Source organism: Phyllobacterium sp. LjRoot231 (assembly GCF_964253365.1).
Taxonomy (GTDB): domain Bacteria; phylum Pseudomonadota; class Alphaproteobacteria; order Rhizobiales; family Rhizobiaceae; genus Phyllobacterium.
This window is the reverse complement of the sequence record NZ_CAXUQT020000001.1, coordinates 3623483-3679376: the sequence shown is the minus strand read 5'-3', so window position 1 is coordinate 3679376 and position 55894 is coordinate 3623483. Positions and strand designations below refer to the sequence as shown.

At 56.0% G+C, this 55894-nt stretch carries 58 protein-coding genes (1 of these 58 only partly in view); 33 read left to right on the top strand and 25 right to left on the bottom strand.

Annotated features, from left to right (window positions below; all coding sequences use genetic code 11):
• Window positions 1-68: 68 nt before the first annotated feature.
• Window positions 69-968: a LysR family transcriptional regulator gene (locus ACSQ3H_RS18320; RefSeq protein WP_436118350.1), complete on the bottom strand. Its 900-nt coding sequence runs from the start codon at window positions 966-968 to the stop codon at window positions 69-71.
• Window positions 969-1118: 150 nt separating this feature from the next.
• On the opposite strand from ACSQ3H_RS18320, the gene ACSQ3H_RS18315 reads away from it, so the two are divergent.
• Entirely contained in the window at window positions 1119-2105 is a 987-nt protein-coding gene (locus ACSQ3H_RS18315; RefSeq protein WP_436118349.1) for an MlaD family protein, read from the top strand.
• Window positions 2106-3232: 1127 nt separating this feature from the next.
• On the opposite strand, the gene ACSQ3H_RS18310 is transcribed toward ACSQ3H_RS18315, so the two are convergent.
• The 3 genes from ACSQ3H_RS18310 to ACSQ3H_RS18300 form a co-directional block, all read right to left on the bottom strand.
• Window positions 3233-3706, bottom strand: coding sequence for a hypothetical protein (locus ACSQ3H_RS18310; RefSeq protein WP_436118348.1), 474 nt, complete (start codon window positions 3704-3706; stop codon window positions 3233-3235).
• A gap of 168 nt (window positions 3707-3874) precedes the next feature.
• The gene (locus ACSQ3H_RS18305; protein WP_436118347.1) at window positions 3875-4201 is read right to left on the bottom strand and encodes a hypothetical protein; all 327 of its coding nucleotides are present in this window, start codon (window positions 4199-4201) and stop codon (window positions 3875-3877) included.
• A gap of 104 nt (window positions 4202-4305) precedes the next feature.
• Entirely contained in the window at window positions 4306-5145 is an 840-nt protein-coding gene (locus ACSQ3H_RS18300; protein ID WP_436118346.1) for an FkbM family methyltransferase, read from the bottom strand.
• 336 nt (window positions 5146-5481) lie between these two features.
• Here ACSQ3H_RS18300 and ACSQ3H_RS18295 point away from each other — a divergent pair, with 336 nt between their 5' ends.
• Window positions 5482-5820: a hypothetical protein gene (locus ACSQ3H_RS18295; protein WP_436118345.1), complete on the top strand. Its 339-nt coding sequence runs from the start codon at window positions 5482-5484 to the stop codon at window positions 5818-5820.
• A gap of 67 nt (window positions 5821-5887) precedes the next feature.
• Here ACSQ3H_RS18295 and copM read toward each other — a convergent pair whose 3' ends face one another.
• From copM to ACSQ3H_RS18280, 3 genes are all read right to left on the bottom strand, one after another.
• Window positions 5888-6274, bottom strand: coding sequence for a CopM family metallochaperone (gene copM / locus ACSQ3H_RS18290; RefSeq protein WP_436118344.1), 387 nt, complete (start codon window positions 6272-6274; stop codon window positions 5888-5890).
• An 82-nt stretch (window positions 6275-6356) separates the two neighbouring features.
• Window positions 6357-6725 (bottom strand): hypothetical protein, encoded by a 369-nt coding sequence (locus ACSQ3H_RS18285; RefSeq protein ID WP_436118343.1) that lies wholly within the window; start codon window positions 6723-6725, stop codon window positions 6357-6359.
• A gap of 55 nt (window positions 6726-6780) precedes the next feature.
• The gene (locus ACSQ3H_RS18280; RefSeq protein WP_436118342.1) at window positions 6781-7956 is read right to left on the bottom strand and encodes a cystathionine beta-lyase; all 1176 of its coding nucleotides are present in this window, start codon (window positions 7954-7956) and stop codon (window positions 6781-6783) included.
• 98 nt (window positions 7957-8054) lie between these two features.
• Here ACSQ3H_RS18280 and ACSQ3H_RS18275 point away from each other — a divergent pair, with 98 nt between their 5' ends.
• From ACSQ3H_RS18275 to ACSQ3H_RS18240, 8 genes are all read left to right on the top strand, one after another.
• Entirely contained in the window at window positions 8055-8876 is an 822-nt protein-coding gene (locus tag ACSQ3H_RS18275; protein ID WP_436118341.1) for a phosphatase PAP2 family protein, read from the top strand.
• 616 nt (window positions 8877-9492) lie between these two features.
• Window positions 9493-10521 carry an amino acid ABC transporter substrate-binding protein gene (locus ACSQ3H_RS18270; RefSeq protein WP_436118340.1) on the top strand — a complete coding sequence of 343 codons (1029 nt, stop codon included), beginning with the start codon at window positions 9493-9495 and terminating at the stop codon, window positions 10519-10521.
• Window positions 10522-10733: 212 nt separating this feature from the next.
• Window positions 10734-11762 carry an amino acid ABC transporter substrate-binding protein gene (locus tag ACSQ3H_RS18265; RefSeq protein WP_436118339.1) on the top strand — a complete coding sequence of 343 codons (1029 nt, stop codon included), beginning with the start codon at window positions 10734-10736 and terminating at the stop codon, window positions 11760-11762.
• A 111-nt stretch (window positions 11763-11873) separates the two neighbouring features.
• Window positions 11874-13070: an amino acid ABC transporter permease gene (locus tag ACSQ3H_RS18260; protein WP_436118338.1), complete on the top strand. Its 1197-nt coding sequence runs from the start codon at window positions 11874-11876 to the stop codon at window positions 13068-13070.
• Between the two features lie 2 nt (window positions 13071-13072).
• Entirely contained in the window at window positions 13073-14230 is a 1158-nt protein-coding gene (locus tag ACSQ3H_RS18255) for an amino acid ABC transporter permease (protein ID WP_436118337.1), read from the top strand.
• 13 nt (window positions 14231-14243) lie between these two features.
• Window positions 14244-15047 carry an amino acid ABC transporter ATP-binding protein gene (locus tag ACSQ3H_RS18250; RefSeq protein WP_436118336.1) on the top strand — a complete coding sequence of 268 codons (804 nt, stop codon included), beginning with the start codon at window positions 14244-14246 and terminating at the stop codon, window positions 15045-15047.
• A 39-nt stretch (window positions 15048-15086) separates the two neighbouring features.
• On the top strand, window positions 15087-15455 hold the full coding sequence (locus ACSQ3H_RS18245) for a hypothetical protein (RefSeq protein ID WP_436118335.1): 369 nt from the start codon (window positions 15087-15089) through the stop codon (window positions 15453-15455).
• The gene (locus ACSQ3H_RS18240; RefSeq protein ID WP_436118334.1) at window positions 15456-15614 is read left to right on the top strand and encodes a hypothetical protein; all 159 of its coding nucleotides are present in this window, start codon (window positions 15456-15458) and stop codon (window positions 15612-15614) included.
• 3 nt (window positions 15615-15617) lie between these two features.
• On the opposite strand, the gene ACSQ3H_RS18235 is transcribed toward ACSQ3H_RS18240, so the two are convergent.
• Window positions 15618-16895, bottom strand: coding sequence for an FAD-dependent monooxygenase (locus tag ACSQ3H_RS18235; RefSeq protein ID WP_436118333.1), 1278 nt, complete (start codon window positions 16893-16895; stop codon window positions 15618-15620).
• Window positions 16892-17137 carry a zinc-finger domain-containing protein gene (locus tag ACSQ3H_RS18230; RefSeq protein WP_436118332.1) on the bottom strand — a complete coding sequence of 82 codons (246 nt, stop codon included), beginning with the start codon at window positions 17135-17137 and terminating at the stop codon, window positions 16892-16894. Before ACSQ3H_RS18230 ends, ACSQ3H_RS18235 begins: the two co-directional genes overlap by 4 nt.
• Window positions 17138-17460: 323 nt before the next feature.
• Here ACSQ3H_RS18230 and ACSQ3H_RS18225 point away from each other — a divergent pair, with 323 nt between their 5' ends.
• Window positions 17461-19656: an RNA degradosome polyphosphate kinase gene (locus tag ACSQ3H_RS18225; RefSeq protein WP_436118331.1), complete on the top strand. Its 2196-nt coding sequence runs from the start codon at window positions 17461-17463 to the stop codon at window positions 19654-19656.
• The gene (gene ppx, locus ACSQ3H_RS18220) at window positions 19653-21161 is read left to right on the top strand and encodes an exopolyphosphatase (RefSeq protein ID WP_436118330.1); all 1509 of its coding nucleotides are present in this window, start codon (window positions 19653-19655) and stop codon (window positions 21159-21161) included. The genes ACSQ3H_RS18225 and ppx overlap by 4 nt, the downstream gene beginning before the upstream one ends.
• 65 nt (window positions 21162-21226) lie before the next feature.
• Here ppx and purQ read toward each other — a convergent pair whose 3' ends face one another.
• Genes purQ through purC form a run of 5 tightly spaced genes read right to left on the bottom strand, consistent with a single transcriptional unit; the run spans window position 21227 to window position 23389 of the window.
• A complete protein-coding gene (purQ, locus tag ACSQ3H_RS18215) occupies window positions 21227-21895 on the bottom strand; it encodes a phosphoribosylformylglycinamidine synthase subunit PurQ (protein ID WP_436118329.1) in 669 nt (222 codons plus the stop codon).
• A complete protein-coding gene (locus tag ACSQ3H_RS18210; RefSeq protein ID WP_436118328.1) occupies window positions 21892-22149 on the bottom strand; it encodes a hypothetical protein in 258 nt (85 codons plus the stop codon). The genes purQ and ACSQ3H_RS18210 overlap by 4 nt, the downstream gene beginning before the upstream one ends.
• Complete coding sequence (locus tag ACSQ3H_RS18205) at window positions 22142-22348, bottom strand: hypothetical protein (protein ID WP_436118327.1); 207 nt, start codon at window positions 22346-22348, stop codon at window positions 22142-22144. Before ACSQ3H_RS18205 ends, ACSQ3H_RS18210 begins: the two co-directional genes overlap by 8 nt.
• A gap of 17 nt (window positions 22349-22365) precedes the next feature.
• On the bottom strand, window positions 22366-22605 hold the full coding sequence (purS, locus tag ACSQ3H_RS18200) for a phosphoribosylformylglycinamidine synthase subunit PurS (RefSeq protein WP_106716990.1): 240 nt from the start codon (window positions 22603-22605) through the stop codon (window positions 22366-22368).
• Window positions 22606-22624: 19 nt separating this feature from the next.
• Window positions 22625-23389, bottom strand: a complete 765-nt coding sequence (gene purC / locus ACSQ3H_RS18195; RefSeq protein WP_106716989.1) for a phosphoribosylaminoimidazolesuccinocarboxamide synthase — start codon at window positions 23387-23389, stop codon at window positions 22625-22627.
• A gap of 302 nt (window positions 23390-23691) precedes the next feature.
• Here purC and ACSQ3H_RS18190 point away from each other — a divergent pair, with 302 nt between their 5' ends.
• On the top strand, window positions 23692-24009 hold the full coding sequence (locus ACSQ3H_RS18190) for a DUF1476 domain-containing protein (protein WP_436118326.1): 318 nt from the start codon (window positions 23692-23694) through the stop codon (window positions 24007-24009).
• A 103-nt stretch (window positions 24010-24112) separates the two neighbouring features.
• Here ACSQ3H_RS18190 and ACSQ3H_RS18185 read toward each other — a convergent pair whose 3' ends face one another.
• On the bottom strand, window positions 24113-25036 hold the full coding sequence (locus ACSQ3H_RS18185) for a GGDEF domain-containing protein (protein ID WP_436118325.1): 924 nt from the start codon (window positions 25034-25036) through the stop codon (window positions 24113-24115).
• 392 nt (window positions 25037-25428) lie between these two features.
• On the opposite strand from ACSQ3H_RS18185, the gene ACSQ3H_RS18180 reads away from it, so the two are divergent.
• The 3 genes from ACSQ3H_RS18180 to ACSQ3H_RS18170 all read left to right on the top strand — a co-directional run bounded on the left by ACSQ3H_RS18180 (window position 25429) and on the right by ACSQ3H_RS18170 (window position 26756).
• A complete protein-coding gene (locus ACSQ3H_RS18180) occupies window positions 25429-26193 on the top strand; it encodes an HpcH/HpaI aldolase family protein (protein WP_436118324.1) in 765 nt (254 codons plus the stop codon).
• A gap of 82 nt (window positions 26194-26275) precedes the next feature.
• Window positions 26276-26530, top strand: a complete 255-nt coding sequence (locus ACSQ3H_RS18175) for a type II toxin-antitoxin system Phd/YefM family antitoxin (RefSeq protein ID WP_436118323.1) — start codon at window positions 26276-26278, stop codon at window positions 26528-26530.
• Window positions 26523-26756 (top strand): hypothetical protein, encoded by a 234-nt coding sequence (locus ACSQ3H_RS18170; RefSeq protein ID WP_436118322.1) that lies wholly within the window; start codon window positions 26523-26525, stop codon window positions 26754-26756. The genes ACSQ3H_RS18175 and ACSQ3H_RS18170 overlap by 8 nt, the downstream gene beginning before the upstream one ends.
• A gap of 208 nt (window positions 26757-26964) precedes the next feature.
• On the opposite strand, the gene ACSQ3H_RS18165 is transcribed toward ACSQ3H_RS18170, so the two are convergent.
• Window positions 26965-27885 (bottom strand): DMT family transporter, encoded by a 921-nt coding sequence (locus tag ACSQ3H_RS18165; protein WP_436118321.1) that lies wholly within the window; start codon window positions 27883-27885, stop codon window positions 26965-26967.
• 317 nt (window positions 27886-28202) lie between these two features.
• Entirely contained in the window at window positions 28203-29402 is a 1200-nt protein-coding gene (gene rnd, locus ACSQ3H_RS18160) for a ribonuclease D (protein ID WP_436118320.1), read from the bottom strand.
• A gap of 148 nt (window positions 29403-29550) precedes the next feature.
• On the opposite strand from rnd, the gene aspS reads away from it, so the two are divergent.
• Complete coding sequence (aspS, locus tag ACSQ3H_RS18155; RefSeq protein ID WP_436118319.1) at window positions 29551-31341, top strand: aspartate--tRNA ligase; 1791 nt, start codon at window positions 29551-29553, stop codon at window positions 31339-31341.
• Window positions 31342-31416: 75 nt separating this feature from the next.
• On the opposite strand, the gene ACSQ3H_RS18150 is transcribed toward aspS, so the two are convergent.
• Window positions 31417-32616: a hypothetical protein gene (locus tag ACSQ3H_RS18150; protein ID WP_436118318.1), complete on the bottom strand. Its 1200-nt coding sequence runs from the start codon at window positions 32614-32616 to the stop codon at window positions 31417-31419.
• A 214-nt stretch (window positions 32617-32830) separates the two neighbouring features.
• On the opposite strand from ACSQ3H_RS18150, the gene parC reads away from it, so the two are divergent.
• The 6 genes from parC (at window position 32831) to ACSQ3H_RS18120 (ending at window position 40965) form a co-directional block, all read left to right on the top strand.
• Window positions 32831-35110 (top strand): DNA topoisomerase IV subunit A, encoded by a 2280-nt coding sequence (gene parC / locus ACSQ3H_RS18145; protein ID WP_436118317.1) that lies wholly within the window; start codon window positions 32831-32833, stop codon window positions 35108-35110.
• A 76-nt stretch (window positions 35111-35186) separates the two neighbouring features.
• Window positions 35187-35465: a type II toxin-antitoxin system RelE/ParE family toxin gene (locus ACSQ3H_RS18140; RefSeq protein WP_436118316.1), complete on the top strand. Its 279-nt coding sequence runs from the start codon at window positions 35187-35189 to the stop codon at window positions 35463-35465.
• 12 nt (window positions 35466-35477) lie between these two features.
• On the top strand, window positions 35478-35771 hold the full coding sequence (locus ACSQ3H_RS18135; RefSeq protein ID WP_436118315.1) for a HigA family addiction module antitoxin: 294 nt from the start codon (window positions 35478-35480) through the stop codon (window positions 35769-35771).
• A gap of 102 nt (window positions 35772-35873) precedes the next feature.
• The gene (locus ACSQ3H_RS18130; protein ID WP_436118314.1) at window positions 35874-36584 is read left to right on the top strand and encodes a TetR/AcrR family transcriptional regulator; all 711 of its coding nucleotides are present in this window, start codon (window positions 35874-35876) and stop codon (window positions 36582-36584) included.
• Window positions 36585-36610: 26 nt separating this feature from the next.
• The gene (locus ACSQ3H_RS18125; protein WP_436118313.1) at window positions 36611-37819 is read left to right on the top strand and encodes an efflux RND transporter periplasmic adaptor subunit; all 1209 of its coding nucleotides are present in this window, start codon (window positions 36611-36613) and stop codon (window positions 37817-37819) included.
• Entirely contained in the window at window positions 37816-40965 is a 3150-nt protein-coding gene (locus tag ACSQ3H_RS18120) for an efflux RND transporter permease subunit (protein ID WP_436118312.1), read from the top strand. The genes ACSQ3H_RS18125 and ACSQ3H_RS18120 overlap by 4 nt, the downstream gene beginning before the upstream one ends.
• Window positions 40966-40967: 2 nt before the next feature.
• Here ACSQ3H_RS18120 and ACSQ3H_RS18115 read toward each other — a convergent pair whose 3' ends face one another.
• The 6 genes from ACSQ3H_RS18115 to hemB form a co-directional block, all read right to left on the bottom strand.
• Window positions 40968-41870 (bottom strand): DMT family transporter, encoded by a 903-nt coding sequence (locus tag ACSQ3H_RS18115; RefSeq protein WP_436118311.1) that lies wholly within the window; start codon window positions 41868-41870, stop codon window positions 40968-40970.
• A gap of 91 nt (window positions 41871-41961) precedes the next feature.
• Window positions 41962-42393 (bottom strand): hypothetical protein, encoded by a 432-nt coding sequence (locus ACSQ3H_RS18110; RefSeq protein WP_436118310.1) that lies wholly within the window; start codon window positions 42391-42393, stop codon window positions 41962-41964.
• Window positions 42394-42402: 9 nt separating this feature from the next.
• Complete coding sequence (locus ACSQ3H_RS18105) at window positions 42403-43149, bottom strand: arginyltransferase (RefSeq protein WP_436118309.1); 747 nt, start codon at window positions 43147-43149, stop codon at window positions 42403-42405.
• 368 nt (window positions 43150-43517) lie between these two features.
• Window positions 43518-43940, bottom strand: coding sequence for a hypothetical protein (locus tag ACSQ3H_RS18100; RefSeq protein WP_436118308.1), 423 nt, complete (start codon window positions 43938-43940; stop codon window positions 43518-43520).
• Window positions 43941-43988: 48 nt separating this feature from the next.
• The gene (locus tag ACSQ3H_RS18095; protein WP_436119490.1) at window positions 43989-44402 is read right to left on the bottom strand and encodes an RDD family protein; all 414 of its coding nucleotides are present in this window, start codon (window positions 44400-44402) and stop codon (window positions 43989-43991) included.
• 137 nt (window positions 44403-44539) lie between these two features.
• Window positions 44540-45577: a porphobilinogen synthase gene (gene hemB / locus ACSQ3H_RS18090; protein WP_436118307.1), complete on the bottom strand. Its 1038-nt coding sequence runs from the start codon at window positions 45575-45577 to the stop codon at window positions 44540-44542.
• Between the two features lie 152 nt (window positions 45578-45729).
• On the opposite strand from hemB, the gene ACSQ3H_RS18085 reads away from it, so the two are divergent.
• The 3 genes from ACSQ3H_RS18085 to ldtR all read left to right on the top strand — a co-directional run bounded on the left by ACSQ3H_RS18085 (window position 45730) and on the right by ldtR (window position 48058).
• Complete coding sequence (locus tag ACSQ3H_RS18085; RefSeq protein WP_436118306.1) at window positions 45730-46785, top strand: enoyl-CoA hydratase/isomerase family protein; 1056 nt, start codon at window positions 45730-45732, stop codon at window positions 46783-46785.
• Window positions 46786-46789: 4 nt separating this feature from the next.
• A complete protein-coding gene (locus ACSQ3H_RS18080; protein ID WP_436119489.1) occupies window positions 46790-47224 on the top strand; it encodes a DUF6163 family protein in 435 nt (144 codons plus the stop codon).
• Window positions 47225-47542: 318 nt separating this feature from the next.
• Window positions 47543-48058, top strand: coding sequence for a transcriptional regulator LdtR (gene ldtR / locus ACSQ3H_RS18075; RefSeq protein ID WP_112530830.1), 516 nt, complete (start codon window positions 47543-47545; stop codon window positions 48056-48058).
• A gap of 199 nt (window positions 48059-48257) precedes the next feature.
• Here the strand turns inward: ldtR and ACSQ3H_RS18070 are convergent, their stop codons facing one another.
• The gene (locus tag ACSQ3H_RS18070) at window positions 48258-48506 is read right to left on the bottom strand and encodes a hypothetical protein (RefSeq protein ID WP_436118305.1); all 249 of its coding nucleotides are present in this window, start codon (window positions 48504-48506) and stop codon (window positions 48258-48260) included.
• A gap of 1357 nt (window positions 48507-49863) precedes the next feature.
• On the opposite strand from ACSQ3H_RS18070, the gene ACSQ3H_RS18065 reads away from it, so the two are divergent.
• The 7 genes from ACSQ3H_RS18065 to nusB all read left to right on the top strand — a co-directional run.
• Window positions 49864-51144: a L,D-transpeptidase family protein gene (locus ACSQ3H_RS18065; RefSeq protein ID WP_436118304.1), complete on the top strand. Its 1281-nt coding sequence runs from the start codon at window positions 49864-49866 to the stop codon at window positions 51142-51144.
• A 314-nt stretch (window positions 51145-51458) separates the two neighbouring features.
• On the top strand, window positions 51459-52766 hold the full coding sequence (gene glyA / locus ACSQ3H_RS18060) for a serine hydroxymethyltransferase (protein WP_436118303.1): 1308 nt from the start codon (window positions 51459-51461) through the stop codon (window positions 52764-52766).
• Window positions 52767-52973: 207 nt separating this feature from the next.
• Window positions 52974-53456, top strand: coding sequence for a transcriptional regulator NrdR (gene nrdR, locus ACSQ3H_RS18055; protein ID WP_436118302.1), 483 nt, complete (start codon window positions 52974-52976; stop codon window positions 53454-53456).
• The gene (ribD, locus tag ACSQ3H_RS18050) at window positions 53453-54559 is read left to right on the top strand and encodes a bifunctional diaminohydroxyphosphoribosylaminopyrimidine deaminase/5-amino-6-(5-phosphoribosylamino)uracil reductase RibD (RefSeq protein ID WP_436118301.1); all 1107 of its coding nucleotides are present in this window, start codon (window positions 53453-53455) and stop codon (window positions 54557-54559) included. The genes nrdR and ribD overlap by 4 nt, the downstream gene beginning before the upstream one ends.
• A 10-nt stretch (window positions 54560-54569) precedes the next feature.
• Window positions 54570-55184, top strand: coding sequence for a riboflavin synthase (locus tag ACSQ3H_RS18045; RefSeq protein ID WP_436118300.1), 615 nt, complete (start codon window positions 54570-54572; stop codon window positions 55182-55184).
• A 51-nt stretch (window positions 55185-55235) separates the two neighbouring features.
• Window positions 55236-55697 (top strand): 6,7-dimethyl-8-ribityllumazine synthase, encoded by a 462-nt coding sequence (gene ribH / locus ACSQ3H_RS18040; protein ID WP_436118299.1) that lies wholly within the window; start codon window positions 55236-55238, stop codon window positions 55695-55697.
• A 5-nt stretch (window positions 55698-55702) separates the two neighbouring features.
• Window positions 55703-55894: the start of a transcription antitermination factor NusB gene (nusB, locus tag ACSQ3H_RS18035; RefSeq protein WP_436118298.1), read on the top strand. It continues 315 nt past the right edge of the window; 192 of the gene's 507 nt are visible here — the first part of the coding sequence; the start codon lies at window positions 55703-55705; its stop codon lies beyond the right edge, outside the window.

The window sequence follows — 55894 nt, the reverse complement described above, 5'->3', positions numbered from 1 at the left end:
GCCTGTTGACCCGCACCAAACACCATTCTCTTTTCTCAGTTGTCAAGTCAAAGTGCTGATGGTCGCGCTCAGCGTTCCCAGTAAGGCGGGTAACCGAAGGCTGTGCGCAAATGGTCCGCAAGTGCTCTGAGCTTGGCGGATGGCATGCGGCCTTCCGGATGCGCAATGAAGATGTGTTCGCCCTCGGCTTGCACGCCCACGTCAATAGCCAACAATTCCCGGGATTTGAGCGCAGCACCGGCGACAAAGGTCGGCAGCAGGGCGATGCCGAGCCCCGCTATGGCCGCATCCCGCATCATGTCGCCATTGTTGACGCGCAATCCCACGCAGCCGCGCACGGTCGCTGTGCCTTTTGCCGTGGGAAAGCTCCAATCCGCGATGCCGCGATTGGCGTAGAAAATGCCTCTGTGTTGACCCAGCTCTTCGATCGAGCCAGGGGTTCCATGCGCCTCCAGATAGGCCGGAGAAGCCACCAGAACGCGTTGGCTCGTCGCCAGACGCCATGTCATCAGCCGTGAATCGATGATCGACCCATGCCTGACCACGGCGTCATAGCCGCCAGCAGCCACATCGATACGTCGGTCATCGAGATCGAGAGACAGCTCAATGCCGGGATTGTTCGCGAGAAAGGGATAAAGGGCAGGGCCGAGATGCATGCGACCGAACGTGACCGGCGCCGAAATGCGCAATGGCCCGATCAGTTGGCCGCGGCGCTCCGCCATATCGGCTGCGGCTTCCTCGACATCGCGCGCAATACGCGATGCACGTTCGAGAAAGGCCGTGCCATCCTCTGTAAGGGTAAGCTTGCGTGTCGTCCGGTGCAGGAGCACCGCGCCAATCTGCCGTTCGAGTTCGGCCAGCCGCTCGCTCACGACGGATTTCGAAAGACGCAAGCGGCGGGCCGCTTCGCTGATCGATCCCGCGTGCGCTACCGTCACAAAAGTGGAAATGCCCTCAAGCTTCATCATTGTTCGGTGTTTCCGAAGTGGAGTTGCTCTACTCTCGGATTAATCCGGACAACCAGCAAGAACGATATTTGTTCGCCATTGATTTGCCGTCACCTAAGGCGGTAATGAAAGGATCAATGATCCCAACCGTGGAGTCGCCTCAAAGAATCGATGGAAACCAAAGCCAATTATCTTCTCGTTGCGGTTTTCAGCCTGGTTGTGTGTGCCCTGGCGTTCGGTTTCTTTTACTGGGTTGGACGCTACGGCGACACGCGGGAAACCTCGACGTTGGAGATCCGGGTTCCTGGTTCCGTCACGGGTTTGGCCGCGAAGAGCCCGGTGTTCTTCAATGGCCTGAAGGTCGGTGATGTGAAGCGTCTCTTTATCGATTCGTCCAATCCGGACGCCGTCATCGTCCAGGCCGAGATCGACTCCACCACACCGATCACGCGCTCGACCGTGGCGACACTGGCCTTCGAAATACTGGCAGGACAAGCGCGCATCGAGTTGACGGGCGGCAAGGCCTATGAGCCCAAGCTTCTGGAAGAGGCGGACAAGGAAGATACCATTGCGCGCGTGGATGTTGATCCATCATCGCTGAAGACACTGGTGCAGACCGCGCAGGACTGGATCGACCGCGTCGACAAGGCAACGACCGCCACCGAACAATACGTGGCGGAAACGCGCGGACCTCTGCTGGCGAGTATTAGAGAGGCCAAGGATTTTACCGATGGTCTTGCACGCAGTACCGACTTGATAAACGAATATGGCCAGAAGGCGCGAAGTGTCGGGGAAGTCATGAACGACGCCCGCGATGTCATCTCGCGGGTGAACAAAGCTTCTGTTCGCGTCGACGAGACGCTGGCGAATGTCGACAGGCAGCTCTCCGACGACAAGGACAGTGTGGCAAGCGAAATCCGCGCCAAACTGCAATCCTATCAGCAACAGGCCAAGGACTTGAATACGAGGCTGGTCGCCATCGTCAACAATCTGAGTAATTTGACAGGCGATAAACTGCGCAATGCGCAGCGGTTTGTGTCGGAGAGCCGCCGTACCGTTCAAGGCATCGACCGCAGCGTTTCCGAAATCGCGGACGATCCCCACAAATATATCTTCGGGCCGACCAATACTGTCCCCGAATACGAAGCGCCGCGATAGCAGATGGCCTCAGGTGGACTATTCTAGGAAAAATACCTTCCTACAGCATAGCTCCCAACGGCCAGGAGGACCATGATCATCGCCGGCGGCCAGTACAGATAGAATTTCATTTCATTGTCGGCTGCATACCCGCTTTCATCATTTGACGGGGCATATGCCATTGCTGCGGGGGTCTTCGCCCTCTTGATCAAGCTAGTAAACGACACAAGAATTCACCTTCCGAACTGACGGCCTAGATACAAGACAACCGGTATGATGATCAAAAAGATTATGAGGTAACCCCAAATGGACGTCATGTAGGGCGCATAATCCTCCTTGTCTTTTTTTTCATCCTCTTCCATTGGTGCCTCCCACATCTGCCAATGAAAACAGTGATTAAGAGGACTTAAAGCCGAGAATAAATTACGGCTCAGGTCGCATCAGGCCATAGCGCCAATTCGAAAACAACTTAGTAATTCTATCTATAGAGCTAGCTCGAAATCACCCCACAGGATCAATCTCTATCGATTTCCGTCATGACGAAACGTTTTCAGCCGCAAGCGGTTCCGCTAGCGGACAAATCAAAGCTTGGTCGATGATGCGATGAGTCTGCCCCGCAGGCAAGCCAGGTGATCTAATGTGTCCTTCGGCGGACAGAAGTACAAGGCAAATACAGAAAGATCGCCACAGCCTGCGGCGCAGCGATCTTCATGTTAACGTGCCGTGACTTTCGTCGCTGGCTATTTCGTATGCTGTTTGAATCGGCGATGCGCAAATCCGCCTTTAGCGCGTCGCAGGATATCCGAAAGCCTGTTGGGGCTGGCTGGCTTGTTTGGCATTTCTTCCCGGACTTTTTGCAGTATCTGCGGTGTTGCGCAGCAGGCATTGTGGGGGGTATGAAGCGTCACTTCTCCCATTTGTCACTCCCTTAGAAGAACAATTGACCTAGCGGGCTTATCCGAAAGGCTGAAAGCTATTTATTCGCTTAAGCTAATAGGTGTACGCCTAGTTTTGCGGTTATTCAACTGGATTTGCAGGCAGGGTGATCGCGCCAGGATTTGAGACCATCAACAGGCCGTGAAAAAAGCGGCGCTCCTTGAAAAGAACGCCGCTTGCACCGGTTTTCGAAGCTCGGAAGGCTTGGGTTTTCAGGCGTAAATCGGGCGAAACCGTCGCAAGGAGAGAAAGCCCGCGATAACAAACAATACCAGAACTATGCCCTGCACGATCGCGAACGGCGGTTCCGAGCCTGTCGGCGCGAGCGCATTGAGTGCCGGTACCTTCTGGAATGATTGCGCGACAAGAACAAAGACGTTCAGATAGAGCGACACGATCGCGCTGACCACATAGATCCAGCGCCAGGCACCGGCAAGGCGGTAGACATAGAGCGCAGCGATTGCCGCTATAAGGAAGATCATCGATATGATGCCTACGCCGATGGCCGGCGTGAAGCCATTATATGGAAACAGGAAGCCCGTTACGGTCGTGGCCACTGTTGTTATCAGGAAGATCAGCGTCCAGCCTTCCTTCCTGTCGGACCCAATGAGACCAGCCAGAACAATCAACCCTGAAACAATGCCGATCAGGCTTAGAATCACATGGAACAAAGTAAATGGTGTCATACCGAAGATCATGATGGTGCCCCCGATTGCGATCCGTACAATATTATTGAGTCCGGATGTGATCACACGAAACAACGTTTGCGGGCAATTGTAAATCCGTCTGCGTTAGAAGAAATTATGATAAAACAACTCAATAATTCTTCAAGCAAATCGACTGGCTGAGGGCCGTTAGCCAGTACACTTCCTGCGATCGATGGACCGCGTCATTGAATCGGCCTGTCCCTGCAAGGCGCCTGCCTGCTTCTGGTTGGCCGTACGATAATCGGGCAGGAAGGGGCCGAAGCCGGTGACCACGTTCGGGTCCTGATAGCCTTTGCCATTGGTGAGCCGGCTGATTTCCGCCACGGCCTGATTGCGCTGCGCCACCAGTGCCGGGCAAGCGACATTGTCATAATGCACGGATGAGATTTTTTCATTATCGAGCTGGCTTTGAATGCCTCCGCAACCTCCGAGCATTACGGAAAGAATGATCACCTGAAGGTGCCTTGTCGTCATTGCCAGATTCCCCGATCGCGTAACAGCGCGACATGAATGCGGCAATGGCGCCAGTTTGGCAAGATGGATGCGAAAAATGCCGCATCCAAATACGGATTTGACGGTCAGTCGATCAACAGGACGCGCACGCTTCCCTGATCGAGGGGTATGTCCGATATGTTGACTATTCGCGGCTCGGAGTCAGTCAACAAGACGCAGCGGCGATAATATGTGGCGAGATAGCGGATGAGGCTCGATCCATGATCACGGTGATAGAGTTCCGGTGAAAGCACAGCATAGATCGGAACGTTGCGCTCCATCAGCCTGGTCATGGACAGACAGGCGATGGCCTCGTAGCCTTCGATGTCGATCCATACGAGACCGATCTGTTCCGCCGGAACACGCGCATCCTGCAGGATGGTTTCGATTGTGCTGATCGGCGTTCTTGTCCTGGTGTCGTTCGGCTTCTGCTGTTTCATGCCGCTTCGCTGCTTGTCATCGCGGCTCACGTAAATTTTGGTCATTCCATCGATGACGCCGACCGCGCATGGAAAGCAGCAAACCATGTCCTGCAGGCTGTTATCGTCCACGTTTCGCTGCAAGGCGGTGAAATTGCCGGCTTCCGGTTCGACGGCAAGCACGTGGGCGAATGCACCGCATGTGGCCATCTCGATGGTCTGCACGCCGGATGCGGCGCCCAGTTCCAGCAATGTCGCATTTTCACGAAATGATCCGGTTGCGCGCAGGATATGGCACACCTTGGCGACATCGCTTTCCGGCAATGCGTCAAAGACGATGTGACTATCGGCGGAGCCGCTCAGTTCACCCCGGGCGGCTTCTTTCAACGAACGAAAGTGCCCGGCAAGCGGCTGGATGCGGGCGGTCAAAAAACCACCGAGACGTTGTATGAAATTGCCTGAGAAATCTGGTCGCGGCTCAAATGCCACGCGCTGAAAATAGGTCATTGAAAAGGTCCAGTTCAAAAAACAAAGATCGATAAAAGCAAAACGTGTCTCTTATTAACTTGCCAGTCCGATGCAGTCAAACCAGCGCAGCTCAACAATTAGATTTATAGGGAAAACTTCCCAAAAAATACAGTATATTCAATACGCTGTCCGATTGCGTGCAGTTATTGGTTGAATGACGGAGCTTAAAACCGTAGCGAAAACTCGATTTAATCAAAAATCTCTAGTAAAATAGTATGGTATAGCAGTTTAGGCTTGCGATAAGTGCCTTCTCGCCCTTATGATTCCACTTCCGGGAGCCCCCGGCAATTGCAACACAAGAGTGAGGAGACAGGAATGCCTGGTTTGCTGCACCCACTTCATGAGGGCCATGCGCCCATCATATTGCATAATGCCTTTCAGGATGCGATTGACGCCTTGGAGGATTGGGAACTCGGCAGTGACGAGCCCCAGATAGACGTCAATGAGAAGCGGGTTCCGATCAGCGCTGTGTTCCGGCGTCTATGGACTTGCACGGATATTCTTCCCGCACGCACGTTAGCCGTCGTGGAAGATTTGTTGCCATTGCGTTCCGCCGAATTCAAGATCGGGGCATCGACCTATGCCGATGCCGCCTACAGTCTTTGGCAGTTAAGCATGCAGAAACGCGCTGCGAGCAACGAGCTACGCCAGTAGGGCAAAACGAGTTTGTATGTATGGATAACCCGCCGGCGCAAACCGGCGGGTGATCCTTTTTTGAGCCTTAGCCGCCGTTCTTGGCGAGCCAGGACTTCATCTGTTTGATCTCGTTTTCCTGTGCAGCGATGATCGCTTCGGCAAGTTTGCGTATCTCCGGATCCTTGCCGTATTCGAGCTCGATCTTTGCCATGTCGATCGCTCCCTGATGGTGCGCGATCATGCCCGACACGAAATCCTTGTCGGTATTGCCGGTGAAGGCAATTGCCATGTCCTTGTGCATTTTCGCATTGGCTTCAGTGAATGCCTTGGAGGATGCGCTTTGATCGCCTTTGGGCATCGCCATCATGTCGTGCTGCTTGGTTTTGTGCGTTGTGTGGTCCTGTGCCAGCACCGGTGACGCAAAGGCGAGGGCGCAGACCAGCGCCGCTTTGTGAATATATGTGATTTTCATCGTTGATCTTTCCATAGGCCAGTCAAACCGGCGCAGGCAGCGGCCCGCTCACCTGCGCGTGAAAACGAAGGGAAATGATCGATTATATCCTGGGAGGGCGCGGCAGCGGCGCGTTGTCTAGGGCGACAAGCGGTAATTCACTGGCCCGCGGAATGATGATTTTGGGTTGTCCGGCAACCGGCGTCACGAACATGATTGCCGGAACCCCGACACAGGCTGCGCACACCGCTGGATGCTGTTGTTTGGCATCTCCAGGGCAATGATGCTGTTTGCCGGCGCAGCCATTGGGAGTATGCACAGGCGCCTGCAAAGCCCCGGCCGCAACGGCCCCAGCCGCAACAACATCGTGCGAACCCAGTTCCGCAGCCAGACGGCCGGGCGCCGCAGACACCGGAACCCAGCCAATGCTGAGCGCAGTCAGAAGCACGAGGATTGCAGTGAGCCTCTTCATCTGCCCCTTATGCGGCCATGTCACCGGGATTGAAATCACCTTGTATTTATCCGTGTCAAACTGCTTTCGCCGCGGCCAGGCCGTTCTCAATGTCGGCAATAAGATCGGCCTTGTCTTCAAGACCGATCTGCAGCCGGATGACAGGTCCTGCGTAATTCTTACCCGTAATCTCCCGGCCACCGAGGTGGACATGCAGTGCCAGGCTTTCGTACCCGCCCCAGGAATAGCCGAGGCCGAAAATCCTCAATGCGTTGAGGAAGGCGTGTGCCTGTGCTGTTCCGCCTTCGATGACGATGGAAAACACTCCGCCCGCACCGCAGAAATCGCGTTTGAACAAGGCATTTCCCGCATGGCTCTCAAGACCGGGATGCAGTACCTCGACAACGCCCGCTTGGCTCTCCAGCCACCTCGCGATTTCCAGCGCGCTCTCCGCATGCCGTTCCATGCGCACGCCCATGGTGCGCAGTCCGCGCAAAACCTGATATGCATCGTCGCCGCTCACGCAAAGCCCGAGCGCCGAATGGGTCGCATCAAGTGTCTTGAAGCATTTCTCGTTGGCCGAAATGGTTCCCATCAAGATATCGGAATGACCAGCCGGATATTTCGTCGCCGCATGGATTGAGATATCGACGCCATAATCCAGCGCCTTGAAATAGATCGGCGTCGCCCACGTGTTGTCCATCATGACGATGGCATCTGCCGCATGGGCCTTTTCGACAATGGCGGGGATGTCCTGGATTTCGAACGTGTTGGAACCCGGCGATTCGGTGAAGACGACGCGGGTGTTCGGCTTGATCAGCTCTTCGATGCCGGCGCCAACCAGCGGGTCATAATATTCAACTTCGATACCCAGCCGTTTCAACATCGTGTTGCAGAAATGGCGGGTATTGCCGTAGCAGCTGTCGACCATCAAAAGGTGATCGCCAGGGATGAGGAAAGCAAGGAGGGGAACCGTCACCGCCGCAAGACCGGACGGAACGAGAACCGTTCCGGCGGAGCCCTCCAGCTCGTCGATGGCCCGGCAAAGCGCGTCGGTGGTCGGTGTTCCGTGCGTGGCATAGGTGTATTTCTGCTTGTGACCTGCCATTGTTTGTGCGTCGGGAAACAGCACAGTCGATGCATGCACGACCGGAGGATTGACGAACCCGTGGTAATCGCGCGGGTCATATCCGCCATGGGCAAGCCTCGTATTGATTCCGAGTTTCGCTTCCTTGCCCGGTTGCTTATCCATGAGATCGTCTCCACATCTTGTATGCTCTATGAGAAGTCGATAATGCCACCACGTGCAGGTTGCAACAGGAGAGCAGGCTGATTGACTGGAAAGACAAGATGACGGAGCCAAGCAATCAGGGACATACGCAATCTGCTCTACGGCGGGTCGGTCAGTCCATCGTCCGCTTTCTGCGCCGCATCAATGCTCCCGCTTATCCCGGTTCTCCATCCGCGTGGACGAACGGCATGTCCATGGCTATTGTCCTCATCTTCTTCCTCATCCTGCTGCTCCATCCCTATGACGAGTTTCTGTCGCGGACCCTGTCTTCCTATGAACCCTTGAATGGTGTGCGGCATCTGACGGATATCGGCCTGTCGCAATGGTATCTTATTCCGGCCTTTGTCATCGGCGTGTGCTTGATCGGCATCGATTGGGGAAATATTGCCAGAAACCGGCGCGTCCGCTTTGGCCTTGTCTATGCGCAGGCGACCTTCGCCTTCTGGGCAATCGCATTATCGGGGATACTGACCAATATTGCGAAGTTCCTTATCGGCCGGGCGCGCCCAAAATTCATCGATACGCTGGGTGCCAACAGTTTCTCGCCCTTTCAGGCCGGATATGATTTTGCCAGTTTTCCATCCGGTCATTCAACGACAATGGGTGCGGTGGGCGCGATCCTGGCATTGTGGTTCCCGCACTGGCGTATGCCGATCATCCTGGCGACAATGTTCATCGCTTTCACCCGCGTCTTTGCCCGTGCTCACTATCCGACCGATGTCGTGGCCGGTTACACCGTTGGCTTTCTATTCACGGTTGTACTTGCCCGGTTTCTGGCTGGACGCCGCACTGCCTTCGTCTTCGGCAAGAGCCAATTCTGGCCCAATATGCGATTTCGCGAGCGTTTTTGGCGGGCTGAGGCCGATCTGAGCAAGAAATAATCGAAAAATTTGACGTGAATGCAGCAAGTTTAAATTTACTGCAAAAATATTGAGCGAATATTATCCCTTGACGCGATAAGTGAAATCGTTTTCCATGTGGACATAAGTTTAAATTTATACGGAATATATATTTTACTACGAAAGTATAATACAAAGGTAAAATTTTGAAAAATTCTATACTTAAAGTTGCATCTATTGTTTCGAATACGCTGTGGAGCAAGGGAGGATTGCAGTATGCCTCGCCGATCCGTTGATCGTCATGGCAGGCCGGCTTTCCATTCACCGTTGTACTTGCTCGATCCTTTACAGCGGGCCGCGGTCTGCGTCTTTGGGAAGTCGATTCTGATCGATTTTGCGCTTTCAAGGGGAGATTTTGGTAACAAAATGCAGGTCTGAACAACAAATGATCGAAAAAATGTTTTGGGTGCAGCCGAATCTAACCGATTGCATCAATATTGAGCAATAATTGTCCCTTGACCAACGCGTCAGAATACCCTTCGATACAAGACGTGAATGGGAGACATATTGGGCCCTTTTCGGGGGTGTGGCGAGCTATCCGCCAATATGATTTTCCTCTCTGGGAACTATGGGCAACAACCTAAAGGGTCAAATTATTATGAAAAATCTTGTTTTGAAGGGCGCCTTGGCAGCCTCAGCGCTCGTCCTTCTTGCGAACGCGGCTTCGGCAGGCGTACTCGATGACGTCAAGAAGAAGGGTTTCCTTCAATGCGGTGTGAACACCGGTCTTCCAGGCTTCGCTTCGCCGAATGACAAAGGTGAGTGGTCGGGTTTTGACGTCGATTATTGTCGCGCAGTTGCTGCTGCCGTTTTTGGTGATGCAACAAAGGTGAAATATACGCCATTGTCCGCGAAAGACCGCCTTCCCGCGTTGCAGTCCGGCGAGATCGACGTTCTTATCCGCAACACAACCTGGACGCTCAGCCGCGATACGCAGGGCTTCGATTTCACTGGCGTCAACTACTATGATGGCCAGGGTTTCATGATCAACTCCAAGAAACTTTCCGGTATCAATTCCGCGCTTCAGCTCTCGGGCGCGTCCGTTTGCGTGCAGGCTGGCACCACGACGGAACTCAATCTCGCGGATTATTTCAAGGCGAACAAGATGGAATACAATCCCGTCGTGTTCGAGAAAGTCGAAGAGGTTAATGCGGCGTACGATTCAGGACGTTGCGATGCCTACACGACCGATCAGTCCGGTCTTTATGCGTACCGGCTGGCGCTAACGGCTCCGGATGATCACATTGTTTTGCCCGAGATCATTTCGAAGGAGCCACTGGGCCCCGTCGTACGCCAGGGTGATCCGCAATGGGCGGACATTATTCGCTGGACTCACTATGCCATGCTGACAGCCGAAGAACTTGGCATTACTCAAGCCAATGTCGATGAAGTAAAGAACGGCGATAATCCTGAAATCAAGCGCGTCCTCGGGCAGGAAGCCAATACCAAGCTCGGTACTGATCTCGGTTTGACCAATGATTGGGTCGTCAACATCATCAAGGCCGTCGGCAATTATGGTGAAGTCTTCGAAAGGAACCTCGGTTCCGGAAGCCCGCTGAAGATTGCACGTGGTATCAATGCTCAATGGAGCAAGGGTGGCCTGCAATACGCAATGCCTATCCGCTGATAGCAGAATATCCTGTTGGAATCCGGGGAGGGGGCTCTCTCCTTTCCGGATTACCCATCCATTCTTGAAGCTATTATAAACATTAGGGAATAACGCGCTGCGCGAGACTATGCCTCTCGAGCGGTAACATGGAGGGTTTTTTCGCCTTTCTGGGGCAACCCTTGAAATCGGGGTTTTCCAGGCTATTGGAACGATTGTTGAAGGATTTTATTATGGGAAAATTCATTTCAGGAGGCGCGTTGGCCGCCTCGATGCTCATGCTGCTATCGACTGCGGCGTCGGCAGGAACACTTGATGACGTCAAGAAAAAGGGCTTCCTGCAGTGCGGGGTAAACAGTGGTCTTGCCGGATTTTCAGCTCCGGATGACAAGGGTGAGTGGGCCGGTTTTGACGTCGATTACTGCCGCGCCGTGTCTGCCGCCATATTCGGCGATGCAACGAAGGTGAAGTTCACGCCCCTGTCAGCGAAGGATCGGTTTCCTGCCCTGCAGTCCGGGGAGATCGATGTCCTGATCCGCAATACGACGTGGACACTGAGCCGCGATGCGCAGGGCATGGATTATATCGGCGCCAATTACTTTGACGGCAGCGGCTTCATGATCAACACCAAAAAGCTGCCGGGGATCAATTCGGCTTCGCAGCTGTCCGGGGCGTCTGTCTGCGTTCAGACCGGTACGACGAACGAACTCGTTACCGCGGATTATTTCAAGGCTCACGCGATGGAATACCAACCCGTCGTGTTCGAGAAGCTGGAAGAAGTCAAAGCCGCCTATGATTCCGGGCGCTGCGATGTCTACAGCACTGACAGGTCGCAACTCTATTCCATTCGACTTTCGCTTTCAGCCCCGTCCGATCATATCGTTCTCCCTGAAATTCTTTCGAAGGAGCCGCTTGGTCCAGCCACTCGCCAGGGCGACAGCCAGTGGACGGATATTATCCGCTGGACGCACTACGCTTTGTTGACGACGGAAGAGCTCGGCATCACCCAAGGCATTGCTGATGCACTGGCGGAGACGGGCGGTCCCGAAATCAAGCGTGTTCTGGGTCAGGAGGTCAATACAAAGCTTGGGACAGATCTGGGGCTAACCACTGACTGGGTCGCAAATATCGTAAAAGCTGTCGGCAATTACGGCGAAGTATTCGATCGGAATCTCGGTGCCGGTAGCCCGCTCAAGATTGACCGCGGCATCAATGCTTTGTGGAACAAGGGAGGCCTGCAATATGCCATGCCAATCCGCTGATCATATCAAATTGTGTACGGGATCCAGCAAGGAAGCTTTGCCTATTCTTCGGATATAGAATAGGTTTTATGACAACGATAACAAAACAAAAATAGTAGAAATGAGGGGTCAATGGCATCGCAGGATATTACGCCTGTCGGCAGAGACAGCGCCAAAGTATCACTTTTATACGATCCGAAATTCCGCGGTTACATCTTTCAGGCGGTGGTAGTGCTTGCGATAGCAGGCCTCGGCTATTGGATCGTCGACAACACAATTGCCAATCTTCAACGCGCTCGCTTGGCAACGGGGTTTGGATTTCTGGATGGCCGCTCAGGCTTCGATATCAGCAGTAGCCCGTACCTGGCTTATACGAGTGATTCAACCTACTTGCAGGCTCTATGGGTCGGCATTCTCAATACGCTGACAGTTGCGGTCGTTGGTATCGTCACCGCGACGATCATCGGCTTCATTATCGGTATCGGCCGCCTTTCGCACAATTGGCTCATCCGCAAGATTTGCACCGTCTATGTGGAAGTCTTCCGTAACATTCCGCCATTGCTGGTCATTTTCTTCTGGTATTTGGGCGTTCTGTCCGTGCTTCCGCAGGCTCGGCAAAGTATCGCCCTGCCACTCAACATGTATCTGAATAATCGAGGCTTCTTTTTCCCGGCACCTGTGTTTGGTGAAGGCGCCGGGCTGGCAGGGGTTGGCCTTCTGGTTGGCATTGCCGGAACGTTCTTCGTGCGGCGCTGGGCCTACAAGCGGCAGATGGCGACCGGACAGCAGTTTCCGGTCGGCTGGACCTCGCTGGGATTGATTATCGGCCTGCCGCTCCTGGCGCTCGCCATCAAGGGTTTCCCGCTGTCATTCGACTATCCGGTCCTTGGCGCATTCAATTTGAGGGGAGGCGCTCAGATTGGTCCGGAGTTCATGTCGCTCTATCTGGCCTTGTCCTTTTACACCGCTGCCTTCATCGCCGAGATCGTCCGTGCCGGCATTCGTGGTGTCGGCAAGGGGCAAAGCGAGGCATCTCATGCTCTTGGACTGCGGGCTGGTCCGACCACTCGCCTGGTGGTGGTGCCGCAGGCGATGCGCATCATCATTCCGCCGCTGACAAGCCAATACCTCAACCTGACCAAGAACTCGTCTCTGGCTGTCGCGATCGGATATCCTGATCTCGTCGCAGTCGGCGGAACGATCCTCAACCAAACTGGCCGCTCCATCGAAGTGGTGGCGATCTTCATGGTCGTGTATCTCAGCCTCAGCGTGCTGACATCGCTCTTCATGAATTGGTTCAACGCCAAAATGGCACTGGTGGAGCGCTGATCATGGTGGATAGTAATTTAAGCTTTGTCCGTACCGAAATGCTTCAGGGACAGACACCGCCTCTGGCGGAAAGAGGCATCGTCCGATGGATGCGTATCAATCTCTTCGCCAGTCCGATTGACTCCGTCCTGACTATTTTCGCCCTTCTGCTTATTGCGTGGTTCCTGCCGCCTGTGATCAACTGGATGTTCGTCCAGGCAGCATGGGTAGGACCCGATCGGTCGGTTTGTTCGACGGTGGCGCAGGGCGGTGTTCAGCCGGAAGGATGGTCAGGCGCCTGCTGGGCCTATGTGAATGCCAACTTCAAACAGTTCATGTACGGGCCCTATCCGCAGGACCAGCATTGGCGGGTCAATCTCGTCGGCATCATGTTCGTACTGCTGCTCATCCCGCTGCTTATTCCCAAAGCACCATACAAAGTGGCAAATGCGATCACGTTCTTCTTCATATTCCCGATCGTGGGCTTTTTCCTGCTCGTGGGCGGCTGGTTCGGTCTTACCTATGTCGAGACACCATTGTGGGGCGGATTGCTGGTCACGCTGGTGATATCTTTCGTCGGCATCTGCGTCTCCCTGCCGCTCGGAATCATTCTGGCGCTGGGGCGGCGTTCGCAGCTGCCGGTCATAAAGATGCTTTGCGTCATCTTCATCGAGACGATTCGCGGTATTCCGCTGATAACCGTCCTGTTCATGGCAAGCTATATGCTGCCACTGTTTTTGCCGCCCGGGGTAACATTCGACAAGTTGCTGCGGGCTCTGATCGGTGTGGCGCTGTTCGCTTCCGCCTATATGGCAGAGGTGGTGCGCGGCGGGCTGCAGGCGATCCCGAAGGGGCAGTATGAAGGAGCTGACTCCCTTGGCCTCGGCTACTGGCAGAAAACGCGGCTGATCATCCTGCCGCAGGCGCTGAAGTTGGTGATACCCAGCATCGTCAATACGTTCATCGGTCTGTTCAAGGATACCAGCCTTGTTTCCGTCATCAGCATGTTCGACCTTCTTGGGACCGTGAAACAACACTTTTCCGATGCCAATTGGGCATCTCCGCAAACACCCATTTCCGGCCTGATCTTTGCCGGATTCGTCTTCTGGATCTTCTGTTTCGGCATGTCGCGTTATTCCATATTCATGGAAAACCGTCTCGATACAGGACACAAACGTTAAGGAGCATATCTTTATGACAACAGAAAACATCATCGACCCGGAAGAAATCCACGTCGACCGTTCGCTCCTGCACGTCTCCAAGACGGAAGTTGCAGTCGAGATCATCAACATGAACAAGTGGTATGGAGATTTCCACGTTCTGAAGGACATCAACCTGAAGGTGATGCGCGGCGAGCGCATCGTCATTGCCGGTCCTTCCGGTTCGGGCAAGTCGACGATGATCCGCTGCATCAACCGTCTGGAGGAACACCAGAGCGGCAAGATCATCGTCGATGGTATCGAGCTCACCAACGATCTGAAGAAGATCGACGAGGTGCGTCGCGAAGTCGGCATGGTCTTCCAGCACTTCAACCTTTTCCCGCATCTGACGATTTTGGAAAACTGCACGCTCGCACCGATCTGGGTGCGCAAGATGCCGAAGAAAAAGGCCGACGAGGTGGCAATGCACTTTCTGGAACGCGTCAAGATCCCGGAGCAGGCCAATAAATATCCGGGCCAGCTCTCGGGCGGTCAGCAGCAGCGTGTGGCGATCGCCCGCTCGCTATGCATGAACCCGCGGATCATGCTCTTCGACGAGCCGACCTCGGCTCTCGATCCGGAAATGATCAAGGAAGTGCTGGATACCATGGTCCGGCTCGCCGAAGAAGGCATGACCATGGTCTGCGTCACCCACGAAATGGGTTTCGCCCGCCAGGTCGCAAACCGCGTGATCTTCATGGATCAGGGTCAGATCGTCGAGCAAAACGCACCGGCGGAATTCTTCGACAATCCGCAGCACGAGCGCACCAAGCTGTTCCTCAGCCAGATCCTGCACTAGCAGTCCTGAACTACGTATCGACTTATTGCGGCGGCCCTCGTGGCCGCCGTCACCACTTTATGTTTTTCAATCTCTGAATTTTACAAAAACCATTATTATCGGATTTTTATGACGGAAAATCTTAAGGAACCACGCAGTGACGAGCTAGAAGAGCAGGCGATAAAGCTCAAGACGCAAAAAAGTGAGATTGGCAAATATGTAGCGGGGGCATTTGATCGTCTATCGACGGCGGCTATCGTCGTAGGATTCATGGGACCCGTGGCTGGAATAATCGCGAACCCTTCATCGATACATCAATTCGATTGGGAGAGGACAATTTGGCTCATTCTTGCCTCTCCCGTATGGATTGTGATATCAATTGTACTTCATATGTTTGGTAGAAATACATTAAGGAAGGGGCTGGGTTAAATGGAAATTTATGCCATTTACATGACGATCGTCCCTTTGATCATTTGGGTCGTTGCTTATTTTTATTACAAATATGAGATGAACCAAATGCATGAGACTGACGTTCGCCTTGCTGAAATCGCCCGCGAGTTGAAGCGGCGCGCTGCACCGGCCGAATAACGTTCAAACCTGTTCTTTTTGCTCTTCGGCATCAAATCCATAAAGCCAATCAAATCCCTTGACGAATTTCTCCGCCGGCCGGTTGCGCAGCAGCATGTTGCGCGCGACGGCCACTGGTCCCTTGGCATGATAGGCGAGATGGTTGAGCGCCCCGCGCCTGACAACTGCGCCGATACGCTTTGTCCGGGCTCTGCTGAATCGGGCGAGGGCAGACGGCCACGCGGCACAGTCCGCACTCAAGGCGCCCGCCAATACGCACGCATCTTCGATGGCCATCGCTGCACCCTGTGCCGCATAAGGCGTCATCGCATGCGCAGCATCGCCGATCAGCACCAGGCGCTCCTCGGTCTGGAACCGGCATTTCTTCATCTCGAATAGCCGCCACGGCGTCCACGGACGACCGGCTCGCATTACATCGCGCAGTCCTGCATGCCAACCGGCGAATTCCCGGATGAAATTCTGGCTCGGACTATCCGGATCGACCGGAACGGCCCAGCGGCGGCCGATCTGGCGGTCAGGCGCAACCGCTACGAAATTGATCATCTGGCCGGAGCGAATGGGATAGGCGATCAGATGCGCATTTGCGCCTGTCCAGGCGACGACGTTGATCCCTGGCGGCAACAGCGTCTTGAACGATTCCGGCAACTGGTCGACCGCCACCGATGATCGCCATGCGATCGTGCCGGTATAACGCGCGCGGTCTGTGTCGGACATGGCGGTGCGCATGTTCGACCACACGCCGTCCGCTCCGACCAGCAGCGCGCCGCGATGTTCCTCGATGCGGTCGTGATATTGCACGCGGACGAGCATTCCCTGGCTGTCCGCCTTGTGCTGGGTCACCGCCGACTGCAGCTGTATGGCAATGTTGGGCCGGCTGCGCGCGAGGGTGAGCAGGGTGTTCTGCAAATCGGCGCGATGGCAAACGATATAGGGCGCACCCCAGCGTTCCTTCGCTTGCTCACCAATCGGCAACCGTAGAAGCGTGTCACCGCTTGTTCCATCCTGCAGGCAGACGGCTTGCGGCTCGACGGATGCGTACTGCAGTTGTTCCATCACACCGAGCCGGCCGAGAAGCCGTGTCGCATTGGGTGAGAGCTGCAACCCCGCGCCGATTTCGGCGAGCGTCGCGCTTTTTTCGAATATCTGGACGTGAAATCCCTTGTCGCTCAGCGCAAGCGCAAGGGTGAGGCCGGCAATACCTGCACCGGCAATAATGATCTGATCAGGATTTGGAATTCGCCTGTTTCGTTCTGTTTTCAGATCGATAAGCGCTGCTTTCAAGCGGCCGTGTCCACATAGGCGCAACCTTCCGGAATGGTCGCATCGGCGTCAAGCGATGCGTCATAGCGATAGAGCGTTGAACAATAGGGGCAGACCTTCTCATTGTCGCTGCCGAGATCCAGGAACACATGCGGATGGTCGAAGGGCGGATTGGCCCCGACGCACATGAATTCCTTGACGCCGATGGTGATGGCTGCATGACCGGCGCTGTTCTGGAAATGAGGGATGCTGTGTCCAGCCATTATTCGCTCCTGGAAAACTCGTCAAACCAGCGCTTGTTGCGCAATTGACTTCTCTTTCATTCCGGTTTGTATCATCCTGATTACGATTTCAAGACGATTGCTATCAAACTGTCAAAAGACTTCTCTATGGTGTGCTTTTAAGTCCGTACTTCACGGAAGTTTTGAGAGGCTTTTGAGAATTCAGCCTGATGGGGCAACTGATGTGATTGTTGAAACCCGGAGCGCAGTGGGACTTTTGGGTTCATGAGCTTTGGTAGGCGCAGAAAATCGCATCGGGTAGCCATCAGGATGGATTGGCAAATGCCTATGATTGGAGAATGACAATGAACGAACAATCGCCCGCAATTCCGGAGCCTGTGGAAAAAGTCGATCTGCCGGACCTGCACACAAGTGTCGATCGTTTCGTCAATCGTGAGTTCTCATGGCTGCAGTTCAACCGCCGTGTGCTGGAAGAAGCCGAGAACACGCATCAGCCATTGCTTGAACGCTTGCGCTTTCTCTCCATCTCCGCGGCCAATCTCGATGAATTCTTCATGGTGCGCATCGCCGGTCTTGCCGGACAGGTGCGAGCCGGTGTTTCCGACCGCAGCGATGATGGGCGCACCGCCCAGGAACAGCTCGAATTCGTTCTCGACGAAGTCGGAAAACTTCAGATTGCCCAGCAGCTGAGGCTCGATGATTTGCGAGCCGAAATGCTCAAGGAAAACATCGAGATCGTTCGTCCGGACAGGTTGACCAAGACTGAGCAGTCCTGGCTGGAAGATCACTTCCTCGAAACCATCTATCCGGTTCTGACGCCGCTCGCCATCGATCCAGCCCATCCGTTTCCGTTCATTCCCAATCTCGGCTTCACCATCGCCATGCTTCTCAACCGGAGCACTGACAATCGTCCGATGACGGCGCTGCTTCGCCTGCCGCAAGCGCTGAAGCGCTTCATCCAGATTCCCGATGACAGCGGACGTTTCCGTTTCCTCACACTGGAGGATGCGATCAGTCTGTTCACCGGGCGACTGTTCCCCGGCTACGAAGTCAAGGGCGCCGGCACTTTCCGCATCATCCGCGACAGTGATATCGAGGTCGAGGAAGAAGCCGAGGATCTGGTCCGTCTGTTCGAAACCGCACTGAAGCGCCGGCGTCGCGGTCAGGTTATCCGCATCGAGTTCGATGATGAAATGCCGGAATCGCTCCGCACCTTCGTCGCGACCGAGCTCGGTGTTCCCGACAACCGCATCAGCGTTCTTGGCGGATTGTTGGCACTCAACATGATTTCGGAAATCGTCAGCATTCCGCGCGCGGATTTGAAATTCGTGCCCTATAATCCGCGTTTTCCGGAACGCGTCCGCGAACATGGCGGCGATTGCTTTGCTGCGATTCGCGAAAAGGACATCATCGTTCACCACCCCTACGAATCCTTCGACGTAGTTGTCCAGTTCCTGCGCCAGGCTGCGGCCGATCCCGACGTGGTGGCCATCAAGCAGACCCTCTACCGCACCTCGAACGACAGTCCGATCGTGCGTGCGCTGATTGATGCCGCAGACGCCGGCAAGTCGGTGACGGCGCTCATCGAACTCAAGGCCCGCTTCGACGAGGAAGCCAATATTCGTTGGGCCCGCGACATGGAGCGCGCCGGTGTACAGGTGGTTTTCGGCTTTATCGAATTGAAAACCCACGCCAAGATGTCGCTGATCGTGCGGCGTGAGGAAAACAAGCTGCGCAGCTATGTGCATCTCGGGACCGGCAATTATCACCCCATCACCGCGAAGATTTATACCGACCTGTCGTTCTTCACATGTGAGCCTTCGATCGGCCGCGATGTGGCTCAGATTTTCAACTACATCACCGGCTACACGCCACCTTCCGGCGAGATGGGCATTGCCGTTTCGCCGATCACGTTGCGTCCGCGCATCATGCAGCATATTGCCGAGGAAATCGCCCACGCCAAGGCCGGCCGTCCGGCATCGATCTGGATGAAAATGAACTCCCTGGTCGATGCAGAAATCATTGACGCGCTCTATGAAGCTAGCCAGCACGGGGTGGACATCGATCTCGTCGTGCGTGGTATTTGCTGTCTGCGTCCGCAGGTTCCGGGCCTTTCCGATAACATAAGGGCGAAATCCATCGTTGGACGGTTCCTCGAACACAGCCGTATTTTCTGCTTCGGCAATGGCGAACCGCTACCGTCGGATAGGGCGCTGGTTTATTTCGGCTCGGCCGACATGATGACCCGTAATCTCGATCGTCGCGTCGAAACTCTGGTTCCGATCACCAATCCAACTGTGCACCAACAGGTTCTTTCACAGATTATGTTGGCGAACCTCCTCGACAATCAGCAGAGTTACGAGTTACTAGCAGACGGAACGTCGCGCCGGATCGCCCCGGCTGACGGGGAAGAGGCTTTTAACGCACAGGAATATTTCATGACAAATCCCAGCCTTTCAGGCCGTGGCAAGTCGCTGAAGTCTTCAGCACCCCGATTGATTGCGCATCGCAAGCGGTCAAAGAGAAATAAGGCTGCATGATATCGGCTGCACAAGGACGCGTGCAGGGGCGTCAACCGGCTGCTGTCATTGATATCGGTTCGAATTCTGTACGTTTGGTGGTGTATGAAGGCGTAAACCGGTCCCCGACGGTTCTGTTCAATGAAAAGATATTGTGCGGCCTTGGCAAGGGGCTGGTAAAGACCAAAAAGCTGAACGCAAAGGCAGTACAAAGTGCTCTTCGCGCCCTGCGCCGCTTCCGCGCGCTCGCTGATCAGGCTGGAGCAGTCTCACTCGATGTCCTGGCGACGGCCGCGGCACGCGAGGCGGAAAACGGTTCGCAGTTCATCAAGGAAGCCGAGGCGCTGCTCAAGGAGCCGATCAAAGTTCTGTCGGGCAGGGAAGAGGCTTATTATTCGGCGCTCGGTATCATCTCCGGTTTTCACGATCCCGATGGCATCGCCGGCGACCTTGGCGGCGGCAGTCTCGAACTGGTCGACGTGAAGGGTCGCCAGATCGGTGACGGCATCACGCTGCCTCTGGGTGGCCTGCGCCTGCAGGATATGTCGGATGGCGATCTGACCGAAGCGGTCAGCATCGCCAGGAAACATTTGTCGACGGCAAAACTTCTCGCCAATGGCAGAGGCCGGACTTTTTATGCGGTCGGCGGCACCTGGCGAAATCTTGCCAAGCTGCATATGAGCGCGACGCACTACCCGCTCCATGTCATGCACCATTATGAAATTCCCTTCGAGGAAGCGCAGCGCTTCCTGAAGCTTGTTGCCGCCGGCTATCTCGACTACATGCGCGGCATCGAGGATGTTTCGAAAAACCGCCGGGCGCTCTTGTCCTATGGCGCTATCGCGCTTCTCGAAACCATCAAGCTGATGCGGCCCTCGAAAGTCGTGTTCTCCGCGCTCGGCGTGCGTGAAGGTTTCCTTTATTCGCTGCTGCCGGAAAGCGAGCAGCTGGAGGATCCGCTGATCTCTGCGGCGGACGAATTGGCTGTGCTGCGGGCCCGTTCGCCGGCCTATGCGCGCGAACTCGCCGATTGGACCGGCGACGCTTTTGCAGCGCTTGGCTATGATGAAACCGAAGACGAAAAGCGCTATCGCCGTGCGGCTTGCCTCGTTGCGGATATCAGCTGGCGGGCGCATCCGGATTATCGCGGCTCACAGGCCTTGAACATGATCTCGAATGCTGCCTTTGTCGGCATCGATCATCCCGGCCGCGCTTATATCGCACTTGCCAATTTCTTCCGGCACGAAGGCATTACCAACAGCGTGGCGGATCCCGAACTCGCGGCCATCGCCAGTCCGCGACTGCTCGAATATTCGAGGATTCTCGCGGCGATCATGCGGATCACCTATCCGTTTTCCGCTTCGATGGCAGGGGTTGTCCCGAAACTTTCCTGGAAGACAACGGCTGAAGGGCTCGACCTCGTGGTCGACAAGAGCAAGGCCGATCTCATCGGCGACGTCCCGGAAGGCCGCCTGCAGCAACTGGCAAGGCTGACGGGCAAGAACCTGAAGATGGTTGTTGGCTAAAATGCAATAGGGTCCTTCGGGTCACACGACCCGAGGGCTTCTGTCATCACGCAAGAAGGATGACCTCAGGCGGCGATCCCCAGCACGCCTGTGAACAGCGCGCGGCCGTCCGTACCGCCGTGGGCCGCTTCGATGAGGTTTTCCGGATGCGGCATCAACCCCAGCACATTGCCGTTCTTGTTGATGATACCGGCGATATCGTTCATCGAGCCGTTCGGATTGGTGCCTTCCGCATAACGGAACACCACCTGGCCATCGCCCTCGATGCGCGCCAGTGTCTCTGCATCGGCAAAGTAATTGCCGTCATGATGCGCGACAGGGCACTGGATGATCTGCCCGTGCGAATAGCCGCGAGTGAACGGCGTATTGGCGTTGGTGATTTCAAGCTTCACCTGGCGGCAGACGAATTTGAGCGAGGCGTTGCGCATCAGCGCGCCGGGCAGGAGGCCGGCTTCCACCAGGATCTGGAAACCATTGCACACGCCCATCACCATGACGCCTTTGTTGGCCTTTTCGCGGATCGCTTCCATCACCGGCATGCGCGCGGCGATGGCGCCACAGCGCAGGTAATCGCCATAGGAAAAGCCGCCGGGGATGACGATCAGATCGACATCGGGAATTTCCGTGTCCGTCTGCCACACCGTATGCGGTGCAACACCGGAAATCTTTGTCAGCGCCGCAATCATGTCGCGGTCGCGGTTGAGGCCGGGAAGGAGTACAACTGCTGATTTCATGGGTGCGGTTCAAACCTTGCTTGTGCTTCTGCGAGCTCTCTAAGTTCGAGACGATTTTCGATACGTTCGAGACGCTCGTCGAGCTGATGCATCATTGTGTAAATGTTGGTAATGTCACTCTGGCCGGCCTGGATCAACAGACGAAGCGAACTCGTCTCGTTTCGCAAGTCGCGAATTCCCGTGTCGGCCTTATCAACTCGCTGGTGAAATCGACGCAAAAGCTCGTGAATAAAATCCTGCGCCGCTTCAGACATTAATTGCACCCGAGCTGTCGAAGCGATTTCCAAACAGCTCTCTCTTCAAGGCATCGTTCTTTGCTTGCCCTGCCGCAAGTTCCTTGTTCGTCTCCTTCATGAAGGAGACGAGGTCTTGCAGGTCATCAAGATTCTTTTGAAATCGCTTGTCGAGCTTCAATAACTCCTCATAAAGTTTTTGGTTTGTAATGGTTTCCATCGAAATCTCCGGAATCGTCAATCAATAGCAAAACTATAATCTTCAATCACGGTATTGGCGAGGAGCTTTTCGCACATCGCCTTGAGGTTCGCCTCGGCCTTTGCCTTGTCGCTCGTATCGAGTTCGACATCGAAAACCTTGCCCTGGCGAACCGAACCGACACCCTCGAAACCGAGGCTGCCCAGCGCGCCGACGATCGCCTTGCCCTGCGGGTCAAGAACGCCATTCTTCAAGGTTACAGTGACACGTGCCTTCATCGATCTGTCTTCTCCGGTGCTATTTGACCAATACCGGCCCCGCAGGCCGCGTCGGTTCGTTTTCATTCATGATGCCGAGACGGCGCGCGACTTCCTGATAGGCCTCGATCAGCCCGCCCATATCGCGGCGGAACCGGTCCTTGTCCATCTTCTCGCTCGTCTGCGCGTCCCAAAGCCGGGCACTATCCGGCGAGAACTCGTCGGCAAGGACGATGCGCATCATTTCGCCTTCGTAAAGCCGGCCGCATTCGATCTTGAAATCGACGAGCTGGATGCCGACGCCAAGAAACAGTCCGCTCAAAAAGTCGTTGATGCGGATGGCCAGCGCCATGATGTCGTCGATTTCCTGCGGTGCAGCCCAGCCAAACGCCGTGATGTGCTCTTCCGAGACCATCGGATCGTCGAGTTCGTCGTTCTTGTAGTAGAACTCGATGATCGAGCGTGGCAGCACAGTACCTTCCTCGATACCGAGGCGCTTTGCCAGCGAGCCGGCGGCGATATTGCGCACGACCACCTGCAGCGGGATAATCTCGACTTCCTTGATCAGCTGCTCGCGCATGTTGAGGCGACGGATGAAATGCGTCGGGATACCCATGCGGTTGAGCTGGCTGAAGATATATTCGGAAATGCGGTTGTTGAGGACGCCCTTGCCGTCGATCACTTCCGTTTTCTTGGGGTGAAGCACAGTTGTATCGTCTTTGAAGTGCTGGACGAGCGTGCCCGGTTCTGGTCCTTCGTAAAGGATCTTTGCTTTGCCTTCGTAGACACGGCGGCGACGGTTCATTGCGGATTCTCTGGTATTGGAGTTATCGGTCGGCCTTGGGTCTTGGCCGTCATGTTGGCGCGCTAACTATCGCAAAAGCAAGCATTCTACAATGATCCTTTATGGAGCTCCCCCGTTTTATGGATTATATGAACAATGTGATCCAGCTTAAGCCAATGAAGTTCAATTGAGACTTCCGATTTTGCGCAGAACCATTATATGGAACTCAGGAAACGAAAAAACATCGAGTATCGCCTGAAAAACGCCCAAGAGCCTGTTGTAATACACAATTGATCAAATAATTTGCGGGAGCAAAGCAGAGGATGACAATGGAAGATCGCAAAAACGCCTTTGAAAACAAGTATGCGCATGACGCAGAAGTGCGTTTCAGGGCGGAAGCCCGCCGCAACAAGCTTCTCGGCCTTTGGGCGGCGGAAAAGCTCGGCAAGACCGGCGAAGAGGCCGATGCTTATGTGAAGGAAGTCATCAAGGCCGATTTTGTCGAAGCTGGCGACGATGACGTCTTTCGCAAGATCCGCGCTGATTTCGATGCGGCCGGCGTCGACAAATCCGACCATCGCATCCGCCGCACCATGGAAGAAATGATGATCGAGGCCATCCGCCAGATCGAAGGTTCTTAAAGCGACGGTACATAACGTTTTACGACCGCTGCATCAATTTGGAGAAGCGCGTGAATGTCACGCGCTTTTCGCGTTTTGTGCCCTGCATGGCTGGCTTTCGCATCTATATCACGCCGATGCGGTTTCGCCCTCCAAGCTTGGCTTCATAAAGCGCAAGGTCGGCGCGGGCAAAAAGGTCCTGCGCGCTGTCTCCCATGCGTACTGCCGTAATGCCCACCGAACAGGTGTAGGCGAAATCCGGAAGAACCGTCAGCGGCCGTGTCGTCCGGATGCGTTCCATCACGCGTTCGAGCATATGAATGCCTGCGTTGAGCTCCGTATCCGGCAGGATCAGCATGAATTCTTCGCCGCCGATCCGGCCGAAACAATCGAACCGCCTGACGAACGAATGGGTGTGCCTGGCGAAATCGAGCAGAACCTGGTCGCCCGACTGATGCCCGTAGCGGTCGTTGATCGTCTTGAAATTGTCGATATCGAGAACCGCCACGCAGCCCTTCATCCTCTCGTCCGGCGGCAATTCCCGGCCCGCCAGTTCCTCGAGCTTGGTCATGATGAAACGCCGGTTGGCAACGCCGGTCAGCTCGTCCGTCTGCGAAGCCCGCAAGGCAAGATCCCGATCCTGCCGCAGCCGGCGATCGTCCGTGCGCAATGGCGTGATATCGCTGGCGATGCAGAGCATCCAGCCGTCCTGCTGGACCGTTTCCGTCATCCATAGCCAGCGGCCGTCGACGAGATCCGTCTCGAAGGCGCGGAACGGCACCTTTCCGCGGCGCGACTGGGTCGAGACAAGCCAATCGTCGAAATTGCGCGTGGTGAGCACAGTCCCGAGCCCCGCATGGTAGTTGCGCCGCATCAGATCGCCCCAACCCGGCTGCTCCCCCGGCGCCAGATGGAAGGCCGCGCGCCAGCTCTTGTTGGCGTAGCGAAGGATATCGTCGTGGTCATACAGCGCGATCAGGACCAGGCTGTCGTCCTGTGACGACACAAGGTTTAGAAGAACCTCATCTGCATTTCTGGAACCTGTCATTATGACCGTGAGCTGATTGTTCGGCGGATGATCGAATCCGCTCTTCTTACATCAAATCGCCGGAATAATCGACGCACCGCGGAAAAATTGGCGTAGGCAAGACGTCGTGTTTCAACGGGGAGGGCATGCCAACGTATTGCAACTATTGCTATTTTTTATTTTGGTGCAGTGCAGTATTGCCTTAGGCGCGAAGGGATCAGACTGATCCTGTAACGTCCGCAACGTTCCTCGCGATTCGTGGGATGCGGGGAACTGAGGTGTTTGTTTGAGCGGCTCGTTGAGCATGCTGATTATGACACCTGAAAGTACCTGCCGCGTTTCTGGTCCCGCCCCTTGACCATCGCCATCCACGTTTCCCATACTCCCCCAAATCACCACACGAGGAATCCCCCATGTCGCTCGCATCGCGTCTGAAATCCGGCGAAACCATCTATTCGGGCTGGTCGCATCTGACCGATCCGTTTGCCATGGAGGCGCTCGCACGCACGCCGCTCGATGCCGTGCTTTTCGACATGCAGCATGGCCCGCACGATTCAGCAAGCGTCGCAGCGCTCACCGGCATCCTGCGCAGCGCCCAAAAACATGCGCTGGTACGCATTCCGGTCGGGCGCTTCGATATGGCGAGCCGCGCCTTGGATTTCGGCGTCGAAGGCGTCGTCGCGCCGATGATCAATTCGGTCGAGGATGCACGGCTCTTTGCCGCCGCGATGAAATATCCGCCGCTCGGCGAACGCTCCTGGGGCCAGTTGCGCGGCCGCCCTGACAGCTATGGCGCGGGCGGTTCCGGCGGCTATCTGCGTGAGGTCAACGAGTCGACGCTTGCCTTCGCCATGATCGAGACCCGCGCCGCCTATGTTGCTCTGGACGGCATATTGGCGGTTGACGGTATAGACGGCGTGTTCGTCGGCCCGTCGGATTTCTCCATAGCCTGGAGCAACGGGCAGGAGGTGGATGCAGCTTCCGAAGCCATCATCGAGCCGTTGACGCAGATTGCCGCGAAGACGAAGGCTGCAGGCAAGCTCTGCGGCATATATGCTGCGACTCCGGCGCTGGCAAAGCGCTTCGTCGGTCTGGGCTATACTTATATTCCTCTTGGCGTCGACACCGCCTATCTGACCTCAGGCGTGCAGAGCTTGCTGGACGCTGTGAAGGCGTAGGCCAATTGACGATTTTAGCTAAAACGGCTGAATTACATAAAACAGCTAAATTAGCTAAAACAGTAATTCAGGAAAAGCTGTCATGGCACGTTTTACGTTAACAGATCTTGGGAACAAATCGGGTGAAGTGGTGGAGGCCGCGTTCAACGGGCCAGTTGATATCACCAAGCGCGGCAAGCGAAAATTCGTGCTCATGACCGCCGACCAATTTGACCGCCTCAAAAGCGCAAGTTCTCAACGGGCGTTCCGGTCGGACGATTTGACGACAGAGGAACGCGACTCCTTCTTGTCAGGTCTCGATGCGGTTGCTCATGAGGGCGATCGATCGAATGACTGAGACCCTCCATGGCCAAGTCATTCTTTATTCCTATCTCTGGGCGCGAGAATATGATCGCGGCGAGGAAAGCGGGCGGAAATCACGCCACACTTGCGTCATGTTAATTATAGCAGGCAAGGGCGGGAAGCAGACGCCGCTCCTTTTTCCGATCACCAGCCAATTGCCCCGGCCAGATGCGCATGCCATAGAAATTCCGGAAACTGAAGCTCGACGTGCCAAGCTTTAAACGCCTGCATGGGTTATCGTCGATGAATTCAACACCGATGATCTGACGACATCGTTTGCACTTCAGGACTCTCAACCTCTTGGCATCTTTACGCGAAAGTTCATGTCCCGCATCGCCGCAGAAGCTGCAGGAGCCATTCGAGCGGGGGCCGTTCGTGCCGTACCGCGCCGCTAGGCGCTTTATTCAACTTATCTGGAGCTATATCCATTCAAACTGCTGCGGCAACTGCTTTCCGGCGCGACGGCAACGTCATGGCGGCGACGCCCGCAATGACGCAGATGAGACCGATCCATGCGGTCGAGTTCAGGCCTTCGCCAAGGAAGAGCACGCCTATGCCGACGCCGATGGGTACGCGTAAATAAGCTTGCGATGTAGTACTGACCGAACCCAGCGTGTGGATAAGCCGGAAGTAGATCACGAAGGCCAGCGCCGTCGAGAAGATCGACAGGCCAAGCAGGGCAAGGATCGAATGCGCCGATGGAGCGATGGTCCAGGGCTGGTCGACGACGAGGCTGACCGGAATGAGCAGCACCGCGCCGCAGAGGAGCGAGCCCGCAGCCGGCATCATCGGATCGAGCCCCTTGAAGCCTCGTCCGAAGATTGCCGCGGCGGCATAGGAGATCGTGGCGACCACAATCGCCAATTGCGATACCAGTTCCTTGCCCAGGCCGTTGAATGCTTCGAGCCCGATAATCAGGCTGATGCCGACAACCCCGGCGACAACGCCAAACAGCTTGCGCGCCGTTACCGTTTCATGACGCGTGATCAGAACCGTCAGCAGGAAGGCGAAGATCGGGGTAGTCGAATTGAGGATGGTCGCGAGCCCGGCATTCACCGTCAGCTCTGCCCAGGCGATTAACGTAAATGGTATGACGCTGTTGATGCAGGCCTGAATCAGGAACCGCTTCCAGATGGCCGGGTCTCTTGGCAGGGACAATCCACGCATTTTGATGATCGCTAGAAGCAGCCCGCCGGCAATCAAAGTCCGCGCCGCGATGAAAGTGATTGGCGGGATGGTTTCGACGCCGATCTTGATAAAGGTATAGGACGCACCCCAAAGCGTCGCGAGGACGGCGAGGAGGGCGATTTCTTTTGCGAGTATCGGGGCAGGGGTCGTCGAAGGGGTCATGATGGTTTGCTTAATTTTGCTGCAATGATCTTGTGCGTGGTTCGACAAGCTCACCATGAGGGAGTGAGTGGGTTGCAAGAGCCGAGAGCTGCAACCTTAGCGACTATCACTGCAATCAATCCTCCTCCCTCATGGTGAGCTTGTCGAACCACGCACATCAATGCAGTAAATTTTCTCTCGATGCTTCGATCAAGACCGAACTATAAGTTTCGAGCAAGCCTGTTTCGATCCGAGACAGAAATCGCACAAGAATTTGCGATTCCTACTCAAGGATGGTCGATTCCTATGCAAGAATCATCGAATCTGGCGCAAGAATTTCAATCTCCAGTAGAAATTTTGGTGTTCGCGATTGAATCTTCCTCGACAGGCCACTCCACAGCGCGGATTTTCTTGTTCTCGAATTTGAGGCAAAGCTCGCCATTGATGAGCTGCAGCGCCTTCTCGCCGAAGACTTCGCGACGCCAGCCCTGCAGCGCCGGAATGTCATCCGCATCGCCTTCAGCCGCGATTCTGTCGATCTCGTCGGAGGTCGCGACGACCTTGGCGGCGACACCATGCTCCTCGGTGACGAGCCGCAACAGCACCTTGAGAAGCTCCGCCGCAGCGCCAGCCCCTTCGGGCGACTGTACCGATTTCGGCAGGCGTGGCATGTCTTCCTTGGGCAGGTCGAGCGCCAGATTGACCGCATTGAGCAAGCCTACTGCCATGCTGGAACGCTCCCAACCCTTTGGAATCGTTCGCAAACGCGACATCGCTTCCGCATCGCGCGGCTGCTGCTGCGCGATCTCGTAGATCGCATCGTCCTTGATGACCCGGCCGCGCGGCACATTGCGTTCGCGCGCTTCCCGCTCACGCCAGGCGGCGACACTGCGCAGGACGGCGAGTTCCACCGGCTTGCGCAGCCGCATCTTCAGCCGCTTCCACGCATCGTCCGGATGCATGTCATAGGTCTCGCGCGCGGTGAGGATCTTCATCTCGTCAAGGACCCACTCCGTACGGCCCTCCTCTTCGAGGCTGTTCTTCAGATGCAGGTAGATGTCGCGCAGATGGGTCACGTCCGCCAGTGCATAGTCCAGTTGCTTTTCCGAGAGCGGACGTCTGCGCCAGTCGGTGAATCGCGATGATTTATCGATCTGCGCGCCAACGATCCGTTGCACCAACTGGTCGTAGGCGATTGCATCACCAAAACCGCAGACCATCGCCGCAACCTGGGTGTCGAAGACGGGATGCGGGATCAGATTGCCGAGATGGAAGATGATTTCGATGTCCTGCCGCGCGGCGTGGAAAACCTTGACGATCTTTTCATTGGCCATGAGCTTGAAAAACGCAGCAAGATCAAGGCCCGGGGCCAAGGCGTCGACAATTGCCGTATGGTTGGGCGACGCCAGCTGGATAACGCATAGCTCCGGCCAGAACGTGGTCTCCCGGATAAATTCCGTATCGACGGTCACGAAGTCGGATTGTGAAAGGGCGGCAACAGCCTGTTCAAGCTGATCAGTGGTTGTAATCATGGTCATGAAATTTCTATACCGAATGGATGAGCGTTTGTCTCTGCCCCAATCCTGATCTTGACAAATCACCCTCAAAATGCGCTTGTCCGCCCAAATTCCTGGACCGCTTGCGGGACTTTCCACGCTTGTCCATCCCATATCAGAGGCACTTATCATGCACCGTTACCGCAGCCATACCTGCGCCGCCTTGCGTAAATCGGACGTTGGTTCGACTGTTCGACTTTCAGGCTGGGTCCACCGCGTCCGCGACCATGGCGGCATTCTCTTCATCGACATCCGCGATCATTACGGTCTGACGCAGATCGTCGCCAGCCCGGATTCGCCCGCCTTCAAACTGGCAGAAACCGTGCGCAGTGAATGGGTTATCCGGGTTGACGGCGAAGTGAAGGCCCGCACCGATGACACGATCAATCCCAACATGCCAACTGGCGAAATCGAGGTTTTTGCCCGAGAAATCGAGGTTTTGTCCGCTGCCAAGGAACTGCCCTTGCCGGTTTTCGGCGAGCTCGACTATCCGGAAGACATCCGCCTGAAATACCGCTTCCTCGACCTGCGCCGCGATACGCTGCACAGGAACATCATGTCGCGCACCAAGATCATAGCCGCCATGCGCCGGCGCATGACCGATATCGGCTTCACTGAGTTTTCGACGCCGATCCTGACCGCGTCGTCGCCCGAAGGTGCGCGCGACTTCCTCGTGCCGAGCCGTATCCATCCCGGCAAGTTCTACGCGCTGCCGCAGGCGCCGCAGCAGTACAAGCAGCTGATCATGATGTCCGGTTTCGATCGTTACTTCCAGATCGCGCCGTGTTTCCGCGATGAAGACCCGCGCGCCGATCGTCTTCCGGGCGAATTCTACCAGCTCGATATCGAGATGAGCTTCGTCGAGCAGAACGATGTGCTTTCGACCATGGAACCCGTATTGCGCGGCGTTTTTGAGGATTTCGCCGACGGCAAGCCGGTCACGCAGGAATTCCCGCGCATCGCCTATGATGACGCCATGCGCAAATATGGTTCGGATAAGCCAGACCTGCGCAACCCGATCGAGATGCAGGCGGTGACCGAGCACTTCGCCGGCTCCGGCTTCAAGGTTTTCGCCAACATGATCGCCAACGATCCGAAGGTGGAAGTTTGGGCGATTCCGGCCAAGACCGGCGGCTCACGCGCCTTCTGCGACCGCATGAATTCCTGGGCGCAAGGTGAAGGCCAGCCTGGTCTCGGCTATATCTTCTGGCGCAAGGAAGGTGAAAACCTCGAAGGGGCAGGGCCGCTTGCCAAGAATATCGGGCCGGAACGCACCGAAGCGCTGCGCATTCAGCTCGGCCTTGACGACGGCGACGCGGCGTTCTTCGTTGCCGGCGATCCCAAGAAGTTCGTGTCCTTTGCGGGTAGCGCCCGCACACGCGCCGGTGAAGAGTTGAACCTTGTCGACCGCGACCAGTTCAATCTGTGCTGGATCGTCGATTTCCCGTTCTTCGAATGGCTGGAAGACGAGAAGAAGATCGATTTCGCCCACAATCCATTCTCCATGCCGCAGGGTGGCATGGATGCGCTGGAAAACCAGGATCCGCTGACGATCAAGGCTTTCCAGTACGATTTGGTCTGCAACGGCTTCGAGATTGCCTCGGGCGGTATCCGCAACCATTTGCCGGAAACCATGGTCAAGGCGTTTGAGGCTGTCGGTCATTCTCGCGAAACCGTGGAAGAGGACTTCGGTGCCCTCTACCGCGCGTTCCAGTACGGCGCGCCTCCACATGGCGGCATGGCGGCCGGCATCGATCGTATCGTTATGCTGCTCGTCGGCGCAAAGAACCTGCGCGAGATCACAATGTTCCCGATGAATCAGCAGGCGCATGATCTGCTGATGAACGCCCCGTCGGAAGTGTCGCAGGCCCAGCTTCGCGAGTTGAATATCCGGCTCAATCCGGTGAAGAAAGAGATTTAAAAATCTCCTCTAACCGACTCCAGACAAATAAAAAGCCCGGCATCGCTGCCGGGCTTTTTATTTGATCAGTTTCGATCACTGGTTGGCATTGACCGTCACGCCGAGCGTCTTGATCAGCGACTTTGGGTCGGCCATGCCGCCTGCGGCGATAATCGCAAAGGGAACCGGTTTTGCCGGAGCGGCCTTGACCTCGATGGTTTTCGGATCATCGAGATAGGTGCCGACTGCCGTTCCGAGTGCCTGGGCAAATTCGGCATTGCCAAGCTGCGCCGCCGCCATTGGAATGATCATCTTGGCTTGACCGATCAGGTCGCTACGCTTTGCGCCCTGCTGCTTGGCAACATAATCCAGCGCCTTGTAGGTAACCGAGGCATCGTCGAAGCGGATGGAAGCGCCGGTAAAGATTAACTGTTGCATAAGCCCGAGCATTGCCATGCCCTTGGCATCGTCCGGCTTGTTATCCATGTTCTTGGTGGCTTCCTGCAGGCCTTTGATGAAATCAAGGGTGTAGCCGGAAATATCGAGTTTCAGGCCCAGCGTTCCGGCATTGTCCGCAATGAAGTCCATCTTCTCGAGATTAAGACGGCCATCGGGCACGTTCCATGTGCCATTGATGTCGATTTTCCCCGAAATGGTCTCGTAGCCTAGCGCTTTGAGTGTGTCCTTGGTCTTTGGGTCCTGGACATCGGAAAGGTCCGCCTTGAAGCTTGCGACGTTGGTCGTGAACGCAACGGGCGACGTTTCGGTTAGCGGCGAAATCGTTGCCGTCAATCCGTCGGCCGCGAAAACGTCCTTGCCTTTGGCGTTGACGGTGATGTGCCTAACCTCGGCTTTCTCGTACTGGAGAATTTTCGCCAGTGGCTCGGTCGCGCCCTCGGCCGGAAGCGAGATGCCCTCCATCTTGATGCCCTCGACACTTATCTTGCTGTCGGGTTCACCTTCCGGACTGTAATTGATATCCGGCATTGCCAGCGTGCCGATCTTGAATCCGCCGCCCGATACGTCACTGACATCGCTGAGCGTGATGTCGCCGACCTTGAAGGCTTCCTTGATGCCGGTAGTAGACACTTTCGTGTCCTGGAGGATCACCGTAGAATCGTGGGTTTCGACATTGCTGTACTCGATCGTGCCGCCCTGTTGGGCATAGACTGCCTTCAATCGAGCGGCCACGGCATTACCGTCGACCGCATAGGCCGAACCGGCAAATACGACGACGAGAGCAGAGGTTGCAGCCAAAAGGCGCAAGCCCGACTTCACAAGGTGGATTGGAGGCATGTTTCGATCCCTATTGTTTTCAACATTCGAAACTATTGCATCAGGAGCGGCAAAACTGTGACAGGCGCCAATCAAAGGGCAATAATTGTAATTTTGGCGCTACAAAGTCAGATTTGAGTTGAGGAAGCAAGCCTTGTGCAATCGAGCGGTTAACTGCTGTGATCTTGGCGAATCATTGCTTGCCCGGGATTCCGTGACTTGATAGTCCATTGACATGGGAAAAAGCCTGATTCCGCCAGACAATGGCGATGATAATGTAGAACCGGTCGATCTGAAGGCAGCGCTGGAAGAGCGCTATCTTGCCTATGCGCTTTCAACGATCATGCATCGCGCCCTGCCGGATGTGCGCGACGGGTTGAAGCCGGTTCATCGCCGCATCATGCATGCCATGCGCCTGCTGCGTCTCTCGCCCGATCAGTCCTATGCAAAATGTGCGCGTATCGTTGGCGAGGTTATGGGTAAATTCCACCCGCATGGCGACCAGTCGATCTATGACGCGCTGGTGCGGCTGTCGCAGGATTTCGCGGTACGTTATCCGGTTGTCGACGGGCAGGGAAATTTCGGCAATATCGATGGCGATAATCCCGCGGCGATGCGTTACACCGAAGCGCGGATGACCGATGTCGCCATGCTGCTGCTCGAAGGCATTACTGAGGACGCCGTCGATTTCCGCCCGACCTATAACGAGGAAGACGAGGAACCGATCGTTCTTCCGGGTGCTTTTCCGAACCTGCTCGCCAACGGCTCTTCCGGCATTGCCGTCGGCATGGCAACCTCGATCCCGCCGCATAATGTCTCGGAGCTCTGTGCTGCCGCGCTGCACCTGATCAAGCATCCGGACGCCACGGTCGAAGAACTGATGTCGCAGGCCGAGGATGAGGACCCGCTGAAGACGAAGGTTCGCGGTCCGGATTTCCCGACCGGCGGCATCATGGTCGAGACGCCGGATGCCATTCTCGATGCCTACAAGACCGGTCGCGGCGGTTTCCGCCTGCGCGCGCGCTGGCAAGTCGAAGACCAGGGACGCGGCACGTGGAATATCATCATTACCGAGATTCCCTATCAGGTGCAGAAATCACGGCTTATCGAAAAGATTGCCGAACTGCTGATCGCCAAGAAGCTGCCGTTGCTCGACGACGTACGCGACGAATCTACTGAAGACGTACGCCTCGTGCTGGAGCCGAAGAGCCGCAGCGTCAATCCTGACATCCTGATGGAATCCCTCTTCAAGCTCACCGAGCTCGAGACGCGCTTTCCATTGAACATGAACGTGCTTTCCAACGGCAAGGTACCGAACGTCCTGTCGCTGCGGGACGTGCTGCAGCAATGGCTCGAACATCGCAAGGACGTGCTGATCCGCCGTTCGCGCCATCGCCTTGGCGAGATCGAGCGCCGGCTGGAAATCCTCGGCGGCATGCTTATTGCGTACCTCAATATCGATGAGGTCATCCGCATCATCCGCGAAGAAGATGAGCCGAAGCAGGAAATGATCCGCCGCTTCGAACTCACCGATAATCAAGCTGAAGCCATCCTCAACATGCGCCTGCGCTCCTTGCGCAAGCTTGAGGAATTCGAGATCCGCAAGGAATTCGACGGTCTGACAGGTGAAAAGAAGCAGATCGAGGAACTGCTCGGATCGGAAGCCAAACAGTGGCAGACGATTTCCTGGCAGATCGCCGAAATGCAGAAAAAGTACGGCGCGGATACGCTGCTCGGCAAGCGTCGCACGACCTTCGCCGATGCCCCGCAACACGACCTGACCGACATGCACCACGCCATGATCGAGAAGGAGCCGGTTACGGTGGTCGTCTCGGAAAAGGGTTGGCTGCGCGCCATGAAGGGGCATCTGGCCGACTTCTCGACACTGACCTTCAAAGAAGGCGACAAGCTCAAGCTCGCCTTCCACGCCGAGACCACGGACCGCATCCTCGTCCTGACGACGGGCGGCAAGTTCTACACGATCGGCGCCAACAGCCTGCCGGGCGGACGTGGCCATGGCGAGCCGATCCGGATCATCGTTGATATGGAGAACAATCAGGACATCGTCACGGCCTTCGTGCACAATCCGGAGCGCAAACTGCTGCTCTCGTCACATGTCGGCAATGGCTTCCTCGTGCCTGAGGCCGAGGTGATCGCCAATACGCGCAAGGGCAAGCAGGTCATGAACGTCAAGGCGCCTGATGAAGCGCGTCACTGCATCCCGATCACCGGCGATAGTGTTGCGATCGTTGGCGAAAACCGCAAGATGCTGGTGTTTCCGCTTACCGAAATTCCCGAGCTTGGCCGGGGCAAGGGCGTACGCCTGCAGCGCTATAAAGACGGCGGTGTCTCTGACATTCGCGTCTTTGCGATGGAGCAGGGGCTGACATGGCAGGACGCTTCTGGCCGTACCTTCACCCGGGGAAAGCTCGAATTGCTGGAGTGGACTGGCCCGCGCGCGACTGCCGGGCGCATGGTACCGAAGGGCTTCCCGCGGTCCGGCAAGTTTTCCTGAGGCTTTGGTCTGCTACTTAAGTTCTCTATCGTGAATGATCCGGGTTGTCTATTGTCGCGCGACATGAGACAATCCTATGATCAAATCGTTCCGTAGTCGCGCGCTGAAACGCCTGTATGAGCAGGACGATGCCAGCCGTCTACCGCAAGGTATGGTACCGCGGATTGCGTCCATTCTAGCGGCACTCGATTCGGCAGGCACAACGCAAGACATGGATAGGCCATCGCTGAAACTGCATCCTTTGAAGGGCAATCGCCAAGGTCAGTGGACGGTGACTGTGAGAGCAAACTGGCGCATTACCTTCTCGATGTCCGACGGAAATGCCTTCGATGTCGACTTTGAAGACTACCATTAGGAGGTCATGATAATGGCTATGAAAAACCCGCCTCATCCCGGTGCCCTCCTTAAGAACGATATCGACGCCTTGAAACTTCCTGTCAGCGCTGTTGCGCAGGCTTTGGGTGTTACCAGATCACAGCTTTACCGCGTTCTATCCGGACAGAGTGCGATATCCGCAGAAATGGCGTTGCGATTGGAATATGTCATCGGCGGTACGGCGGATCACTGGCTGAGCATGCAGTCTGCCCACGATGTCGCGCAGGTGCGCAAGAAGGCCGATGAAATCACTCGAGGTCTTCACCGCCTGGCATCTTCCGCCTGAAACTTTTCGGCTAAAATGAAACGAGAATGATCATTCTCGTATTGATCTTTCCTTGTCACCATTGTAAATGAGAGAGAACGTTCTCTCTTTATTTGGTGTTCTATGGTTGATCAGGCCCTGCCAAAGCAGGCAGCGAACATTTCCGACGATGACGCGGACGACGCACCCCGTTGTTTCGTCGCCAAGCTCTTCGGCAAGCGCGCGCGCAATCGCGAGGCGCAGGAAGAACGCATCCTCACCGCCGCGATGAATTGTTTCATCCGCTCAGGTTTTCGTGGCGCGTCCATGAATGAGATCTGCTCGGAAGCAGGTATGAGCCCGGGGGCGCTCTATCGTTATTTCCCTTCGAAAGAAGCAATCATAGAGAAGATTGCCGCGACTCATCGCCAGCAGAGCGCAGAAATTCTCGAACGAATGTCACAGTCCGACAATATCGTTGATGCCATCACGCAGGTCGGCCTCGATCACGTGCAAAAGATGTCGATGAACGATACCGGACCCGGACCACGCGATTCCAGCGCCCGTCTTTTCGTCGAGGTGCGCGCCGAAGCCATGCGGAACGAAAGCGTTGCCGCCATTTGTGAACTTCACGAAGGTCTGATGCGCGAAGAGCTTCTAGCAGCGTTTTCTGCAGCGAAGGAACGCGGCGAGATCGATCCTGTCACCGATCTGGATCTCGCGGTGGCGTCACTGGCTGCCATGGGCGAGGGGATCATAATGCGTAATTTTCCCGCGCAAGGCGTACCGCTTGAGGCGCTGGAACCGGTGTTCCGTGCGCTCGCCGTCGGCTTGCTGCGCCCCACAAACAAATGAATATTGCTCTCACCCCGGGTTTTCCAATGAGCCATAACAGCAAAAAAGTCCTGATCTCCCTGGCTCTCGCCTTGGGCCTCTCATCGTCCATGACCACCAGCGGACTTGCCGAAGAGAGAGCGGCGGCAGCAATCCAGGAAGCCAAGCCGCCGGTCATCAACGTCACTCCTGCCGGCATCAATGAAATGGTCGCAACGCTCACCGTTACCGGTACGATTGTGCCCCGTCAGGAAGTGGCAGTCGGCACTGATGTCGCGGGGCTGCTCGTTCTCGAGCTCAATGCCGATCAGGGCGACGTGGTGAAAGAGGGTGATATCCTCGCGCGCCTCGATAAATCCTCGCTCGAAATCCAGCTGGCTCAGATCGAAGCGCAACGCGCCCAGGCAGATGCGTCCATTGCTCAATCCGAGGCGCAGATCGTCGACGCGGAAATTGCTGTCCGCCAAGCTCAGGAAGCGCTGGAGCGAGCGCGGGCTCTGTCGCAGAAGGGCATTAACTCCAAAATGGAGTTGGATAACGCCACCAATGCGCATGACAGCGCCAATGCTCGTCTCAACACGGCTCGGCAGGCTCTGGCAGCCACCAAGTCGCAACTGCAGCTCGTTGCTGCGCAAAAACGCGATGTCCTGCTGCGACTCGAAAAAGCCGATGTGAGGGCGCCCGCAAGCGGTGTTGTCTTGAGCCGCAATGCACTTCTCGGTGGAATCGTCTCTTTCAATGCCGGCCCTTTGTTCCGTATCGCCCGTGATCGTGATTTCGAGTTGGCGGCCAATATTCCTGAAGTCGATCTGCCGCGCCTGAAAGAAAACATGCCTGTTTCGGTCCGAGTGTCGGGCATGGATGAGCCTGTTGCCGGCCGTGTGCGGCTCATATCGCCGGAGATTACTGCAAGCTCGCGTCTGGGCTCGGTCAAGATCGCGCTCGACAGGAATGAATCGATCCGGCCCGGCAACTTTGCCCGCGCGGTGATCGAGTTGACCCGCCGTGAAGGCGTCAGCGTTCCGCTTTCCGCCGTGGTCTACCATGGCTCTTCAGCGCTCGTGCAGGTGGTCAAGAATGGTGTGATCGAAAGCCGCAAGGTTGAGCTTGGCATTCGCAGTGATCGTGCTGTCGAGGTGCTGCAAGGCCTGGTGGAGGGCGAAGATGTCGTGGCTCGCGCCGGGACGTTCGTTGCTAATGGTGACCGCGTCACGCCTATGCGGGTGACTGATGAGGCGACGGGGGCGATCAAATGAACTGGAACATTTCCGCTTGGTCCATCCGCAACCCGGTCCCGTCGATCCTGCTCTTTGTCGTGCTGGTGGTGCTTGGCCTGATGGCCTTTGCCAAGCTGCCTATCACGCGCTTTCCCAATATCGATGTGCCTTTGATCTCGGTCTCGGTCACGGATCCGGGCGCGGCGCCGACAGAACTCGAAACACAGATCGCCAAGCGGGTCGAGGATTCGGTGGCGAATATCACCGGCGTCAAGAACGTCACGACCAATTTGACCGAAGGCAATTCGACGACGCTCGTGGAATTCCGGCTCGAAGTCGATACCCAAAAGGCGCTGAACGACGTCAAGGACGCAGTTTCGCGTATCCGCGATGACCTTCCCGCAACGATCAAGGAACCGATCATCAATTCGGTCGACGTGGAGGGTTCTGCAATTCTGACTTATGGCGTCTCGGCGCCGACCATGACGTCGGAAGAGCTTTCCTGGTTCGTCGACGACAAGATCCTCCGCGATATCCAGGGCCTCAAGGGCGTTGGCCGTGTCGAGCGCTATGGCGGTGTGACGCGTGAAATCCGTGTTGCGCTGGATCCCGATCGATTGACCGCGCTCGGCGTAACCGCTGCTGATGTCAATCGTGCACTGAAATCCATGAATGCCGATCTGACCGGTGGCCGCGGCGATCTCGGCACCACCCAGCAGACGATCCGCACGCTTGGCGCATCGCGCACGCTTGATGATCTGCGGGCGGTGGAGATCCCGCTCGCCGGCGGGCGCTCCGTGCGGCTCGATCAGCTCGGAACGATCACCGATGCCTATGAAGAGCCGAAGTCCTTTGCGCGTGTGAACAACCAGACGGTAGTATCGCTCGGCGTGTTCCGTGCCAAGGGTGCGAGCGATGCCGATGTCTACGCGCTGGTACAGGCTCGCATGGACCAACTGCAGCAGAAATATCCCGACGCACGTTTCAGCATCATCGATAATTCGGTGAACTACACCTATGGCAATTATGAATCCGCCATGAGTTCATTGGTGGAAGGCGCGCTGCTGTCGATCGTCGTGGTCTTCCTGTTCCTGCGCAATATCCGCGCTACCCTGATCGCGGCCATAGCCTTGCCATTGTCGGCCATCCCGACCTTCTGGGCGATCGACATGCTCGGATTTTCGCTCAATCTGATCAGCCTGCTCGGTATCACGCTGGTGACGGGTATCCTGGTGGATGACGCGATCGTCGAGATCGAAAACATCGTCCGGCACATGCGATCGGGCAAATCGCCATACCGGGCTTCGCTGGAGGCCGCCGACGAAATTGGTCTCGCTGTTATCGCAATTTCAGTGACCATTATCGCAGTCTTCGCGCCCGTAAGCTTCATGAGCGGCATTGCCGGGCAATATTTCAAGCAATTCGGCCTGACGGTAGCCGTCGCAGTGTTCTTTTCGCTGCTCGTCGCGCGTCTGATTACTCCGATGATGACCGCCTATCTTCTGCGCGATGGCAAAAGCCTGCATCACGGCGAGCAGGAGACCGGCTGGATAAGGGCCTATACCCGCTTCCTCACCGTCACATTGCGTTATCGATGGCTGACATTGATCAGTGGCGTGGCGCTGTTTGCCATCGCCATCTGGGCCATGGGCTTTCTGCCAGCCGGTTTCGTGCCGCCGCAGGATGAAGCACGCGTTGCGGTCAGTCTTGAACTGCCGCCCGGTGCACCAATAGATGAAACACGCCGGGTAACCGATGAAGCGGCATCGCTGGTACGCGAAATTCCCGAGGTCCAGCAGACCTATATAACCGGCGGCGCCTCGCCAACCGGCTCTCTCGACACCCGGCGCGCGACGATGATCGTCAAGCTCAGCCACAAGAGCGAACGTGAACGCACGCAAAAGCAGATTGAAGTCGATATTTTCAACAAACTGTCGCAAGTGCCTGATTTGCGGGCGAATTTCGTAAATGATCGCGGTGAACGGGAATTCGCCGTCGGCGTTATCGGCAGCAATGGCGACAAGGTCAATGAACAGGCGCGCCGGCTTCAGAGCGCAATGACGGCAACCGGCAGTTTCCAGGCGGTTTCTTCAACCGCCGCACTTGACCGGCCGGAAATCATCGTCACGCCGCGCATGGACAAGCTGGCCGAGTTGGGTATTTCCACAACTGCGCTGTCGGACGCGTTGCGTGTTGCAACGCAGGGGGATCTCGATCCGAACCTTGCCAAATACACGGTCGGCGATCGCCAGATACCGATCCGCGTTCAATTGACCGAAGAATCCCGCCGCGACCTTTCGATTCTCAGCACGCTGACAGTAACCACACCATCCGGAGTCGTGGTGCCGCTCGAATCCATTGCCCAGATCAGTTTCGGGCAGGGACCATCCTCGATCGAGCGTTTTAACCGCGAACGGCGCATCGTTGTCGGCGCCAATATGGCCGGAGGCAAGGAGATCGGCGAGGGGCTTTCCATCGTCAAGAACCTGCCCGAGGCGAAATCCATGCCAGCAGGCGTGCGTATTCAGGAAACCGGCGACGCCGAAGTCATGGGCGAGGTCTTTGCCGGGTTCCGCGATGCGATGATCATGGGGCTGATGCTGGTCTTCGTCGTGCTGATCCTGCTTTTCGGTAGTATCTTCCACGCCTTCACCATTTTGATGTCATTGCCGCTGTCGATCGCCGGTGTTGCGGTCGCGCTGCTGTTGACCAACAATTCGGTCTCCATGGCGGTCGTCATCGGTATTCTGATGCTGATGGGTATCGTAACCAAGAACGCTATCATGCTCGTCGATTTCGCTATTGAAGAGGTGAAACACGGCATACCGCGAAACGAAGCCATCATCGACGCAGGCCGCAAGCGTATCCGCCCGATTGTCATGACCACAATCGCCATGTCGGCCGGCATGCTGCCTGCAGCCATGGCTTTCGGTGATGGCGGTGAATTCCGCGCGCCGATGGCGATTGCGGTGATTGGCGGCCTCTTGATCTCAACCGTCCTGTCGCTGGTTTTCGTCCCGTCCTTCTATACGATCATGGACGATGTCAGCCACTGGATGGCGCGCGCGTTCCACTGGTCGTTCCGTCCGAACAAGCCGGATGAGGCAGGGGGCATACCAAGACCGGGCATGCATTCAGTTCCGCTGCTTCCGTCAAAAGCCATCAGCGTCGAAGCTGCAGAATAAGGTCAGATCGGATGGCGGACCAGTCCTGCCGTCCGTGACTTCTTGCGCACATGATACATCTGCCAGAGTGAATGACCTACGAGCGACGTGATGATGATGATTCCACCCACAAGGGTCGGATCGCTCGGCCGCTCTGCGAAGACCAGCCAGACCCAGATCGGCGTCAGCACGGTTTCGAGAAGATAGAACATCGCAACTTCAGGTCCCGAAAGAAACCGCGGGCCAGTGGCGAGGCAGAGGAAGGCGAGGGTCGTTACCACCGCGCCGTTGAAAATGATCCAGCCGGGTACTGCGACGGTGTAGCCGTTTTGCGAGACCATGAAGGCAGCGACGAGCATGGGCAATACCGTACCCATGATCGCAGCGAAGCCCATATCCTTGCCTGACGAGCGGCTGATCGTGATCGCTGTGGAGAGAATGAAGGTGGACAACAGCGCCACCAGATCGCCGAACACATGGCCCGAGGATAGCCCCTCACGAACAATGATCCCGACGCCGATAAGCATGAAGAACATGGCGATGAAAGTGACGGTTTTTGGCCGCTCCTTCAGGAAAATCCATGACAGCAAGGCCGAAAACACCGTGTTGAACGCGAGGATGAAAACCAGATTGGCCGTCTTGGTATTATAGACGGCGATCATGAAGGTGATCGATGCGAGGCCGTAAAGTCCTGCGACCAAAAATCCGACGCGGCCCGGGACGATCGTTCGCGCGCGGCCCGTTGCAAGACTCCACAACGCCCAGATGGCAAACGCGGTGATGAAGGTCGTGCCGCTGCGCAACAGCAGGGTCGACCAGGTTTCACCTTCACCCAGCCGCAGCAGTGGAATATCGGCGGACAGGATCAGTCCGCCAAAGCCAGTGATGAGCAGACCCTTGCGGTGATCGAGATGAAGTTGAGACATGCGGCGGCGTTTCCCGTATTTTTGTTATGCCGCGTGGTCTAGCGGGAAGGACGATCTTCGTCCAGAGGCGGGTAGAACCGAAAGATCAAGCTCAGCGGTAAATGACGTTTTCGAACGGCCAGGAGGTTTTGAGCCAGGCTGAAACCGCCTCGTGCAGCGGAGTGTCGAGATACGCGCGGTCGGCGATGACCCAGGACCTCACAACCGTTATTGCCGGGTCTTGTTTGGATGGATAAATGTAGACGCAGCCGATCACCTGCGAACCTTCCAGCACGGTATAGGTAAAGCCGGTGCGGTCAGCAAAATCGCGCGCGTGTTGTTCGAGATCGGCCAGATTGGCTTCGAGGGTCATGCCTTCCAGCGGCGGCCAGTCGCTGAAACCGGGTGTGCTGAGTATATGTGCAATGCTCGACGACCATGCCCTGTGGTCCGACAAATTGTGCTGCGGCCCGAGCGGCTCAAGCCGGAAACCTGGCCCTTCGAATTCGACTGGCGGCACGAAGCTGGATGGCACAATGCTCATTGGACCATCTTAGTCCTGGCGCTCCCAGCCTTTGGTTCCCAGATGCTCCTGGGGTTTGTAGCGAATCTTGTATTGCATCTTGCGCGAGCCTTCGACCCAATAGCCGAGATAGACATGCGGCAGACCGGCTGCAGCGGCGCGCTGTATATGATCCAGGATCATGAATGTGCCGAGCGAACGGCTCGCATGCTCCGGGTTGAAGAACGAATAGACCATCGATAGCCCGTCGCCCATCATGTCCGTCAACGCGACTGCGATGAGTTCTCCTTCGCCTTTCTTGGTAATGAAGGAATCCGGTCCGCGCCGCCGGTATTCGATGATCTGCGTCGGCACATGGGTATCCTCAACCATCATCGCATAGTCGAGCACCGTCATTTCTGACATGCCGCCCTTGTTATGGCGCGCATCGAGATAGTGCCGGAACAGCGAATATTGTTCGGTAGAAGGTTCGGCGTGGTGGATATTCCCGATCAGGTCGCGGTTACGGTTCCAGACCCGGCGCATGGACTTGTCCTGTTTGAACTCGCCCGCAAGGATACGCACGGATACGCAGGCCCTGCAGTTTTCGCAGGCAGGGCGATAGGCGATGTTTTGCGAGCGGCGAAAGCCACCCTGTGTCAGCAGGTCATTGAGTTCGCTGGCGCGCCCGCCCACCAGATGCGTGAAAACCTTGCGCTCAAGCTGACCCTCCAGGTAAGGACAGGGCGAAGGCGCTGTCAGGAAGAACTGCGGTGATTGCTGCGGTTGATGGGTCATCCAAGGTCCTGAGACGGTCTTAATGCCTATAGAATCCTATGACCGCCTGAAACGTCAATTCAATTATATTGCATTCAGATGTGAATGTCTTCGGCGAGTGAGGGTGCGGACCCATTAATCTGGTCGATATGGTAGGAGGCCATTTGTTCGGATACAAGGAGCAAAGGCGATGGAAATGTTTATCCATTTTCGAGCCTTTGCGACAAAGTAGCCGGGCAAATGGACCCTATCCTCCGGACGCCGAAACGGCTGCAAGCTGCAGTGTCGAACCGCTCGGCCGGGGGAAGGACCCCGCCCATCACGCTTCTCCTCGCATCTTCTTGCCGTTTCAGGCGCCATTTCGATCAGATTAATGGGTCCGCACCCTGCTATCTGACAGAACCACCGCCGCAACGCGCGCCATTCCACGAATGGCTGGGCGCATCAAATTTGCCGTTGGCGGAACCTCCCCAGCTTCCGTTGAAGCCATCAAAATCACTCGAAAAATCGAGAGAGAGAAGGCCGGTGCCATATTTATCGGTCCAGACGAGGGTGCGAGAAGTGCCGCTTCCAAGGTCCTCCTCGGTCAATGTACCGTCGACCTGGCCATCTGGTTCATCGAGTTCGTATGTGCCGGAGAGGTGGCCATCTCTGGCGACGTTCAGGCTGGTTTCCACATCACGATAGTCCCCGCTGGAAATCATTTCGCCGCAAAACCGTCCTGACGAAGACGCCGCCATGCCGCTCGCGGTGCCGAAACCATAGAATGCAAGCGCCGCAAATGCGAACGCAAAGGAGCGTAAGTTCATCATATTCAAAGCCAAATGAAGAAGGGCTCCAGATCAGGAGCGCTGAAGGATTTAGTTATAGGCGCGGACTACCACGGTGCCCAGCAAAAGATCGTGGACAGTGCGTTTGCGATCGAGAAACAGCGTCGCCAGCAGGATAAGCGGTGTCAACACGACGATCAGGCCCCAGAACAGCACCGTATGAACGATGGCAAGCAGGCCATCGACCTTTTGCCCGTCGAGCCGTTCGAGCTTCAATCCCATCATCTGCATGCCTTTTGTCGCCTGACGTGGTCCGCCCATCGTCGTCGCGACATAGGCAAGGGCGACAACAGGAAACATGATGCCGTACAGCGCCCAGCCGAGACCGAGCGTTGCCACACCCAGGATGGCAATGAGGATTGCAACGGGAATGCACAGGAAGAAAATGATCACATAGTCGATCAGGAACGCAAAGATGCGGCTCGTCCGCACGCCCTGATACATCCGCCAGTCGTCAAGGCGGTTGGTGACAATTTCGCCATCAAGGGTCTTTGCGTTCATTTCATTTCCTGTTTCAGAAAGACGGATACATTGCCGTTGCGTCGAAATTGGGAATTCGAGAACAAAATATCAAGAAGATTTCAATAACCGGCCTTGAGGCGTTCTGCTACGAGCGGCGCAAAATAAGTCAGGATGCCATCGCAACCGGCGCGCTTGAAGGCGAGGAGCGTTTCCATCATGACGCGCTCTTCATCGATCCAGCCATTGGCCCCGGCAGCCTTGATCATCGTGTATTCGCCTGACACCTGATAGGCGAAGGTCGGCATCGCGAACGTATCTTTAAGCCTGCGGATGATGTCGAGATAGGGCAGGCCGGGCTTGACCATCAGCGAATCCGCACCCTCGGCGAGATCCTGCTCTGCCTCGCGAACGGCCTCATCGGTGTTTGCCGGGTCGATATAGTATGTCTTCTTGTCACCCTTCAGACGCCCGGAGGTACCTATGGCTTCGCGATAGGGGCCGTAGAAAGCCGAGGCGAACTTGGTCGCATAAGCCATGATCGCCACATCCTGAAAGCCGTTCTGGTCCAGCGCATCGCGGATGGCGCCAATGCGCCCGTCCATCATGTCCGACGGCGCGATAATGTCGGCACCGGCAGCGGCTTGCAGCACGGCTCCTCTGGTGATCTGTTCGACAGTCTCGTCATTGACGATGATGCCATTGCGCAGGATACCGTCATGGCCGTGGCTCGTGAAAGGATCGAGCGCGACGTCGGTGATCATGCCGATTTCCGGCACCGCGTTCTTGATCGCTCGCGTCGCACGGTTGATGAGATTATCGGGATCGAGAATGCCGGAACCAGCATCATCGCGCAGGTCAGGATCGATATTGGCAAAGGTGGCTATAGCGGGAATGCCGAGCTTGGCCGCACGCTCGGCCTCGCGCACCGCCATGTCGACAGAATAGCGCTGGACCCCCGGCATGGCGTTGATGTCCTCGCGCCGGTTCGTGCCCTCGCACAGGAAAATCGGCCAGATCAGATCATCGACCGTCAGCTGGTTTTCCTGAACCAGACGCCGCGACCAATCGGCCTTGCGCATGCGCCGCAAACGGCGGCCCTGGGTGATTTCATCGACGGTTCTTGGCGCACGGGTTTGAAACGTTGGATGTTTGTTCATGATTGCTTCAGCCGAACGGTGGCATTTCCTCGTTGTTTGGAATTGTTTTAACAGGGAACGTCCTGTTGACCAAGATGCCCGGCTACAGATGTGATCCATTGACGCGGTGCGCCAGAGTTTCCTAACCTCTGTCATAAAAGTTCGGAGGGTGTATGGAAATCGATTTTGGCGGCGAGGGGGAAGTCGTATTCGAGCGCCGCGGCAAGGCCGGTCTCATTCGCCTGACGCGGCCGAAGGCCTTGAACGCGCTGACGCGGAGCATGGTCAATGCGATGCATCGTGCACTTGTCGCGTGGTCGACCGATCCCGACGTCCATTGCGTCCTTGTCGAGGGCGAGGGTCGGGCCTTTTGTGCTGGCGGCGATATCCTCGCGGTCTATCATGCCGGACGGTCCGGTCGGCCTTTCTACGAATTCTTTGCCGACGAATACCGTCTTAATGCCTATATCAGGCACTTCCCGAAGCCGTATATTTCGCTGATCGATGGTATCTGCATGGGTGGCGGCGTTGGAATTTCCGTCCACGGCACATATCGGGTTGTCACCGAAAACATCATGTTCGCCATGCCGGAAGTCGGCATCGGCTTCTTTCCTGATGTAGGTGGAAGCGCCTTTCTCCCGCATCTTCCGGAACATTTCGGCACCTATCTCGCCTTGACCGGCAACCGTATCCGCCAGGGCGATTGCCTTCAAAGCGGCATCGCCACCCATGCCATCAAGGCGGAAGACAAGGAGAAGCTGCGGCGCAGCCTGATCCGATCCGGCAATCCCGAAACGGCACTGCGTGGCAAAACCATCAACCCGGACTATGAAACACCCGAAAAAACCCGCGATATGATCGGCGTGCTGTTCGATTCGAAAACACTGGGTGGTTGCGTGATCCGCCTGGCGGCAGCCGGAGCAAATGGTAGCGAGGAAGCGCAAAAACTCCTCGATCTCATAAAGACCCGTTCACCGACGAGCCTGCACGTGACGTTCCGGCAGATCGAAGAGGGCCGCGACCTCGACATGGATCAATGCATGCAGATGGAATACCGGATCCTGTCCCGCATGCTCGAGAGTCATGATTTTTATGAAGGCGTGCGTGCGCTTCTTGTGGACAAGGACAATATGCCTGTGTGGCAGCCCGCGAAGATTGACGATATAACGCCCGAAATGGTCGATGCCTATTTCGCATCACTGGGCGAGCGGGAACTGCAACTGACATGAATAGATATACATGAGTGATAGGCCGACCCATCTGCCATTCGACGCGACGATGGCCCAAACAGGCTTCGTCTGGTTTCTGCGACTTGTGTCGATCTATTGCCTCGTCGCGGGCGTCGGGTATTGGGCGCAGCTCAGTGGTTACTACGAGGGTCTACTCTGGCGCTTCGATCTGATGCCGTGGCAATGGAAGGTCGCGACCGTCTCTCTTGCCATGCTCTACCCCGTGGCGTCGACGGGGTTGTGGATGATGGTGTCCTGGGGCCCGGTCATATGGTTTGTGGCCGCATTGGGCGAAACACTGATGTTTACGGTCTTCTCGAATTACTTTTTCTACAGGCCGCAGACCGCCATCATCCATGGCTGTGTGGCGCTGCTTTATATTCTCTTCCGCATTGTGCTTTTCCTGCAGAAGCGCCAGCAGGCGATGCCGGTCCGCTAAAAGCAAAGCCAGGAAAAGTGGGCACCGGTTTTCCGTCCGGCTTTGCGGCGGGTAGGAAGCAAAGCCAGGAAAAGTGGGCACCGGTTTTCCGTCCGGCTTTGCGGCGGGTAGGAAGCAAAGCCCGAGAAAAGTGGGCACCGGTTTTTCGTCCGGCTTTGCGGCTACTAAGCATCCCAGTAAGTCTTCATTAAGATTGAAATTGATTCGTTCGCGGTAACGCACTGTTAAGTCTGTGTTTTAAGTCGAATTTTATGCGTATTCGATAGTGTCTCCTCAACGGTGAGAAAAATACACCGAAACAACAGTGAGGCAGGTACTATGAACAACACACAGAGAAAGTCTGGTGAAAGCCAGCGTTCAACACCAAGTGATACAGCATTGCGTACACTATATCTTGAAGCACTTCAGTTGGTCGAACGGTTACATCGTCGTCTGCTTGATGTGGTCAAGGATGAATTCGACCGCAATGGCCGCAGCGACATCAACGCCATCCAGGCGTTGCTGCTTTTCAACATCGGAAATGCAGAACTGACCGCCGGCGAACTCCGCAGCCGCGGTTACTATCTGGGCTCGAACGTTTCCTACAATCTGAAGAAACTCGTCGAGCTTGGCTTCATCTCCCATGAACGTTCACGCACAGACCGTCGTTCGGTCCGGGTCAGCCTGACCGAAAAGGGAACGGAAGTCGCGGAACTGGTTGCGGGTCTCTACGAACGCCATGTCGCATCGATAGAACATGTCGGCGGCATCAAGGCGGAAGAATTCCAGTCGATGAACAAGGCACTACAGCGCCTCGACCGCTTCTGGAACGACTCCATCGCTTATCGCATGTAAAAACATGCGGACTTCCATAGCAAAAGCCCGGCTTCGTGCGAAACGAAGGCGGGCTTTGCGTGTTTAAAGCTTAAAAAGTTTCATTCTTGAGTTAGATGGTTGCGGGGTCAAACGCGACTGTCTCCAGATATTGACCATTGAATTCTGACAGCAGAGCATCGCGCTCCACGGACTCCACATCATCAGATCCGGTCCTGACCTAGGTAAAATCGCTCCAGACCTGGTCCTCCCAAATATTGTTCTCCCAACCCGGGAAGTTTTTACCGATGTCGCTTCTATAGTGCTCACCGCCATGTTGAAACGTCGGGCCTTGGTGAGAATGTTCTTTATGAACGAGGTATCGTTTTTGAGCAGAGGCAAACGTGCCAAGCCCAGAAGCCCATGACCCGGTCATTAAGCTTCCGGACAGCAAGATGGAGAAAACAACGATAGCTATTGTGTGTTTCATTGTAACGCTCTTCTGTTGTTCTACGTTTTACATTCTTTTTGAGTAATAAAATTGTACTGGGAATAGTGCTGGCTAAACGTTGGCATGATCGGACACGTCAAAATCAGTTATCCTGCACGGCCTCCGGTTAATCATGGTGTCTCTTGCAAGCCCTGCATTGAGCCTTCCCCAAGGGAAGGCTGGCACCAGGTTTTGCGCGCGGAGGACGCCTGTAGCCATGCTCCCACGGCGATCTGTCGATAAAAATCGGTTTCCCAACATTTCCGCTTTAAGAACAAAAGACCGCCCGGGAGGGGCTCGGGCGGTCTTTTGCGGACCATCAGGATGGCCGCACTTCAACGGGCGGAAAACGCTGAAGTTTGGTAGCCGGGGGGAACTACCAGCCCCATCGGTGTTTGACAGGCGCGATCAAAGGGATACATCCAACCCGCCCGATGCGTAAGTATACATTGGTATGGTTTGCCTAAACGAAGGATCAATTCAACAAAACTTAGCCGGTCAAACACAAAAATTTGCCCCGTGCGTGCTCTTCACACATCGATCACAACAAACTGAGTTGTAGACAGCGGTTTCCTTACCCATTTCAGGAATGGCGCACGATCGTGCCCCGATAACGTGGTGCAGAAAGATTCCCCCACGAGGTCTGAAAACCTTCACGACTGAGCCGGCTTTTATTCCGGTTCTCGTGCGGGATGAACTGCGCTGCCACTACCGAGATCCTTCGCCGAGCGCCGCATAGTAACTTCGTTCAGGAGATGTGCGATGTCTATCAAATCTGTAGTTGTCATCGCTGTGATAGGACTATCAGGCTTACCGTTATCTGCATGCGTGTACACTGATGGAGGTCGGTATTATTACCAGTATGACCAACCTGGTGGTATCCCGTTTTGGGATGACGGGAATTTCGATGGGGCTACCGGCGTCCATCGCGATCTTCATGACAATGGTGGCTATGGTCATCATGAGTTCGGTGGCTTCGGTGAGGGAGGAGGTCATGGCGGGCATGTAGGAGCGGGGAGACGTTAGCGAGAGATCGCCTGTTCAGTCAGAGGTTTCGTTGCCAAGGACCACTCGCCACGACACGACAGACTCCGGCCAAGAGCGGGATGATTAGGGTCAGGACCCTAGTCCCCCAGTCATTAATCCGCCATATTGCCGTGGAAATGCCACAGCACATATTCAGTGAAGTTCCATAGACAGTCGGAGAGGGCTGGTCGGCATTTGAACCATCACAATTGCGCGATCAGTGCGAATGTTGCTGTTTGTTAAGAGTGTTCCTGATAATTCTCGCAACCGGAGCTGTTTTTCTTTGTAAACGGCGGGTTGACGGCAGATTTCCAGTTGGGTTGGACAAAATATGAAGAAATTTGGATTATCAGCACTTGATCGCCGTGCATTTTTGACTGGCGTGGCAACTGCTGGTCTCGCTGCGGTTACATCATCGGCCTTTGCACAACAGACGGATATTGGCGACATTCTTGCCGCTCCGCGTCGCGGTAACTGGGATGACCAGTTCGACGCCCGCTCGACGACACGGGCAAAAGTCGCCGGTTTCCAGCCGATCGCAAGCCCGGAGACGGTTTCCTTCACCGAGAGCGCGATCAATACCTACAACCAGATCGTCGGCAATGGCGGCTGGCCGGCTGTACAGCCAACGGTAAAGTTGCAGCTCGGCGTAGTCGATCCTTCCGTCTCGGTCATGCGCAAGCGCCTGATGATCGCGGGCGACCTTTCCGAAAGTGCTGGCCTGTCGAATTCATTCGATACTTATGTCGACGCCGCAGTGAAACGTTTCCAGGCACGTCACGGTTTGCCGGCCGACGGCGTCATGGGCCAATATTCGATCGCTGCAATGAATGTGCCTGCCGATATTCGCCTCGGCCAGTTGCAGACGAACCTTGAGCGCCTGCGCAAGCTTGCCAGCGACGATCAGGGCGCGCGCTATGTCATGGTCAATATTCCGGCTGCACAGATCGAGGCCGTGGAAGCTGGCCGTGTCGCCCAGCGCCACACCGCCATTGTCGGCAAGATCGATCGCCAGACACCGATTCTCGACTCCAAGATTCAGGAAGTCATCCTCAATCCCTACTGGACGGCGCCAAAGTCGATTATCCAGAAGGACATCATTCCGCTGATGCGCAAGGATCCGACTTATCTGACGCGCAACAAGATTCGGCTGTTCAACGAGCAGACACGTGAGGAAGTTGCGCCGGAGACTGTCGACTGGAACACCGACGACGCGATGAAACTGATGTTCCGGCAGGACCCGGGCAAGATCAACGCCATGTCCTCGACGAAGATCAACTTCCCGAATCAATACGCGGTTTATATGCATGACACGCCGCAGCAGGGCATTTTCAACAAGCTGATGCGTTTCGACTCATCGGGCTGTGTCCGCGTGCAGAATGTTCGCGACCTGAATGTCTGGCTGCTGCGCGACACGCCGGGCTGGGATCGCCAGACGATGGAAGCCACGATCAAGACTGGCGTCAATACGCCGATCGCAGTCACCAATCCGGTGCCTTTGCATTTCGTCTATGTCAGCGCTTGGTCGACGGGCGATGGCGTCGTTCATCTGCGCGATGATATTTACGAGCGTGATGGACAGGCGGCCCTGTCGATCGGAACGAACACCTGATCGGTTAAAGACCATGCTATTAAAAGACCGCCTCCGGGCGGTCTTTTAATTTCAAGAACCATTTGAGAATTCAGCCTGATGAGGCAGATGGTGCGATTTTCGAGAACCGGAGCGCAGTGAACTTTTGGGTTCATGAGCACCGGAAGCACAGGAAATCGCTTCAGATGCCCTTCAGGGTTGATTGGCAAAGGTTCTGTATGGCGGTTTCGAGCTAAAGCTTTTCGCCCACCGGCCATTGGCCTCGGCCGTTTAAGTATGATAATGCGCCGCAATAACCTATGAATTCCCCACCGGCAAATGAGGGTCCTGTCACCATGTCGAATGCAAGCGCTTCTGTTGCAGATAGATTTTTCAATGCATCGCTCGAAGAGATCGATCCGGAGATTTTCGGCTCCATCCGTAAGGAACTTGGCCGTCAGCGCCATGAGATCGAGCTGATCGCATCGGAAAACATCGTGTCGCGTGCCGTGCTCGAAGCGCAGGGCTCGATCATGACCAACAAATATGCCGAAGGCTATCCGGGCAAGCGCTACTATGGCGGCTGCCAGTTCGTCGATATCGCTGAGGAACTGGCGATCGAGCGTGCCAAGCAACTGTTTGGCTGCGAATTCGCCAATGTACAGCCGAATTCCGGCAGCCAGATGAATCAGGCGGTTTTCCTGGCTCTCTTGCAGCCGGGCGATACGTTCATGGGCCTCGATCTCAATTCCGGAGGCCATCTCACCCACGGCTCGCCTGTCAACATGTCCGGCAAATGGTTCAAGGTCGTGTCCTATGGCGTGCGTCAGGACGATCATCTGCTCGACATGGATGCGATCGAGAAGCAGGCGCATGAGACCAGGCCAAAACTGATCCTGGCCGGTGGAACTGCCTATTCGCGTATCTGGGATTGGAAGCGTTTTCGCGAAATCGCCGATGCAGTCGGCGCTTATCTCATGGTTGATATGGCACATATCGCCGGTCTCGTTGCTGCTGGCGTACATCCGTCTCCGATCCCCCACGCGCATGTCGTCACCACGACTACACATAAGTCCTTGCGCGGTCCGCGCGGCGGCATGATCCTTAGCAATGACCCGGAAATCGCCAAGAAGATGAATTCGGCTGTGTTTCCTGGCCTGCAGGGCGGTCCCTTGATGCATGTTATCGCCGCGAAGGCGGTTGCATTCGGCGAAGCGTTGAAGCCGGAATTCAAGACCTATGCCCAGAATGTCGCCGCCAATGCGAAAACACTGGCCGAGACATTGAAGAAGAACGGCCTCGATATCGTCTCAGGCGGCACTGACAATCATCTGATGCTGGTCGATTTGCGCCCGAAAAACGCAACCGGCAAGCGTGCCGAAGCTGCGCTTGGGCGTGCCAATATTACCTGCAACAAGAACGGCATTCCGTTCGATCCAGAGAAGCCATTCGTCACTTCAGGCGTTCGCCTCGGCACGCCAGCCGGAACGACACGTGGCTTCGGCGCGGCAGAATTCACTGAAATCGGCAATCTGATTTCCGAAGTTTTGGACGGCCTGAAGGTGGCCAATTCGGATGAGGGTAACGCCGCAGTCGAAAAGGCCGTTCAGCAGAAGGTCGTTACGCTGACGGATCGCTTCCCGCTCTATCCATATCTTGGATAGTAAAGGAGCTGCAATCTCCCCGGCAGCGGGGAGATTGTTTTGTTTGGGGTAATTTACGTCGGCTAAGACGAAACGCATGCAACATTGAGTGGCTGCGGTTTTCATACGTCTATTGGTTGACAGTCCGTATCGCCCGAACGCTTTAATCTCGCAGAGAAAGACACTATCTTTGCAGTGATTTCAGAATCGCGTTCAGAAAGCTCATCGATGCGTTGTCCCTATTGCCAGTCCGAAGATACTCAGGTGAAAGATTCCCGCCCTGCTGAAGATGGGGCGGTGATCCGCCGCCGGCGTGTCTGCCCGGATTGCGGCGGCCGTTTTACAACCTTCGAGCGCGTGCAACTGCGCGACCTTTCCGTAGTCAAGAAAAGCGGCCGTAAGGTTGCTTTCGACCGCGATAAGCTGATGCGTTCTGTCGAGATCGCCTTGCGCAAGCGGCAGGTGGATCCGGAGCGGGTGGAACGCGCCGTATCCGGCATTGTCCGTCAGCTGGAAAGCTCGGGCGAACCCGAAGTCAGCTCCGACGAGATTGGCCGGCTGGTGATGGACGCACTGAAGGGCATCGATGACATTGCCTATATCCGCTTTGCTTCGGTTTATCGCAATTTCCGCGAGGCCAAAGACTTCCACGATGTCATCGATGAGATCACCGCAGGTGACGTTGCACCCGAACCTGTCAAGGACGAATGAGCCAGATGACAGCTTCTGCTCTCGATCGCCGCTTCATGGCTGCGGCCATTCGCCTGTCGCGCAGCCATCAGGGGCTGACAGGAACAAATCCGTCCGTCGCAACACTAATCGTCAAGGACGGTGTGATCGTGGGACGCGGTGTTACCGCCATCGGCGGGCGGCCGCATGCCGAAACGCAGGCGCTCCTGGAAGCTGGCGAAAAAGCCCGCGGCGCCACGGCTTACGTTACGCTGGAGCCATGTGCCCACCATGGCAGGACACCCCCCTGCGCCAATGCGCTGGTGACAGCTGGCGTGGTCCGGGTCGTTTCGGCTGCGAGCGATCCCGACGAACGCGTGGCAGGCAAGGGTTACGCTATCCTGCGCGCCGGCGGCATCGAGGTCGAGGAAAATGTACTTCGCGCAGAAGCGGCTGACTATCTCGCCGGTTACTTGATTCGATCGTCGAAAAAACGGCCGGAAGTGACTCTAAAGCTTGCGCTTTCAAGCGACGGGTTCATCGGCAACAGGGGGCATGGGCAGGTCGCGATCACTGGTCCGATATCTCGCGCGCAGGTTCATCTCATGCGGGCTGAGTCCGATGCCATTCTCGTCGGTATCGGGACGGTTCTTGCCGACGATCCGCAGCTGACATGCCGCTTGCCGGGCCTGCAATCGCGTTCGCCCATCCGCATTGTTCTCGATAGCCAGCTTCGTTTGCCGCTTGATGGCGCCTTGGTCAGAACTGCAGGTACTGTTCCAGTTTGGATCGCTGCCAATGCAGCAACTGATCCAGCCAAACGGCAAGCATTGGAAGCCGCGGGTTGCCGCATCCTCGCGACCGAAACCGATTGCGGCGCGACTGCACTGCCCGAATTGCTGGACGATCTTGCAGCTCAGGGCATTGCAACGCTGATGGTGGAAGGTGGTGCGACCGTCGCAAGCTCGTTCCTGCAAGAAGAGCTGGTGGATCGCATCGCGCTTTTCGAAGGTTCGGCTCCAATTGCCAGTAGCAGCGGGGTTGCAGTGCCTGAACTGCGCTCCCATATCGCTCGTGGTTTCAACCTGTCACATGAATATCGCTTCGGTGAAGATCGCTACGGCGAATATGTCAGACCTCTCTAAGGAATCGCGGATGTTTACGGGAATTGTAACGGATATCGGCCGGATCGGTCAGGTGAAGCCGCTCAATGAGGGCGTGCTGCTGCGTGTTGAAACCAGTTACAATCCGGAAACGATCGAAATTGGCGCATCCATTTCATGCTCCGGCGTTTGCCTCACCGTCACGACCCTTCCCGAAAAAGGCTCGAATGCACGCTGGTTTGAGGCCGAAGCCTGGGAAGAAGCGCTGCGCCTCACCACCATTGCCGGCTGGAAGGCGGGAACACGTATCAATCTCGAGCGCTCGTTGAAACTCGGTGACGAAATGGGTGGTCATCTTGTTTCCGGCCATGTCGACGCAATGGCAGAAATCATCGAGCGTGAAGACGAGGGCGATGCAGTTCGTTTTACCTTGCGTGTGCCGGAGCAGCTTGCGCGTTTCATTGCCCAAAAGGGCTCTGTGGCGCTGGATGGTACGTCGCTCACGGTTAATGGCGTCAATGGCAATGAGTTCGATGTCCTGCTTATTCGCCATTCGCTCGAAGTAACGACCTGGGGCGATCGCAAGGTTGGCGACAAGGTCAATATCGAGATTGACCAGATGGCGCGATACGCTGCACGGCTTGCAGAATATCCGAAATCAGCCTAGGACCTGAACCAACGCGGAAATCATCCGCAACCAGTTTCCCTTGGAGCTATCATGTCGAAAAAAAAGGCGCGTGCGCCACATCTGTTGATCGTGGAAGCGCGATTCTATGAAGATTTGTCGGATGCCTTGCTGAATGGTGCCAAACTGGCGCTCGATGAAGCCAATGCCACCTACGATGTCGCCACTGTTCCCGGCGCACTGGAGGTGCCAGCCGTCATTTCGTTCGCACTCGATGGTGCAGAGGATGGCGGGACCGAGTATGATGGCTATGTAGCGCTTGGCACGGTCATCCGCGGCGAGACCTACCATTTTGATATCGTCGCTAATGAATCCTGCCGCGCGCTGATGGACCTTGCTGTGGAGGAAAGCATCGCCATCGGTAACGGCATCCTCACAGTCGAGAATGAAGAGCAGGCGTGGGTGCGTGCGCGGCGTGAAGACAAGGACAAGGGTGGCTTCGCCGCACGCGCTGCGCTGACCATGATTGCCCTCAAGGATAAGCTCGGAGCCTGAGACCCATGCCTTCTCCAAAAGACGAGCAGAGCCCTGTCGTTAAAACCGCAAATAAACGTGGCGTTGCCCGGCTGGCTGCGGTTCAGGCCCTCTATCAGATGGATGTCGCCGGTACCGGCGTGCTTGAGGTCGTGGCTGAATATGAGGAATATCGTCTCGGCAAGGAAGTCGACGGCAAACAGTATCTCGACGCCGAT

Excerpts from the sequence above, each read along its gene's own strand:
- ACSQ3H_RS18320 (WP_436118350.1), bottom strand. The coding sequence starts at position 968 with ATGATGAAGCTTGAGGGCATTTCCACTTTTGTGACGGTAGCGCACGCG.
- ACSQ3H_RS18315 (WP_436118349.1), top strand. The coding sequence starts at position 1,119 with ATGGAAACCAAAGCCAATTATCTTCTCGTTGCGGTTTTCAGCCTGGTT.
- ACSQ3H_RS18310 (WP_436118348.1), bottom strand. The coding sequence starts at position 3,706 with ATGACACCATTTACTTTGTTCCATGTGATTCTAAGCCTGATCGGCATT.
- ACSQ3H_RS18305 (WP_436118347.1), bottom strand. The coding sequence starts at position 4,201 with ATGACGACAAGGCACCTTCAGGTGATCATTCTTTCCGTAATGCTCGGA.
- ACSQ3H_RS18300 (WP_436118346.1), bottom strand. The coding sequence starts at position 5,145 with ATGACCTATTTTCAGCGCGTGGCATTTGAGCCGCGACCAGATTTCTCA.
- ACSQ3H_RS18295 (WP_436118345.1), top strand. The coding sequence starts at position 5,482 with ATGCCTGGTTTGCTGCACCCACTTCATGAGGGCCATGCGCCCATCATA.
- copM (WP_436118344.1), bottom strand. The coding sequence starts at position 6,274 with ATGAAAATCACATATATTCACAAAGCGGCGCTGGTCTGCGCCCTCGCC.
- ACSQ3H_RS18285 (WP_436118343.1), bottom strand. The coding sequence starts at position 6,725 with ATGAAGAGGCTCACTGCAATCCTCGTGCTTCTGACTGCGCTCAGCATT.
- ACSQ3H_RS18280 (WP_436118342.1), bottom strand. The coding sequence starts at position 7,956 with ATGGATAAGCAACCGGGCAAGGAAGCGAAACTCGGAATCAATACGAGG.
- ACSQ3H_RS18275 (WP_436118341.1), top strand. The coding sequence starts at position 8,055 with ATGACGGAGCCAAGCAATCAGGGACATACGCAATCTGCTCTACGGCGG.
- ACSQ3H_RS18270 (WP_436118340.1), top strand. The coding sequence starts at position 9,493 with ATGAAAAATCTTGTTTTGAAGGGCGCCTTGGCAGCCTCAGCGCTCGTC.
- ACSQ3H_RS18265 (WP_436118339.1), top strand. The coding sequence starts at position 10,734 with ATGGGAAAATTCATTTCAGGAGGCGCGTTGGCCGCCTCGATGCTCATG.
- ACSQ3H_RS18260 (WP_436118338.1), top strand. The coding sequence starts at position 11,874 with ATGGCATCGCAGGATATTACGCCTGTCGGCAGAGACAGCGCCAAAGTA.
- ACSQ3H_RS18255 (WP_436118337.1), top strand. The coding sequence starts at position 13,073 with ATGGTGGATAGTAATTTAAGCTTTGTCCGTACCGAAATGCTTCAGGGA.
- ACSQ3H_RS18250 (WP_436118336.1), top strand. The coding sequence starts at position 14,244 with ATGACAACAGAAAACATCATCGACCCGGAAGAAATCCACGTCGACCGT.
- ACSQ3H_RS18240 (WP_436118334.1), top strand. The coding sequence starts at position 15,456 with ATGGAAATTTATGCCATTTACATGACGATCGTCCCTTTGATCATTTGG.
- ACSQ3H_RS18230 (WP_436118332.1), bottom strand. The coding sequence starts at position 17,137 with ATGGCTGGACACAGCATCCCTCATTTCCAGAACAGCGCCGGTCATGCA.
- ACSQ3H_RS18225 (WP_436118331.1), top strand. The coding sequence starts at position 17,461 with ATGAACGAACAATCGCCCGCAATTCCGGAGCCTGTGGAAAAAGTCGAT.
- ppx (WP_436118330.1), top strand. The coding sequence starts at position 19,653 with ATGATATCGGCTGCACAAGGACGCGTGCAGGGGCGTCAACCGGCTGCT.
- purQ (WP_436118329.1), bottom strand. The coding sequence starts at position 21,895 with ATGAAATCAGCAGTTGTACTCCTTCCCGGCCTCAACCGCGACCGCGAC.
- ACSQ3H_RS18210 (WP_436118328.1), bottom strand. The coding sequence starts at position 22,149 with ATGTCTGAAGCGGCGCAGGATTTTATTCACGAGCTTTTGCGTCGATTT.
- ACSQ3H_RS18205 (WP_436118327.1), bottom strand. The coding sequence starts at position 22,348 with ATGGAAACCATTACAAACCAAAAACTTTATGAGGAGTTATTGAAGCTC.
- purS (WP_106716990.1), bottom strand. The coding sequence starts at position 22,605 with ATGAAGGCACGTGTCACTGTAACCTTGAAGAATGGCGTTCTTGACCCG.
- purC (WP_106716989.1), bottom strand. The coding sequence starts at position 23,389 with ATGAACCGTCGCCGCCGTGTCTACGAAGGCAAAGCAAAGATCCTTTAC.
- ACSQ3H_RS18190 (WP_436118326.1), top strand. The coding sequence starts at position 23,692 with ATGACAATGGAAGATCGCAAAAACGCCTTTGAAAACAAGTATGCGCAT.
- ACSQ3H_RS18185 (WP_436118325.1), bottom strand. The coding sequence starts at position 25,036 with ATGACAGGTTCCAGAAATGCAGATGAGGTTCTTCTAAACCTTGTGTCG.
- ACSQ3H_RS18180 (WP_436118324.1), top strand. The coding sequence starts at position 25,429 with ATGTCGCTCGCATCGCGTCTGAAATCCGGCGAAACCATCTATTCGGGC.
- ACSQ3H_RS18175 (WP_436118323.1), top strand. The coding sequence starts at position 26,276 with ATGGCACGTTTTACGTTAACAGATCTTGGGAACAAATCGGGTGAAGTG.
- ACSQ3H_RS18170 (WP_436118322.1), top strand. The coding sequence starts at position 26,523 with ATGACTGAGACCCTCCATGGCCAAGTCATTCTTTATTCCTATCTCTGG.
- ACSQ3H_RS18165 (WP_436118321.1), bottom strand. The coding sequence starts at position 27,885 with ATGACCCCTTCGACGACCCCTGCCCCGATACTCGCAAAAGAAATCGCC.
- rnd (WP_436118320.1), bottom strand. The coding sequence starts at position 29,402 with ATGACCATGATTACAACCACTGATCAGCTTGAACAGGCTGTTGCCGCC.
- aspS (WP_436118319.1), top strand. The coding sequence starts at position 29,551 with ATGCACCGTTACCGCAGCCATACCTGCGCCGCCTTGCGTAAATCGGAC.
- ACSQ3H_RS18150 (WP_436118318.1), bottom strand. The coding sequence starts at position 32,616 with ATGCCTCCAATCCACCTTGTGAAGTCGGGCTTGCGCCTTTTGGCTGCA.
- parC (WP_436118317.1), top strand. The coding sequence starts at position 32,831 with ATGGGAAAAAGCCTGATTCCGCCAGACAATGGCGATGATAATGTAGAA.
- ACSQ3H_RS18140 (WP_436118316.1), top strand. The coding sequence starts at position 35,187 with ATGATCAAATCGTTCCGTAGTCGCGCGCTGAAACGCCTGTATGAGCAG.
- ACSQ3H_RS18135 (WP_436118315.1), top strand. The coding sequence starts at position 35,478 with ATGGCTATGAAAAACCCGCCTCATCCCGGTGCCCTCCTTAAGAACGAT.
- ACSQ3H_RS18130 (WP_436118314.1), top strand. The coding sequence starts at position 35,874 with ATGGTTGATCAGGCCCTGCCAAAGCAGGCAGCGAACATTTCCGACGAT.
- ACSQ3H_RS18125 (WP_436118313.1), top strand. The coding sequence starts at position 36,611 with ATGAGCCATAACAGCAAAAAAGTCCTGATCTCCCTGGCTCTCGCCTTG.
- ACSQ3H_RS18120 (WP_436118312.1), top strand. The coding sequence starts at position 37,816 with ATGAACTGGAACATTTCCGCTTGGTCCATCCGCAACCCGGTCCCGTCG.
- ACSQ3H_RS18115 (WP_436118311.1), bottom strand. The coding sequence starts at position 41,870 with ATGTCTCAACTTCATCTCGATCACCGCAAGGGTCTGCTCATCACTGGC.
- ACSQ3H_RS18110 (WP_436118310.1), bottom strand. The coding sequence starts at position 42,393 with ATGAGCATTGTGCCATCCAGCTTCGTGCCGCCAGTCGAATTCGAAGGG.
- ACSQ3H_RS18105 (WP_436118309.1), bottom strand. The coding sequence starts at position 43,149 with ATGACCCATCAACCGCAGCAATCACCGCAGTTCTTCCTGACAGCGCCT.
- ACSQ3H_RS18100 (WP_436118308.1), bottom strand. The coding sequence starts at position 43,940 with ATGATGAACTTACGCTCCTTTGCGTTCGCATTTGCGGCGCTTGCATTC.
- ACSQ3H_RS18095 (WP_436119490.1), bottom strand. The coding sequence starts at position 44,402 with ATGTATCAGGGCGTGCGGACGAGCCGCATCTTTGCGTTCCTGATCGAC.
- hemB (WP_436118307.1), bottom strand. The coding sequence starts at position 45,577 with ATGAACAAACATCCAACGTTTCAAACCCGTGCGCCAAGAACCGTCGAT.
- ACSQ3H_RS18085 (WP_436118306.1), top strand. The coding sequence starts at position 45,730 with ATGGAAATCGATTTTGGCGGCGAGGGGGAAGTCGTATTCGAGCGCCGC.
- ldtR (WP_112530830.1), top strand. The coding sequence starts at position 47,543 with ATGAACAACACACAGAGAAAGTCTGGTGAAAGCCAGCGTTCAACACCA.
- ACSQ3H_RS18070 (WP_436118305.1), bottom strand. The coding sequence starts at position 48,506 with ATGAAACACACAATAGCTATCGTTGTTTTCTCCATCTTGCTGTCCGGA.
- ACSQ3H_RS18065 (WP_436118304.1), top strand. The coding sequence starts at position 49,864 with ATGAAGAAATTTGGATTATCAGCACTTGATCGCCGTGCATTTTTGACT.
- glyA (WP_436118303.1), top strand. The coding sequence starts at position 51,459 with ATGTCGAATGCAAGCGCTTCTGTTGCAGATAGATTTTTCAATGCATCG.
- nrdR (WP_436118302.1), top strand. The coding sequence starts at position 52,974 with ATGCGTTGTCCCTATTGCCAGTCCGAAGATACTCAGGTGAAAGATTCC.
- ribD (WP_436118301.1), top strand. The coding sequence starts at position 53,453 with ATGAGCCAGATGACAGCTTCTGCTCTCGATCGCCGCTTCATGGCTGCG.
- ACSQ3H_RS18045 (WP_436118300.1), top strand. The coding sequence starts at position 54,570 with ATGTTTACGGGAATTGTAACGGATATCGGCCGGATCGGTCAGGTGAAG.
- ribH (WP_436118299.1), top strand. The coding sequence starts at position 55,236 with ATGTCGAAAAAAAAGGCGCGTGCGCCACATCTGTTGATCGTGGAAGCG.